Origin of the sequence: Colwellia sp. MB02u-6 (assembly GCF_014077095.1) — a bacterium.
In the GTDB taxonomy this organism is placed as follows: Bacteria; Pseudomonadota; Gammaproteobacteria; order Enterobacterales; family Alteromonadaceae; genus Cognaticolwellia.
In genome coordinates, this window is sequence record NZ_JACGVG010000029.1 from 1 (window position 1) to 57671 (window position 57671).

The window sequence follows — 57671 nt, forward strand, 5'->3', positions numbered from 1 at the left end:
ATTTTTTGATTAGATTGATTTGTTTTTTTTTTTTCCAGCAAGAGGAGGGATACCAGGTTACTCCTGGTGACTTGAGTTCCAGCCTTTGGTCTTCCGATCTGTAAATAATATATAATTTTAGGAAATAAAATATAAAAAAATGAGCTATTGCACTTTAGTCTAGTAGCATATGGTACTTTATTACACTAACACATAAGGTAGTGTGCAATTAATTTTAGAAAGTTTTTATAAAAGAACTTCGTGCTTTCCCCCGTATTTTGCTGTGAGTCAGACGTTAACACAATGAGCTTAAACGACGTAAGACAGAAACATGCTTACTAGTAGCTTTTCATAATGTGCTAAAGAATATCGACACTTAAAATTGCTAGGTTAAAAGGGTGTGGTAAAGTTTCAGTCAAGTTGTGTTTGATATTGAGTTATAAAATAATGTAGACAGAGTTAATGTAGACAAAGTGGCAAGCGACAGCTTTATTTTATCCATCAGAAAAACGGCATGAGCATTTAATAAAAAGCTTCCTCAATTTTACGCCTTAACCTATACTGTTTAAATGTACAGTATAGGTGGTGTTTTATGAAAGTTATTCCGATTTTTATTGAGGCGGGTATATCCGGCTTTGAATCCCCCGCAGCTGAATATAAAGAACTCGGTTTATCGTTAGATCAACTCTTGATAGCACACCCTGATGCGACTTTCATTGGTTTGGCGCAAGGCCAGTCGATGCAAGATGTTGGCATTTTTGATGGTGATTTATTGCTAGTCGATCGGAGCGAGCCAGTAAAAGATGGTGATGTTATTGTGGCGAATTACAATGGCTGTTTTACTTGTAAACTTATTGATAAAAAAAACGCTAGGCTATTATCCGCATCGTTTAAGTATCAACCGGTCAGCATTACACCTGAGGATGAATTTCAAATAGAGGGAGTAGTTACCCGTTCAATTCGTTTACATCGACAGCTAAGGGAGTTAAGCGCATGTATGCGTTAGTTGATGCCGTATCTTTCTACGCGTCTTGTGAGAAGGTGTTTGACCCCTCAATCAGAAATCGGCCTGTGGTCGTGCTAACAAATAACGATGGCTGTATATGTGCTGTGTGTCCAATTGGTCGGCGTTTAGGTATACCAAAATTTAAACCCTACTTTCAAATTAAACATTTCTTAGCCAAACACCATGTGGTTGTCCGCTCGTCTAACTATGCGCTATATGCGGATCTCAGTGACAAGATGATGCATGTTATTGGCCGTTTTTGCGATAACCAATATGTTTACTCGATTGACGAGTCTTTTCTACAATTTAAAAACTATAACCAAATTATTAATGACTGGCATAAATACGGCCACGAAATACGACGTGCGGTTTGGCAGGAAACGCGTTTGCCAGTGGGGGTTGGCTTTGGCTCAACGCCGACATTAGCGAAAGCCGCAAACCACGCAGCTAAAAAATTGGGGGGCTACAACGGTGTGGCAGTTGCAGATGACGTCACGTCGCGTAAAGACATATTATCAAAAATGGCGGTGACTGACGTCTGGGGCATTGGTAGTCGATTAGGCAAGCGTTTAAATGTGTTGGGAATAAATTCCGCCTGGGATTTAGCCAACCAGTCACCTAAAACTATGCGCAGCCAATTTAGCGTTATGGTTGAACGAACGGTTAACGAGTTAAACGGTATAGTTTGTTTAAACTGGGATGAAGTTAAGCAAGCAAAAAAAGAAATATTTTCCACTAGAAGCTTTGGTCAACGGATAAATGAAGAACATCAATTAAAAGCGGCTTTAGTGAGCCATGGCGGCATTGTAGGTCGTAAGCTAAGGCAACAGCATTCGCGCGTAAAACAACTGGTTATATCCGCTGCTAGCTCGCCTCATGATGATAATTATTACCACAAATCGATAATTTATGAATTTTTAGTGGCAACAGATAACACCCTAAATATTGCTAACGCTATATCAGCCGTTTTTGATCGTGTTTATGCCGGCGGCGTTAACTTTTATCGTTGTGGTGTGGGAGCCATTGAGCTTGAAAGTACTCAATTTCAACAAGGTGATCTGTTTTCGCTAAATGAAGAGGACCCAGAGCTGATGCGCTGTTATGACGGGATAAATAATCGTTACGGTAATGATACTTTACAATTAGCCGTACAAGGTAAAATTGATAAGTGGCATATGCGACGTGAATTTCTTTCGCCAAGCTTTACGAGTAAGTGGCGAGATATACCTAAAATTAGCTGTTAGGGTTTATCTTGGTCAATAAGCTATAAAAAATGAGTAGATAATTAATCAACTGAGTATTGCAGTGAATTAAGATACAACAGCAACAAAAAAGCCCTGTCAAGACAGGGCTTTTTTGTTGTAAATGTGGTCGGAGTAGCAAGATTCGAACTTGCGACCTCACGTCCCCCAGACTCAGGGGCTGATTTTTAACTCATAAACAATTCCCATAAAGTCAGTTTAAAAACAAGAGCTTAGCGTTATTCGTTAAGTTGATGCTTTTGGACTGTTTTGCATCTTTTTGCATTTTCCAGTGCGATATATGTGCGATGAGGTTACTTTAAACCTACGGGAAAATAATCATGTCAAAAAGTATATAACTAACTGTTAAAAAGAAAAAATACTCTGAACTTTTAAAGCTGTTCGGAGCAATATTGTTTAATCCATCTCGTTTGAAAGAAGCCTCACTTTCAAGCGTACAAAACCAAATCAGAAAAAATTCAAACATCAACGAAGATGATTTAAAGCACATTATTGAAACGTGGTGGCAGGGAGGGCTGCCATATTTAACTTTAAATCAACTTCATGTATCTGGCCTCTCCATTCGACTGTATAAAAATAGGTTTAAAAAGTTGGGAAAAAACATCAAAGTTCTAAACGATGACGATCACGGCAGTGTTTATTATCGTTCACGTGATGGTAAAAATAGCAAAATGATCACAAACAAATTAGGCACTTTCTCACCAGAATCTTTTACAAATATGTTGGCGGCTGTTAAAAAAATTAAAGCGTCTAACGAGCTAGGGATCAAGGTTTTTGAGAATCATATTACTGGCGGTACTGAAGTTGAGGCGAGTGCGGTTGAAGATTCTCTCATAACGTTAAATACATTTTTACAGGGCGAATTCTTAGATAAAAAATTAGAAGAAAACCCTAAAACTGCCGCTAAAAAAGTCAAAGTTGTAATGCGGAACTTTCCCAAACTATTGAATTTATTAATTAAAGATATAAATACTGAAGTTTTAAAGAAATGGTTAAAAACTAAGGAAAGAAAGTTAACACAAAGACAAATTAATGCTGCTGAAAGTCGCTGGGTGCTCAAACCATCAACCTTAAAAGAAGCTATTTGCACCATTATGTCATGTGTGCAGTTAGCTAAAGAGCAAGGCGTAATAAACGACCATGACCTATATACGTTACCCAAGTTTAAAATGGACAATGAAATTATTCGTTATTTATCTCAAGAAGAATTAAGACTTTATCGTACAATGAATCAACGTAATGAGCGTAAGTTAAAGTTACGGAAAAGTACTATTTTACACCGCCAAGAAAGAAACTTAATAGCGCCGCCTCAGCTCAATGAATGTGCATTTGCAGATCATGTCACACCATTTATCATTTTATTTAAAGAAACAGGAATTCGTCCTGGGACATTAATGAACTCAAAATGGACAGATGTAGATTTTGAATCTCGATTTTTTAGAATCCGAAAATCTATTGATAAAAGATCGCTCGCTAACTTTATACCTCTAAATGACTTAGCTTACGCCACATTAACCGAGTGGCGTAAGCACTATATTCATAAAAAATGCTCAAGGTTAATTGAAAATAAAGTAGATGCATGGCTGTTTCCGTCACCACAGTCACCTTCACAACAATTAACCACAATAAAAACAGCGTGGAGAAGCATCATCAAAAACGCTGAGATACATAACTTCAGGTTTTATGATCTTCGCCATGATTTTGCATCTAGGGTAATGATGCGCACGGGTAATATATATTTGGTCAGCCATCTATTAAATCACCGTCAAATCGAAACCACAAAACGATACGCTCACCTGATGGATAACTCAAAACTATTAGCTGTACAAACTCTAGATGCGGATAGACAAACTGGCGCTTTGCCAGAATTTATGCGAAAGCGTGGGGTTATTTCGCAGGATTAAGTAAAAATTTCCCAAGCGTGTTTCTAGGTATATCTGAGGTCAACTAAACTGAGGAAATATCTTGAAAAATAAATCGACTAAACAAGAAAATATTAATTGGCGCTACAAGCTGTTAAGAAAATCAAAGACCCCAACAAGGGATAAAGATTGCTTAAGGGTTTGTTGGTATTTTGATGAGGAAAGTACACAGGCTATTTATGAGTATAGGGATGAATGCAGTAGAACCACTTGTTTTGCAATAACAAATTTATTGCAGCAAGAGCTTCCAGAATTTATGTCTAAAAAATATTTCTACCCTGATGAAAGGGCATTAGTATTTGGCTATTTTTTTGATGAAATCAGAGGTTTTATCAAAGAAAATGTTGAAGATAATGACTTTTTTAACTTCTGCGGTGTACCCAAAGAAATATTTTTCTCTATCGAAAATCAGGATGCGCTATTAGCACTTTGCGAAAATTAAACGTAAAACTATTAAGGGAACTTCGGTTCCCTTATTTATGATGAAATTAGCCGAATTGGAAAAACTTCCCTATGCACTACCTATTTATTAATGCTGCTGTAGTCTAGCGTTGAAACAATCTGCCGCTGACAGATAATTCAGCAACTTTCCGCGGTTGTCCGAGCTCCGCAACACTACTGAGCAATGTTAGTCAGTCTAACAGACCTTGTCGTTTCGATCATTCTCGGAAATGGTTATCAGAATGATATTGAGTCATTGCGACGAAATATTAATATGGTAGCGTTAAAGCAGCAAAAATGAGGGCTTCGGCTCTCATTTTTCCATATTATCCCTACCACGTTTCTAGTTAGTTGTGACTAACAACACAACAGAGGAACAAATTAAATGAACAATGATAAACATAAAATAATATTACAAGAGATTGAATTCTTGGGCAAAGTGGGGATGTTATGCGCTGTAGTTTTTGGCTTTTTTTCTTACTACGAAAGCAGTGAAGATCTATTTAATTCAGCATTGTATTTTTTTCTGCTCGGGACATTAGTACTATTTTATGTAGCGCGAGTAAAAGTAGAGGCTAAAAAAAGACTAAGGATTCAAAGAAGTAACTTTTAAATGTGTATATAATTTTTAGTTTTACCTGCACTAGAAACATATTTGGACTTGGTCAGTCATATTTTTAAATGAACACCAGTAGGAGCCTCTCTTGCATCATCTAAAAAAAGGCCCTGTAACAAAAAACAATTACATCATTTTTTGTTACAGGGCCTTGTACTTAGTACTGCTCTATTTATCTTGCTTTAACGTTATAACCACAGCATTAGCCCAGTTGGCACAGCTGTTGTTATTGCCCTGAGTACGTAGGCTTAATTTTTGTAAAGTACGTATATCAATTTCGGGTTTTATCACCGTTGGCGCTTTGATTATGCCGCTGTTATATAACAGTTTATCGTCGCCAAAAATTTGGAAACTGATCTGGCCATCTACTCTACAGCTATCATTAATACCAATATCCGCTCTAAATAGTTGAGCATTTTTTGGTAGGGTATAGTCAACATGGCTCTTGCCTCTAACACCTAAGCCTTTGCTAAACTTTAAGCCGTTCATGTTCATGTCATCACTTTTACCTGATGTTGACGCAGCGCTATTAACGTAGATTTTACTCAAGCTTTCATCATGGTATAACCAGTTTATATTAGATAAATAAACATTATGTTTAGATGTACCTGGCAGTAAATGCTCAATCAGTTTGAACTCACCAATAGTGGTCGGGTTAACTCGTTGTGCTTCAAATGCTTTATAAGGTTTACTAAAAGCATCATCTTCTTTTGCTGCGGTGATCATCGGGTCGTTACCGCCAGAAGTCGATTGCTTTTGAGTGGTGAGCACTCTAAATCTGAATAATCGGCCAATGATGGGGTCGAACGTTACTTTTTGCAAACCTTTTTGTAATGCTAAAGTCCCTGTGTGGACAGGCTCGCCCCATTCTCCGTTAGTGTTCGCCATGTAAATTTCATAATCTTTTACTTGGCCATGCTCCCAATATTTATCATTGCGTGGTTGTATTTCAAAACCCGATATAACTCTTCTCTCACCAAAGGAAAGCGAAAATTCATGGGCACCTGTTTTTTGTGATTGATCTCTTACCGTTCTAAACCAAGTGTCTGGGTTGTTATCGAAGGCATTTTTAAGCGGATGACCTGGCTCTTCGTTAGGGCTATTTAAAATAACAAAACTATCGCTAGATATATTTGCGCCTAAATCAGGCATTTTAGGGTAACTGGCTGTTGTTGCTAGCGTTTTATTTACATCAATGCTTAGCTCAAATTCAAAGTCATTAAACACAGACGATTTTTCTGCTTTAATATAGACCACGCCATACTGACTATCTTTGCCGTACCACCAGCCAGATGAGCTCTGTTCTAATGCTACTTTAGTTTTTACTTGCAATAATTCTATACCATTGAGCTCTACCTGATTTGGTTTTACTCGGCTATGTACTTGCAGTTTGTAAACTCGCGCTAATTCCATGCCTTGGTATTCACCAACAACACCACCAATATTGACGCGTATATTACCCGCCGTATTTTTAGGAGCGGTGACGTTAAATTGCTGTTGGCTGAAACTGCCGTTTTTGTAAGCTCTAGTTTCACCATCATCTTCATATAAAGTAAATTCAGAATTGCCATGAGGATAGATGTCCAGGGTTAATTCGTCCTTTGGCACTTGGCCATCATATAATGACTCTGGGTACATTGGGATTATTGCCCCAGCACGCACTAATATCGGTAATGTTTCCAGCTCCACTGGATAATCAATAAGTTTTCCTGCTTGAGGAGCCACAGTAACTTTGCCATCCCAATAGTCTATCCACAAACCTTCTGGTAGGTATATGTCTTTACGCCAACCTTGACTCGCAGTTTGACTACGAAAAACAGGGGCTACTAGAAAGTCTTTTCCAAGAAAAAATTGGTTTTTATATTTTTCGGTGTTGGCATTAGGATCATTCGGGTGATCCCACATTAACCCGCGTAAAATAGGGGCACCTGTTTGTTCGGCTTCTCTAGCATAGGTATACATGTAAGGCGTTAGGCGCATTTTTAGCTTTAAATAGCTACGATTGATGCTGCGATAAGGTTCTTCAAACCACCAAGGGTGCTTTCTTTCGGCTTTTGACCAACCCGACATACCCATTAGTACAGGAGTGAAGGTTTTCCATTGTAAATCACGCGTATAGGTTTCTGGTGAACCACCAAATATGCCATCAACATCGCCAGTCGAATAAACTTGACCAGATAAGCCAGAGCCTATTAGGGTGGAAATATGCCAGCGGATGTAATCCCAGCTACCGGATTGATCGCCAGTCCAGGTAACCGCATAACGCTGCATGCCAGCCCAACCCATAACGGTCCAAAGAAAAGGACGGCCGTCAGAGTTATCTAAAATACCTTGTGCCGCATCTTTATTCGCATCTAAGGCAAACTGATAGCCTTTACCTGTCCAGGCCACATCAAGCTTTTGTGCTCGAGTACCGGCGGTACCAACTTCCCAGCTAATTTTATCTACACCGTCTTCGGTCCATAAACCGGTTCTAAAACCGTATTTTTTTAATCCAGCAACAACTTCTGGTAGGTCGGTATAGCCACAACCGTAACCATCGTTGGGTAAAATCCATCCACCAGGCATATCGTGTTCACGGTATTTCGCGGCAACAGACAGAATAACATCTGGCGTAGTGCCCGTAGGACCATCACTCCAGCCATCAGGTACAGTACCTGGCTTTTTAATATTATCGCCATCATTATAACAATCTGCATCGCCGTATTCTAATGCCCATCTAGGCAGTAATTCTGCTCGTCCTGTTAATTCAGTAAAGTTTGCTAAAACGTTTTTAATTGAATCACCAAAAAAGAAATAAGCATCAAAACGGTTCTCTTCGTGCGTGGTAGTAATATACTCCTGCGAACGAAAGTCATAACTACCATTAGCCCAAGTATTTCTTAATACACCATAGCCTTGAGTCGTCATATAAAATGGCGAAGGGCTAGGGCGGTCAAATTCTTCCCAGCCGCCTGAATAAGATATTTCTAGGGTTTTTCCTTTAAATTCAAATTGACCATTTTGTTGTCCGCCACCAAAAAAATGTTCAGCTGGTTTGGTACTCAAGGTTTGATAACTGTGATCCTTTGATAAGTCGATCGGTTTCAACTCTCGCCAAATCAAGGATTTATTATCTGACTTATATGCCTCAAATTTTAATGGGTCTTTGTAGATTCGAAGGGCTAACTGTGATGTTTGTACTAAATGATAGCTATCATGGGTTGATAATTTGTAGTCGACGTTACCCAGCTGATAGGGCAAAACTATTTTAGCTTTATTGTTTTTTGCATCAATTAATTGTTCATTAACACCAGCCCAAATTCTAACGACATCGTCCTTAATGAGTTCAATGGCCACGAGTTCATTATCATTTGTGGTGATTTCTATACGATTATTTTGTTGCTTTATTGAAGCTATAGCCGCTAACTCTTTAGCATTTACTGTGCTGAAAAAAGTAGCGTAAACAGCAAGGAAGCAAAGGCATTTGGATAACATATTTTTCATTTTTTCCTTCTTAATCATTTTTAATGATATTTTGTGTGAAATATTTTTTCAGCTATCTGCGATAGCTTATTTTTCAGGCTTTTGATCTTGGTATCTCATTGGTAAAATAGCTGGCTGCAAGCGTACGCCATCATCGATTAGCTTATGTACTCGTACAGCACCAATTCAACACTGTTTCCTGTGATAAACTCCCCGCATACCATTAAACACCAAGACAAACTTTGCCATCGAGTTCATTAAGGGTTTGCTGACAGGTCGCATCTGAATGTCCTAACATGATTTTAACGCCATGTTTTGGTCTTTAATCGATACCGTGGAAAGACCCTGTTTTTAGATTCAGCTAGCGACACTTACCTTGGTTAAAGATCAGTGGCACTCTGTTGTGCTCTCTTTGCTATGGTATTCATCTTCATAATGATCAAAAAATAACAATAACAATAACAACACTATATATTACTTTCATTTCCTTTCATATCTATATTTAATGGTTTTTTATTGCTTCGGTTTTGTTTTTAGAGCTAGTTAATTTGTCTTTTGATTTTGCTTTAGCTGTTAGCGCAATTGAAATAAAAAATGATTGAAAAAACTCGTAAGTGTTTGGCTATTAATATATTTTCGGTTTGTCCGAAGATTTTCCCTTGCAAAAGCTAAAATGAATTAAAGCATAACGGAGGCGAGTGATGGGTTGAATCAGAGAGTGGACATCCATTTTTCCGCAGTTAAATCGGCTTTTATCTTTGGATTAATGGCAAAAAAGTGGCGGATAGCCAAGGCAGTAAAACAGCCTAAAAATTTGAAATAAAGCAATATATAGGCTAGGCATAACATCATTGTTCTGCCGTTTATTCGTTGTAGCGATGGCTTGCGTACCCTGCATTATCTGAACGAGCCATATGTTATGAGCTAAGTGTTATGAACCATATGTTATGAGCTAGGTGTTATCGACAGCTTAGTTGTGTTAGAAAAATACGCTCGAGTCATAGTTGAACGGTGGCTTTGCTTTGGCTCATACCGGTTTTATTTAAACCATAAATCTGGCATCGTAGTTCGTAGGTTAGTTGTTTATATGTTTTCATTGTTACATATCTTGCCGAAAAAAAAACGATTAGCATGTATTCAGCTAATCGTTTTTTATACTTATTCAAGTTATACACTGACTATTTGAACATAATCATTAAAGGGCTATTTATTGCTCTTTGTTTATCGCAGAAATATTGATCGACGGCATAGGCAATTCCATTGCTGCTACCCGAGCAAGACTTGCTGAGGATACTGGTACACCCCAAACGGTAAAGTGTTCGGTAAGATTATGACCGCTGATTTCGCTTAAAAATTCAAAACTTTTGTCATAACTTGCTTGATCAGATTGACAAACAGCGTCTTGAGCGTTTGTATCTAATGCTCTGAACTTACGATGAAGCTGTCGAAAAATATCCCAACCTTGATTTTCACCTGTACCCTCAAAAGCATCTTTAATTTGAATTAAAAATATTAGTCTATCAAAGGGGTCGCTTAGATCATGAAAGTTAGCCAAAGATCCGCCCGCGGCAGCAATTTTATTAATCGCACTTGAATAACGTTTTTCAAGGCTGAGACGTGAGGTAATGTTATTTTTAGATTGAAAGTACAGTGGAAATAAATTAGTGGTCACTTCGCCACCGTAAACCATCCAGAAACATTTTTGTTGGTAGTTGTGACCGATTTCGTGCCATGTACCCCAATGTCCATCGCTGCTATTTTGTATTGCGTATGAGTTCCAACCAGGACTAGCCATGATAGGGTAGCCAGCGTGAGCAAAACCATAGGATATTTGTACATCGTCGACAATACGCGTTCTTAAGCTAGGTGCTCTATGTGGTCCAGAGGTTGCCTCTGAGTCGAATCCTGATAAATCATGTATATCATCACGACCTGACTTGTATGCCGACATCAGCGCAGCAGGTTGGTTTACCTTAGCCATATCAGCTTTACTCATAGTAAGTGATACATTATCGGTTTCCATCGTTCCCCAAGGCACATCTAAATCCTGCATTGCTTGCCATTGTTGATCTGTTGTTTCACCTAAAATGTAATAGGGTGCTTGTACAACATTACCGATCTCTATATCCACTATAGCATCTATAGGTAAGGCGCCGGAATCAATAACCACAAGGCCTCCGTACTGGCTACGTAGTTCATTGAACCCGGCTTTAAGCGGTATATTCAAGTGAACATTTGAAAAACGTTCTAGATTAAACTCAGCATTACCAACGCCAAGGTTTAAAATGTCAGTGTGAAGATTGATTATCACACTTAAGTTCTCGATAACGGCGGGATCAGCCGATTTTACATTGACTGAAATAATATCTCCTGCAGCAGCGTAAAGACCAGTGCTTTGCCAATGTTTACGCTGTTGCCAACCTAGATGTGTTGGCTCGTAAAAATTACGATCTAAAGTAATGTTTTTACTAATTTTAGGTTCATTTGCACCAACAACCCCAGGAAAATCAATTATATTTCTTGGGTAGGGAAGTGCTTCGCTCAATGGTGTAATACGATTTAACACTCCTTTAGCTATTTCTATTTTGTTTTTTAATGCATCCTTTTTATTGATAGGATACTGTACTTCACCACCGGTATATTCACTAATAAATTTTTCTGCATGAGAAACAATTAACCAACGTTGGTTAGCATCACCGTGAGTTGACCATAAAATCACCGTTGAATTAGTCAAGTTTACGTCAAATGACACACCCGCTTGTGAGAAATTATCACCCTCAAAATCCCATCGTTGTTCACTACTTGCATCACAGCTAGTCACTTTTAGACTGCCGACGTCCTGAGCAATACAAAAACCATTCGACTTATTTATCAGGCTACCATTTTTGGTATATGACCAAAGCTGTTCATTTTTGCTTTTATCACAACTGTTCATAACTACATCATCGTCATTTGATATCCCAAGGCATAAATCAGGTTTACCTTGACTGATCAATAGCTGCTCAGTAAAAAGCTTTTCACTGTCTACTTCTTCAGAAACGAACAATTTATCGGTAATTATCCATTGCTGGTTGGCGTTACCATGTTGAGTCCATAAAATAAAGGAAAGCTCTTGCATATTGACATCAAATGCAAAGCCTTCTTGGCTGATGATCGAATTAGCGAAACTCCAAGTTTGCTCTAAGGATAAATTACAAAATTCTGGGGATAGGGTTGCACCATCTTTGGCTCCGGCACTTTGCATACACATTTCGGTCGACACATTTTTAATGCTGCCGTCTTCAGCATTAAAGGTCCATCGCTGTTCGTCACTTTGTGCATCACATTTTGCCAATATTAATGTGTCACCCTTATCGGCAATACAATAATCAGTTGTGGCTTTACTTTGAATCATAAAATTTTCAAATGAACCCGAAGTAGGCCCATCAGGTACAGGCTCAGGTTCAACTACAATAATACCGCTACCATTCCCTTCCCATGGCTGTGGGTTGGTTTCTTGTTCGCTGGTATAATTATCGCCACAAGCAGCAAGTAAAATAACTAAACTCGTTAGCAATCGGTTTTTTGGTGTTACTGATTTGATATTGATTTTCATCATTAATTTTTCCCTTTTTTACCGTTTTTACTCAATTATATTTTTCATACTATTTTATGTAGACTCAACCGAAAGCTTAATGACAAGGTGCGACATTCATAATGTTTTTTCTGTAGGAAAAATAGTAGGTAAATAGCTTCTATAAATATTTATAGAAGCTATTTTTATTTGAGTGATTAGTTAACGCTAAACTCAGCAACTGCAATAGATTCAAAACTATCGTCAGTTAATAAGCGGATTTCATAATTTCCGCTAGACAAAGCATTATAAAAGGTATGCGAACCTTCTGTTTCACCATTAATATAAGCCCAATCCAGATTTTCCGTATTATCTGCACCTACTTCATATATAGCGATCCAGTCTTTAGTGTTGCCGGGGGCATTATTAAAGAATACTTCAACAGGTTCCTCAGCTTCATACTCACGTTTAGATGTTGCTATTACCGAACCCTCTACTACTTCGAAACCATAGGTTTCTTCGACGGTAAAACTATCGTTGTATAATAGCGCCGCATAGTAATTGCCCGCGGGTAAATCAATGAAAGATAGAGAACCAGCAATTTCAAAGGCAGGAATATATAGTTCTTGGATAACAGGATTGTTAGCGCCTGGTGGAATCTCGGAATCCGCATCAAATATACCAACCCTATCATTACGACCACCTTGTACTGAATGGTAAGCAACAGTGACAGTTTCACCTACGGAATAAGCTGTTTTGTTGGTAGAAAATGGTGAAGGTAGCGGACCCTCTATACCGATAACATTTACCACGGCTTCAATTTCTTCCCAGGTTAATGTTTTAATGGTATCTACACGGCCAATGTTAGACACATTATGGGTTAGACGAAGTTCAACATCGGCTCTATTTTTGTAATTAGATAGAAAGGTAGAACTGATAGTTACTGTGTATTCATCATCAGCTTCAGGGCGGCCATTGACTCCAACAGTACCACCAATGGTGCTACCAGGCTCTTCAGTGCTAGCGGTTACATCCACCACATATTGAAAAGCAATGTTCATAAATAAACTGTCTTTAATGTTAAAGGTAACTTTTAAATTATTATTAACATCTTCCAATTTAATAATGTCTATTTCTGACGTGCTGTCTAGGGAAACATGCTCAGTAGTGTCGGCTGGTGTCGCAATAGTAAATGTGGCCATATACCATAAGTGAGTTGAAGGGAAATCATCAATTTCATATCTGGAGGTGCCGGTATCACTGTTAATTAATCTACCTTGGTGTTGATCCTCATATCCTGTTTGCGGATCTGGATTAGCGGGGTCTGGACTGGTAAAAAATTGTGTAGTCTTTGGACCAATAAGCGTTGCGCTGTTTAATGTCACATCTCTAGCCGTTTGATCATAGTAAATGAAGTCAACGCGGTCACGGTCATCCAGCGCTCGGCCACACTTTGCTACTATCTTAGAAGAATCTAGCGAGCTGTCCTCTTGCCTAATTGGCCAGGTTATACCGGGGTGAGTTTCTGGGTTTGAATGTATCATGCGATACGAATCGGTATAACCGGCATCGCGAAGTAGTTTATGAGATGGGAAATCATAAACTACGCCACCGTGATCAAACATGCTTATGGTGGCATTAGCCCAGTCTAAACCAGAGGGTTCACTGAACTCGCCACCAAAAATTATCGGCGTGCCGCTGGCCTTATATTCGGCTAATACATCGACAATGTTTTGAGCCTGTTTGACTCTTAAAGCATCAGAGGTTATTTGATCTAGCTGATCAGTATTATTTATAGCAGCACAGTTGTCATAGGGGGTATTTAACTCACTGTTAATGCCCCGCGCATCTTGAGATGTGTTTAAGGCATTACTGAGGTGATTGCCCCAAACGACGACTTGACGACCGTTGACATCTAGTACGGCACCTATTTGCGGATTACCTTGAGTATCTAATACTTCTAAAATTGGGTATTTTGATAAGATACCAACAGAAGACGTTGTATCCTGACCTGCCCACAGCTCCATACCTAAGGCTTTAGCAAGTCTTGCATTGGCACCCTCAGCATCTTGAGTGAAAATAATATCAGCGTTTAAGATGACTAGCTCAGCGACCGCGTTGGTAAATGCCTTGTCTGTTGCAGTTAAGCTGCTACCTAAATTAGCCGTCAATACTTTTAGTTCAGTTTCATCGTTATAAGTATTTGTAGTCGATTCAACAGGTACAACACCATGTTCAGTGTTATTTACTGATGTAATAGGATTGGCCCAAACAGGTCCAGTATAAGGGATAGAGTCACCAGTTTTTGTACCTGATTCCTGTTTACAGCCTCCTAGTAACGCGAGGGTAATTGCTAGTGTTAGGGCTTTTTTCATTACTGTCACCTTTATCAGTGGTTCTATTAAGTGTTCAGACAATCAGACTATTACCTGAAAAATTTAACTTTGTTATTAGTTTATTATTTATAGCTTTTATTAGGTTTCAGTACAACGGATTTGTCTTCCGATATCTTTCAGCTGGTGTTGTATTAATAGGGTTATATAGACGTAGTCTTATATTTAATCCATTTAAATCATATGGTTAAATTAAATGAAAGGACAGTTATAAAAAACAGTTGTACAGGGAAAAAAGTCAGCATATGACCTAGTTATCAAGGGCATTGTTGATCTTTTGTTAAACGATAATTAATTTAACCCCTGATTGTTCTAACGCTAACACATAAGAGTCTTGGATATCAGCGTCTGTGATAAATGTTGTAACGTCTTTTAAACTACATATTTTATGAATGCCGGATTGATTGAATTTTGATGAATCTGAGACGACAATGATTTCTTTGGCGACCTTACACATTGTTTTATTTAAAGTGGCGTCAAGTTCAAAATGTGTGGTGATATTTGAATGAAAATCAACGCCATCAGCACCAAGAATCACTTTATCGAAATGATATCGTTCAATACTGTCTTCTGCTTGTTTTCCATAGAAAGACATGGATTTTTGTCTTAATATTCCACCGGTCATTAAAACTTCAAAGTTTTTATATTTAAGTAGATTACAAGCAACATTGATGCCATTGGTCATTACAACTAACCGTCGAAAAGTGGATAAATAATTGGCTACTTCGGCTGTTGTTGAACCAGAGTCAAGAATAATAGCTTCGCCGTCATTTATTTCGGCTGCAGCCCGTTGCGCTATTCGTTTTTTTGCTGCTGGTCTTATGATTGATTTATCAGCTATAGAATGTTCACGCGCAATTTCACTACAGGCCATTGCTCCACCTCGGCAGCGAATAAGTAAATTATGAGAGTCAAGATATCTTAAATCAGTACGAATGGTTACTGTTGAAATGTTATATTGGGATGCCAAGTGATGAACATTGACTTTACCCATTTCCATCACTGTTTGAATTATATCATGACGCCTTTCTTTCGTATTCATTGTTTACCTTATTTTCTTCTATGAGAACTTATTAACATCAAGGAATATATAGTACGATGAATTATATCATAATTTTGATTACTTTCATTTTAATTTGCTATGGGGGTAACTAGTCTCATGTACAATACTTGAATGAGCCAATATATAGATCAAAGACATGCATGGTAGGTTACTAGATGTATTACTTATTTTTCTAGCTAAGTGTCGAAAGAGTTTTTGGTAAAAAGTTGATGAAGGACTTTTATATGTTTGTTTGAACATTGAAATAGTGTTAAATAATGATTTAAGCAATATGTAAATTATGTTTTTATTAGCATCAACGTATAGAGTAACCCAGTTTATAACAATAAAAAGGCCACGGGTTATTTAGGATACCAATGAATATAAAAACTGAGCAAATAGCGTTGATATTTGTGATAATTAATAACCGCACAGAGAAAATATTCACTGATTTCATTCCAAACAAATTTATACAGATGCTTATATTCTATGCTGTATTTCATTATTGAAATAGATATGGCTATTAAACCGCCTGATATTATCTGTAAAATTGATTTTTATAAAAGCTTTCGAAACGCTACTTTCGAAGCGCTATATGTCAATATGAATAAGCCTTTATTTGATAAAAAATCGCTTTATATTCATTGTTTTTATTTAAATGAAAGCGTATGAAGCATAATGTGCTTGCATTTATTTTTGTTGTTGGTGATTATTATAATAAGCCGGTATCCATTATTTTAAATAATTGATACGTTGTTTTCATAGGTGGTCGCTGTTCTAAATAACAGAAAAGAATACTAGGAAGAAGAAAGTATGAAAAATTATAAGATAAAATATCTGAGTATGTTAATAAGCAGTGTCTTATGTACATCTACAGCTGCTCAAACAAGCCCTGAACAAGAAATTACTGTCATAAAAAAACAAAATGATTCAACGGCAAAGAACCTGTTGGTTAATGCAAAGAAAAAGAACGAAGACAAAAATGAAAGCATTGATGACGTTGTAGATGACAAAACTGAAGTCATTCAAGTTTATGGCATTAGAGGCAGTTTAATTAAGTCGATAGCAATTAAGCGCCAATCAGTTAACATTGTGGATGCAATAAGTGCAGAAGATATTGGTAAATTACCTGACGTTAATATTGCTGATGCATTGTCACGGATTTCCGGTATTACCGTGAACAGAGATCCTAATACTGGCCAGGCACAATCGATTAATGTTAGGGGGTTATCAGGTGAATATAATGTTACCACCTTAAATGGCAGAAAACTGGCAACAACCAATTCAGGTCGAGATTTTCATTATGATGTACTCTCTTCAGGTATTATTTCAAGTGTCGAGGTGGCTAAATCACCTTTGGCTCATATGGCTTCAGGTGGTATTGGCGCATCAGTTGATATAAAAACAGTTCGCCCTTTAACTAATGACGAAACAGAAATAGTCTTTAAATTTGATGATTTTTATCAAGAGTTATCAGGTAATCATAATCCTAAATTCTCTATTTATTCTAACTACAACCATGAATCTGAATTTGGGATTGCTGCGGGCTTAATTTATTCAAAAACAGGTAACCGCGTGGATACGGTTCGTAGTGATGGTATAGGGCGTGATGGATCGCACTCTGTTCAAGGCGAAGATGGTGAATTTTATAATGTTCAAGCCGATAACTTCCTTGGCATGAACTTTCAAAATGGTACAACAGATCAAGAAAGGCTCAGTGCCAATTTGTCTTTACAATGGGTACCCGTCAGTGAATTAGACGTTACCTTGGATGTTTTATACAGTACCTTCGACCAGCGTTATCAAGGCTCTAGTATTGCATTAAGTGCAAATCAGCCTATATACGCTAATCATGGTACTTATACCCAATTTGACATTAATGAGTTATTAACACCTCGTTGGGATCCTGCTACAGGTGAAGCGCGATTAGATGACAATGATGAGGTGGTTTATCTGGGTATTGCAGACCAGATTACTATCGATGATTTGTATCTGATTGATTTAGCCAACACGGCGCAAAACAGAAATACTGAAACACAATCTTTTGGACTGAATGCGAGTTATGATTTTGACACAGTGACACTGGCTATTGATCTTGCACATTCTTCTGCGGTGGATAAAAACCAGGGAGATAATTACTATATTGTCACTCGTTCGGGTATTCAAGGCGCAAAATTTGATTTTCGTACCGACAACCTTATGCCTGATGTTATCTTAAGTGAAAATTTAAATGCAGCGGCTGGTTGGGGAGCGCATTACAATAGATTTAATGGTATTGGCTCTGAAGATAAAGTTGATTCCTTGAAACTTGATGGTGTGTGGCTGCTTGATACTGACTATGTAGTGGACGTCAAGTTTGGCGCGGGAGTTACTCGACAAACTAAATTCACCGACACTTATACGCCACAAGTTGGTGGAACCACTACTTTTCGTAATGGTACTATCTTAGGCGCTCCTATTACGGATCAAACTCAGTTACTTAATAGAGGAGCCTTTAGCTTTTTAGAAATTCCAGAAGCTGTCATGAATAATGGCAATATTGATAAGTTTTTGTCTAATGAACCTGGGAATTTTCCTCGTCAATGGGCTAGCTTTGATGTAAATGATTTGCTGGATTTTTATCGTAAAGTTAGCCCTGAAGCTGTAGCGTTAATGGAACCAATACGAGATGAGGCGCAAACATATACCATTGAAGAGTTAGTTGGGCACTTGTATCTTGAAACAAATTTGCAGTTTGACATATACGGACAACAACTTAATCTTAACCTAGGTGGTCGTTATGTCGAAATTGATATTGACGCCGAAGGGAAAAGCCAACGAGCAGATCGAATTGCTAGGGATTTTTTGGGTAACCCGATTGATGAACATTTTGCCGATGAAACTCGCTTAATGAAAGAAGCGCATCAACACTTTTTTCTACCAAGCATGACGGTAAATTTGAAGTTATTTGATGATTATGTGGTGAAAGTAGCGGCGGCAAAAACAGTTTCTCGTCCGACATTATCAGGTATGAAACCTTATGAGACGATTAATGCTTCATCGATCCGCGATCCAGGTTTTAACAGCATTACCCGTTCAAATCCTGCGCTGCAACCTTATAGCGCCGTTAATGTAGATGTAAGTTTCGAGTGGTATTTTTCAGAGTTAGGTGCCTTAGCACTCGGTCTGTTCTATAAAGATATTGATGGTTTTGTCCAAGATGAAGTTACTTTTGAAGAAATAGATGGCTGGGAATTTCAAGTCACGTCACCGGTCAATAATGATCAGCATTCAAAAATAAAAGGTTTGGAAGTATTATTGCAACAGTCATTAGATGACTATTTGCCAGAAAGTCTGCACGGTTTTGGATATTCTGCAAACTATACTTATACCGATACCGGCAATGGCGATACTAATGCCATGGGGTGGGAAGTTGGCTTTGTTGGGATGTCTAAGTCGTCTTACAACTTTCAAATCTTCTATGATATTGAAAACTTTAGCACACGTATCGCATTCCAACATCGAGATGAATACTTAAAACAAGCGGCAGGCCATGTTCTTACGCGAGACATCTATGTTCCAGAATCTGATTATGTTACTTGGAGTATGAGTTATGATTTCTCAGATTCTATTGGTATAACGGCAGCGGTTAATAACGTAACCAATGAGTCTAACAAACAAGTATCACGAGAATTATGGGGCGATAACCTGACTAATCTAAGTTTTAGCGGTCGCAATTATAATTTTGGCTTAAAAGCTAAATTTTAATACGATTGTTAAACCTTTTATAGGCGCTGAGGCTAATTTATTCTCTATAAATATGTTTAATAGCTTGTTGCACAAGGATGTGCAGAGTTTTCTGTTCCTTTAAACCACCCTTATAATATTAACTCAAAAAACGGCAAATAATTTTTCCGTTTTTTGAGTCACTTCTACACCGGCATAATATTTCATTTCGCTCACGGTTTTATCAATATACCCCTTTATAAAAACGTAGAATTATTGCGTTTCATTATTATTCAAATAACTTGTAGATCAGCCGCTTAATAGCGAATTTATAACTAAATTGTATATCTTAGTCTTTAGCCATATGGAGACTATATTTTTAATTTAAAGTAGAGCACTTTCAAGTCTTCGTAACGTTAAATTAGAGGATAAAGCATCCATCCTAACTTCGACCACATGTGTAATAAAATCCTTAAAATTCATAAGAGTAAATTATAACAGCCTTCAGTTATGTTGGTGTTTAATTAAAGGTCTGATCATTTTTACCTCGCTAATATCATGCTAACTTTTATTGCTATGAACCGTGAGGTTTGCTGTTATCTCATCCGGGTAATGAGCGAGTTACACCGCCTTTAATTCATCGATAAGGCTGATTCATAGGCTTGTATTTATTGTTATTGATGCACAAGGTTAATTGGCTGACCTGTGGTTTTATCTGTTAATTATGGCTCGCCAAAGGGGGGGGGGAGCACTTAATTGACAGGTGTGATAGTGACTGTTTTGGCTTCACGACAAGCTTCGGTCAGACTGTATTAGCATAAGATAAGGGCTAGATTTATCCTTGTTTACGCCACGACCAAAAGTATTCACACCCGTTTAATTACGTTTAATTACGTTTAATTACGTCTAATTCTTTGATGGTACAAAGGTCTAGCTCATTGTTTTTAAAGGATAAGCAGTGGGGTAGCTAGGGTTGTGCTGCACCGCTCTGTTAGACAGTTATTTATTTAATTTCTATCAAAGGTGTTAGCCATGGGACATAGAAGAAAACCTCTCTATGGCCAATATTAATTATGGTAGCAACTATTGTTGTTTTATTAGCTGCTCAATATGATATTTTAGCCGAAGATATGCCTGTACCTTTGTGTATTTACCCTATTATGTTCTATCATTGGTTTGTCGGGCATTGAGAAGGTATACAATTTCCCCTGTCGCTTATGAAAAATAATCAACCAGATAATCCCCCTAAAAATATTCAATCTACAAAGCCTGAAAGCCAGTAACGGGCAAAAGCTAATGCGGGTATTGAAAAGCTTAAAACAATTACCGCGTTAAACAGAATATATTGAAAGCCTAAAACTGTTCGAGCGACTATTAAAGCAAAGCCTGAAATTAATTTTTATTGTATTAAGAAGCACTAAAGTTAGGGAGTATCTCCCGATTATGGCTAGTACTATCGAACCGTATCAGCGGATAGGACTGATGATAACGGTTAAAAGGCTGAAATATTCAAGAAATATTAGGCGCTAAACGAGTATATGGTATACCGAGAATGCCAACTTATTGGCTATTAATATGCCTTCACGTAATCAGCTGACTGCACTTTGTTGCATCCGGACAGCTTGGCCAGTTTTGTTTAGGTAAATAAAAAGGCCAATAACAGTTCATGCTATTGGCCTTTTACTACTCTGTATGGAACATAGACCTGTCAAACAGGGCTACGTCATTGCTCTACTGAGTTTTTATTTTTTTGTGCTAAACTTTCTGCGTAAGCCAACAATAGACATCAAGCCAAGCAACCAGATGGAACCAAAACTACCGCTGGATTTTTTAGGCTCTTCGATAATGAATGGTTTAGGTGCCACATCTATCGTAATGATAGCTTGGCTGGTAGCGCCGTTTATATCAGTTACACTAATGGTAAATGTATCATTTCCGGAAGTCTCAACACTAGGCATATAAGTAAAACTACCATTAGTTTCTAAAGTTAAGGTACCTTTAGTTACATCAGTCACTAGCGCGTAGCTAAGTGCATCACCAGAGGCATCTACGCTAGGCAGGCTGTCTGAAAGTTCGGTATTATATTTTGTATCGAAAGTTACATCTCTAGCTGTATATGGTGCAGCACTTAAGCCCTCAATCGAACATGTGGTTGATTCAGGCGTAATGACCACTTCTGGGTTTTCAGTGCCAACCGCATAGCTATGAGATATCGCTATTTCTGAGGCGGATGCAAAATTCTGCCCCGCACCTTCAGTGTATGCAATAACTTTAACATATCGGCCGGTAACGGCCTCAAAACTTACTTCTTTAGTCTCTGAGGTATATTCCCACTCACCAGCAGCTATTGGGGTACCAAAAGCACGACAGTTGTCACTGACATATATTTCATACTCAGCAATTGTACCATTCGGATTACCAGTTCTCCCGTTATAGTCAAGTTGAGCGATATCATAGGAATTGCCTAAATCGATTAAGATCGTATGCGGAAATGGTGTTTCTTCTGGTTCCCACTGTGTGTGCCAGAAAGTACCAAGGTCACCATCAAAAGCAGCACCAATTTGACCATTAACATCACCTTCACCTACTAGCTCTTCCGAAGAAGCTACCGCCATAAAGCTTGAACTATCTAACTTAGCGGTAATACTACTTAGTAGCACTGGTGAATCAGAACTAGCAAACACTTGAATTTCTGCTGCGCCGATAAAGTCGGCTTCATTTGCCTCAGATATTATCACTAAGCGTACATATTGCGCTAACGTGCTAGTAAATACAGCAGATTTATCAAAATCATTAGCAGACCAGCTGCCATCAGTAATACTGGTATAGTTAACACCATCCTGACTTGTTAAAATTTCATAATCACCAATTTGGCCAGTATTGTTACCTCTAGGCGTGAAATCAAGTCGATTAACGTCATAAAAGCCATTTAGATTAATATCCACGGTAAATGGCATTTCAGGTAGCACATCTGTATTCCATTCAGAATGCCAAAAAGTTGCGACATCACCATCAAAAGCAGCAGCAATATGACCATTAACATCACCTTCACCCGTTAGCTCTTCAGTAGAGGCGCTGACGGTAAATAAACTACTGTCTAATAGGACCGTTGTTGCTGGTTGAGCGACAGCGTCTGATGTGAGCGAAAGCACGGCAAACTCAGCAGCACCAGCAAATGTAGCATCACTGGCTTCAGACGTTGCGGTTAAACGCACATATTTAGCTGCTCGGCTATCAAAGCCAGATTGTTTAGCGTCATCATTACCGGCCCATGTACCCTTACTTACTTCATCATAGGTTACATCATCGCTACTTAATGAGATAGAAAAGTCAGCAATTTGGCCTGTACCATTACCACGAGGTGTATAGTCAAAGCGCTCAACGTCATAGTAATCGCCTAAATCGATTGATACCGTATGGGGGAAGGGCGTTTCCTGTGCATTCCATTCTGTGTGCCAGAAAGTAGTAATGTCACCATCAAATGCTGCTCCAATTTGACCATTAACGTCACCTTCACCTGTTAGCTCTTCTGAGCTCGCTGTAACAACAAAACTGCTACTATCTAGTTTTGTTAGCGGATCTACTGGCTCTTCAGTGGGAGGCACATTACTGCTTTTAAAAACATTAAATTCTGCGGCAATCGCATAGGCATCTTGCTCTATGCCGTCAGTCGCAGCCGAGTCAATTAAGGCCGAGGTAATGAGTATTTGTACATGGCTGGCATCAACGTTAGCAAACATTGCCTCTTTAACGTCATTATCACCAAGCCAGGTGCCTGAAGCAACTGAGGTAAAAGTAACGCCATCGGTACTAACAAGTACTTCATAAGTTTCGATCGCACCAGCGAGGCGATCAACTCTAGGTAAGTAATCAAATTTATTAATATTGTAGGTGTCACCGAGTGCAATAGTATAAGTAAACGGGAAAACATTCGCGCCTTCCTGTGCTTCACTCCAATTGGTATGCCAGAAAGTATCGGCATCGCCATCGATTGCATGTAGCGCACTACCATTATTCGCGCCTTCGCCCGATAACTCTTCTGATGTTGCCGTAGCGGTAAATGCTGAGCTATCTAGTTTTTCTGAGTATATTGCTGCAGGAGCAGTACTGTATTCATAGACATTAAATTCAGCTGCAATCGCATAGTCATCTGCTTCTACGCCGTCAGTAGCGGCCGAGTTAATGAAGGCCGAGGTAATGACTATTTGAACATAGCGAGCATTAATGGCCTCAAAAGTGGCCTCTTTTAAGTCATTATCACCAGCCCAGGTGCCTGAAGCAACAGAGGTGAAATTAATGCCATCATTACTGATGAAAAGTTCATAATCACCGATGGCACCAGCGAGGCGATCGACTCTAGGTAAGTAATCTAATTTATTGACGTTATAGTTGGTTCCAAGATCAATAGTATAAGTAAACGGGAAAACATTAGCGCCTTCTTGTGCTTCACTCCAATTGGTATGCCAGAAAGTTGCGTCATTGCCATCGATTGCATGTATTGCATTGCCATTATCCGCGCCTTCACCCGATAACTCTTCTGATGATGCCGTAGCGGTAAATGCTGAGCTATCGATTATTTTTGAATAGGTTGGAACAAATTCAGTGTCTTGGAAAACATTAAACTCAGCGGCAATCGCATAGCTATCCGCTTCGAGGCCATCAGTAGCAGCCGAGTCAATTAAGGCCGTGGTAATGACCAATTGCACATGGCTTGCAGCAACGGTAGCAAAGTTTGCCTCTTTAAGGTCATTATCACCAGCCCATGTGCCTGAAGCAACTGAGGTGAAAGTAACGCCATCGGTACTAACAAATACTTCATAAGTTTCGATCGCACCGGCTACCCGGTCAACTCTAGGTAAGTAATCAAATTTATTAATATTGTAGGTGTCACCGAGTGCAATAGTATAAGTAAACGGGAAAACATGAGCGCCTTCCTGTGCTTCACTCCAATTGGTATGCCAGAAAGTAGCGGGATTGCCATCGATTGCATGTATTGCATTGCCATTATCCGCGCCTTCACCCGATAACTCTTCTGATGTGGCTGTGGCCGTAAACAATGATTGATCTATTACTTCTGAAGACGCTAAGCAATTGGTACTGATAATTGCGGCTAGATAAGCTATTTTAAAGTTTTTTTTCATTTTAATTCCCTAATTAATATTGAATTTAATAAGCATCATAGAGTGGTAAATTCAATATTAAATCTGTTAATGGATACACAATTTAAATTCATTTAAAAACACCAAACTTCAAGTTGACTAATTTTTGGTTAAATTCTTTATAACGATAAATGTAACAGTTCGCAACAAAATGTAATTTCAAAACCTTTCGAAAAAAAGTTAAATAAGATTAATTGGCTATATAAGTGATTAAAAACAACTGGTTAAGAGTGAAAGGTGATTAAAGTAAACTTAAGTCCTTGGAATTATTTAGCGTGTTTTAGTTGCATTATTGAAAAATGTTATCGCGATAACAGACCCACTCCCTCTGGCAAACACGCCAGAGGGAGTGGGTCTACATCGTACTAATTCAAGCACAACAAAGTTTACATCATACAGCTATTGGGAAATCTACCTAAAGTATATATTAGTCATATTCGGGGTGATCATCAGAATGACCATTTTAAGTAAATGCTACTAAAACAAAGGATCGAGCAGTGAGAAAAAATTGCTGATAACCGTCTGATGTTTAGTTGATTCTCAATGGGCAGCTATTAAGGGTAATGATACTGCTAAAGCCCATGCTTTTAGATTAATAACTACCCAAAAGACAATATATTGTCTTTATTCAAGGCACAAGCTTTACTGGCACCTAGAATGATTATGTTCGTTTAGAGGTTAGCGCTCGAATTTTCTCGGCAGATGATAATAGCAATGGCAGATTAAAATTTAGCAGCTAAAGTGATAAGCATTTTATTGCCATTAGAAGCCGTGTTAATAGCGATAGTACATATTAAAATCAAAATCAAAATTCAAATGGACAATTTATTGTTGTTGATTACCCAGCCTATGAAAATAAAGATAAGCGGTGTTTTTAATGCCTGAAAATCAGCAGAGAATGATTAATTTGGTCACCATATTTAACTTAACGCTAAAGAAATGAGCCATCGTAATAGCTAATTTATTTATATCCTAGTCCTATTAAAAGATAGATTAACAACGAAGTAGCTAGTCCCGTAAGAGGCGGTATTCAGCTCAACAAGCAGATGAATGATGTTAGGTCATAAATTACCTAGTTTGTGTCGAATATTAGTGCCTATTGTGAAGAAGAGTTATTTATTCATGCAGAATAATAAATAACTCAACGCTTTATTTCATATACTTTCATATCGTAGTGATTAGTGAGGCGAAATGTTATGAATTGTACTATTTTGAGTACAACAGTTAAAAAAAAATTGCCTATGGCTCGAAAACAAAGGGGCTTTTGATGTTTTTATTGTTTGATATTTTTTTTGATACAAAAGTAGTGAAAGAATTTGAAAGGTGATATAGTTTCGGTGTGTCCAATTGCTCACGTTAGCCTTGAGCAAATTATTTTACTTATTATATGGTTGGAAAAATGAAGGGTATTGCTAATATTATTCAAGAAAATTTGAACGGAAACCGAACGGGTGTCTATGCAGTGTGTTGTGCACAACCCTTAGTGATTGAGGCGGCAATAATACAAGCCAAGCAGGATAATACTCCCTTGTTAGTTGAAGCAACGGCCAATCAGGTTAATCAATTTGGTGGTTATACTGGGATGTATCCGACAGATTTTATTCGTTTTATTCATACCATTGCCAATGAGCAAGCATTCCCAATTGAAAATATTATTTTTGGTGGTGATCATTTAGGTCCTGTTTGTTGGGTCGACGAACCAGCCGAAAGCGCGATGCAAAAAGCGAGAAACTTAATTGCCAGTTATGTCAGCGCGGGTTTTAAAAAAATACATTTAGACACCAGTATGAACTGTGCGGACGACTTGGGTGTGTTAGCGGATCAGATCATTGCTGAACGCGCCGCGGAACTTTGCCAAGTTGCCGAATTAACCGCTATACAGGTGTTTGGTTGTTCCGATCTGGTTTATGTGGTCGGTACCGAAGTACCGCCTCCGGGTGGTGCAACAGAAGAAATTAATGATCTTGAGCTGACTTCGCCTATGGAAGTTAAAGCGACAGTTGAAGTACATCGTCAAGAGTTTCATAAACGAGGCTTAACCGAGGCTTGGCAACGTGTGGTTGGTTTAGTTGTGCAACCGGGCGTTGAGTTCGACCATACCAGTATTATTGACTACGATACGAATAAGGCACAAGCCTTGAGTGAATGTATCCATCAGTATGATGGTATTGCCTTTGAAGCGCACTCAACGGATTATCAAAATCCTCAAGCTTATCAGCAATTAGTAACAGATCACTTTGCTATTTTGAAAGTGGGCCCGCAATTAACTTTTGCGATGCGAGAAGCACTGTTTGCCTTAAGCTATATTGAAGAAATTTTAGTAGACAAAGAGCAGCAATCTTATCTACGTGACATTTGTGAAGCACAAATGTTAGAAGCGCCTAAAAATTGGCAGCGATTTTATCAAGTACCAGCAAGCCAAGAATTACTTTATCGTCGTTATAGCTATAGCGATCGTATTCGTTATTACTGGAACGACGCTCACGTAAATCAGGCCGTTGACGCCTTGTTAGCGAACTTATCGGCAGTAGAAATACCGCTTCCTTTGATAAGCCAATTTATGCCTGAACAATATCAAGCCATTAGACAGGGGCGGTTAACAGCCGATCCTAAGCAGTTAGTCTTAAATAAAATAATGCAAGTAACAGCCGTGTATGCAGATGCTTGTTATAAACAAGTATCAAATGAGGAGTGAAAATGACTAAATATTTATCCATTGAAGAGGCAATACTTAAAAATAAAAAAGCCTACTGGACTGCGCGTGAAATAGAACAACAACCAAGAGTATGGGCAGAAGCACAGCAGACGGTTAATAATCATCAAACCGCGCTAAATGATTTTTTAACGCCTATTCTTTCATTGCCAAACTTACGGATTATCTTAACCGGAGCGGGTACCTCAGCTTATATTGGCGATGCAGTTGCACCGCATTTATCTGCAGTTAATGGCCGTTTATTTGAACCCATTAGTACCACTGATTTAGTGGGCAACCCGAATCAGCATTTACTAAAAAACATGCCGACCTTGTTAGTTTCTTATGGCCGCTCAGGTAATAGTCCTGAAAGTGTTTCCGCTGTAAACCTAGCTGATCAAGTCGTCAATGATTGCTATCACTTAGTTTTAACCTGTAATCCTGATGGGCAATTAGCAAAAGAAGCAAAAAATAATTGTAAGGCATATAGCTTAATCATGCCAGAAGGCACGTTAGATGAAAGCTTTGCCATGACGAGCAGTTTCTCATCAATGCTAGTATCAACATTATGTGTTTTTTCACCTGATGCTAAGCAACTAGCTATAGCCGTAGATTGGACAGAGTCTTTACTCACTAATAGTGTTGAATCAATTAAAGAACAAGCGAAAAATGATTGTGAACGTTTAGTCTTTTTAGGTGGTGGACCTTTATTAGGTATCGCTCGAGAAGCCGCATTAAAATGTTTAGAGCTTACTTCAGGCAAGGTATTAAGCTACTGTGAAAGCCCATTAGGGTTTCGACATGGTCCGAAATCGCTAGTGACAAATCGTACTGAAATCGTTTTACTATCTTCAAGTGATAGTTACAGTAAAAAGTACGATACTGACTTGTGGAATGAATTGGTACGTGACGATAAGGCCTTATCTATTGTTAGATTAGACCAACAAACATTTGCTCAAGATGTTGCCTTAGATGATATATGGGCAGGACTACCTTATATTGTCTACTGCCAAATACTCTCATTTTTTAAAGCTGTTGATTTTGAAATTTCACCAGATAATCCATGTCCAAGTGGTGAAGTGAATCGAGTTGTTCAAGGTGTTACTATTTATCCTTTAGCATCATAATTTTTTTTGTTAGGCGGTTGAAATGGCTGTGTATGGAATAGATATTGGTGGGACAAAAATTGAAACTGCAATTTTTGATCACAACTTAAACCTTTTAAAAAGTTGGCGAATTGACACGCCAACGCAAGATTATCAAGTGTTTCTTGATACGCTGCGCCAGTTAGTTGAGCAAGCTGACGAATACACGGGTGAGCGAGGATATATTGGTATAGGTATGCCAGGGCTAATAACCCCAGCAGGTCAGTCATTATCGGCTAATGTTCCTTGTGCCAGTGGTAAATATGTCCGAGATGACCTATCAAGATCATTATCTCGCCCAATTGTACTAGAAAACGATACCCGTTGTTTTGCTTTATCAGAAGCCGTTAGTGGCGCAGGTAAAGGCTATGACAGGGTTTTTGGTGCCATCATTGGTACCGGTGCAGCAGGCGGGTTTTGTCGCAATGGTCACCTCGATAAAACTCAACAAGGCTTTGCTGGTGAGTATGGTCATATTCCATTACCTGCCGATATTCAAGCGCAGTACCAACTTCCCGTGCTCAAGTGTGGTTGTGGTTTGATGGCCTGTGTTGAAAGTTATATTGCTGGCCCTGGCATTAGTCGCTTATATCAGCATTTCAATGGCGAACTCATCTCTCCAGAGCAATGGGTTTTACGTTTAAAACAAAACGAAGCCGCGGCACAACAAGCATTGCAATGTTATCTCGATATATTAGGTTCTACCTTTGCCAGTCTAGCTAAGTTTCTTGAGCCCGATGTGATTGTCTTGGGTGGTGGTGTTTCATTAGTGGATGAGATTGTTGAAAATTTATCACCCGCAATAGAAAAGTACTTATTTTCTGGTTTTCGCGCTCCACAGCTAAAAAGAGCCTTACATGGCGATTCAAGTGGTGTCAGAGGCGCGGCCTTATTAGGATTAAAAATTCATGACTGAACAGCGTTATTACTTAAAAGCAAAACAAGTATTTACTGAAGCAGGTATTAAAGCCAATCATTATGTATTAGTGGATAATGGGGTAATAAAAGAAATTACCGATATAGCTACTTTAGATATTAAGGTCATGGATTTAGGTGATAACCAGTTGCTGCCAGGCTTTATTGATATGCATATTCATGGCCGCGAAGGTTGTGATGTTATGGACGGAAAGCTTTCATCACTTAATACCATTTCTAAATCTTTAGCTCAACATGGTGTGGTTGGTTATTTAGCAACAACAGTGACGGCAAAGTGGCAAGACAGTTTACAAGCCTTCTCGATTATTGGTGAAGCAGCTCATGCTAGTCTGGACGGTGCCAAAGTATTAGGCGCTTACAATGAAGGTTTGTTTTTTACTGATGAACATAAAGGTGCTCACAACGAAAATTTCTTTTTACGATTAAATAAAGAGCGTATTGATGCTATTTATAAAGCAAGCCAAGGAACGCTTAAAGTAGTAGCAATGGCACCGGAATTTGAAGACTCAAAAGAAATGATCACCTATCTTGATTCTTTAGGTGTTAAAGTTATGCTCGGCCATACCAATGCCAATTACCAACAAACCGTTGACGCGTTAGATGCGGGCGCTTGTGGTGGAGTACATGTTTTTAATGGTATGAGCGGTATTCATCATAGAGATCCTGGCTGTGCAGGTGCCGTATTGATGAACGCCAATGCGCTCGCTGAAGTTATTGCTGATGGCGTACATTTACACCCCACTATTATGCAAATGATCTACAAACTTAAAGGCCCGAAAAAGATGGCTTTGATCAGTGATTGTATTAATGCCGGTGGTTTTAGTGATGGTACCTATAAATTAGGTGAGTTAGATGTTTACGTTAAAGATAGCGTGGCTAGAACGGCCTCAGGTTCGTTAGCAGGTAGTACACTTACCTTAGAAAAAGCCGTTAAAAATTTGACTGAATTGGCACAAGTTCCGTTATTAGAAGCTGTGCATATGGCGAGTTTAGTTCCAGCAACCTTCCTAGGGCTTGGCGATAAATTGGGCAGCATTGCCGTGAATAAACAAGCAAGCTTTGCCATTTTAAATGAAGACCAGCAAGTACAGGCAACCATCATTGATGGCAAGGTGGTATTTGCACAGGAAAATTTTCACTCACTTGCTGCATTAATAGGCTAAAGGGCAATTAATCGTTATTTAGCCTGAGATCTGCTTAAGCGTTCATGTTTTTAAGCTACCATTAGTCCAAATTCACTAGGTGATAATTTAATACGTGGCTTTTTTGTCTTTTAGACAATAAGCCACTATTCCTGAAATTACATTTAGCATAAAGCCTGTTTCACTTCGATGTCTACTGTGCTCAACTTGAGAAATATTTTTTATGTTGTTTGTTGCAATGAACAAGGACGCATTGTCAAAAAAATATTAAGGCGAGCACAAGTATTAGCTTTCTTTCAATGTCATTATGCATGTATTGTGGCTTCGAAGGCTTGTGCAACCTCTCATTATTGGGCAAGAGAAATAATGAAAGCTGGATATACAGTGAAGCTTACTCCACTTCAACATGTAAAAGCATTTTTAATGGGTAATAAAATTCCGATAAGTGGAAAATCCTTGTAGATCAATAAATCATCAGTAGTCTATCAGTACCGAAGTACGAGATCCCCATACAAAAAAAACCACCTAGGTCTTAAATATAAAGCTTCATACCTTATTTGATTTCTTATTTTAAAAGCATACTATTTTAAAAGTATACTTTAGGTATAATCAGGTGATTGTAATGGATTAAATTTATACCAATAAATCTAATAAAACTAACATGTCTAAATATCGAACTATTCATTAACTTTTCGATACTAGCGTTCTCTATATATCTTAATTAATTCATTCGTTGAACCATCCATATTTAATATCTCTGTAGGATTGGTTATTTTTGATAATACTTTATTACCCTGCGATTTTCCTAATTCAACACCCCATTGATCAAAAGAATTCACTTGCCAAATAACACCTTGAACAAACACTTTATGCTCATACATGGCAATTAAACTACCGAGAGCCTTAGGCGTTAACTTTTCAAATAAAAGGGTATTACTCGGTTTATTACCCTCCATCACCTTATGAGTTGACAGCTTTTGAATTTCTGATACATCACAGTTAGCTTTTTTCATCGCCGCTTTCACTTCTTCGAGACTTTGCCCTGCCATTAATGCCTGACTTTGCCCAAAACAGTTAGAAGCTAGCATATCATGGTGATTACCAATTTCATGATAGGGGAATAATGGCATCAAAAAGTCTACAGGAATAGGGGTTTTGCTTTGATGGATGAGTTGGTGAAACGAGTGCTGACCATTGGTACCTTCACTTCCCCAAATTATTGGGCCAGTATCATAAGATAAAGACTTATTATCCAGAGAAATTGATTTACCATTACTTTCCATATCTAGTTGTTGAATGTAAGCCGGTAAACCTCGTAAATAATGATAATAGGGCAATAATACTTGCGATTGAGCGCCATAAAAATTTCGGTACCAAATACCTAATAAAGCCAGAATAACCGGTAAGTTTTTTTCTAACGGGGCATGGGTGAAATGTTCATCCATTTCAAACGCGCCTTTTAAAAAGTCACGGTAATGTTCAAACCCTATCGCTAATGCCAAAGGTAAACCAATAGCAGACCAGACAGAGTAACGACCACCTACCCAATCCCACATTGGAAAAATGTTTTCTTTCACAATACCTAATTTTTGCGCTGCCTCTACATTAGAAGAAACACAAGCAAAATGATATTGAACCTCTTTAGCTGCAGCGGATGCAACAAACCAATCCCGTGCGGTTAACGTATTACGTAATGTTTCTTGAGTCGTTAATGTTTTAGATGACGTTATAAACAGTGTTGTTTCAGGGTTTACTTTAGACAGCACATCGTGAATATGACAACCATCAACATTGGCAATAAAATGTACCTTTAACTGAGATTGTTGATAAGGTTTGAGTGCCTCTGACATTATCTTAGGTCCAAGAAAGGAGCCTCCAATACCGATACTTACAACATCAGTAAAAGCTTTACCTGTATAACCTACTTTTTTACCTAATGAAATATCATTAACAAAATGTTCTAATTTAGCCAGTGTTGTTTGTATTTGTGGCATCACATCAACACCATCAACATAGACAGGTTTATTTGAAAAGTTACGTAGCGCGGTATGTAATACCGGACGGTTTTCAGTGGTATTGATAGCTGAACCGTTAAACATTTTGTCACGCTTATTCAATAAACCTGATGATTCAGCCAAATTCATTAACAAGTGCATGCTTTCATCAGTCACACGGTTCTTAGAATAATCTAGCATTATTCCAGCCGCAGAATGAGAAAAATTATTAAAGCGATCAGTATCTTGAGTAAATAAATCACGCATTTGTACATGGATATTTTTATTATAATGATTAACGAGTGATTTCCACTCAGGGGTGCTTGGTAACATAAAAAGTTATATCCTAATTCTGAAATTTAAGGCTATCTAATTGATTACGTTGTAGGAAAATTTAGATATGACTCGTGCTTAATATTCATGCTTACAGGCATGGATTGCATTAAGAGGATTTTATTTGTTCGTATTGACGTTTTTCAGGTAGATAATGAGGCCATTATCTACCACCATAACTTTAGTGAGCTGCAAAGCATCTATATCACCATGTTTAGAGTCACAAACAATACCTCATTAGTGAAGAGGCTATGCATGTACTCAATATTATTGTCTGGGTACATGCTTCCAATCGGTTACTTACGGGTTGGCCAATGTTTAATTTTATGTCCTTTTAAGGCATAAAAAAGAATGAAGCCATAACAAGGTAGCATGATCCAATAAGACGTTTGAGCATTGCCACTGCCTTCAGAAAGTACGCCATAAATGAGTGGAAAAATTGCGCCACCAGAAATGCCCATAATTAATAAAGCCGAACCTGAAGCGGTGTGCTTGCCCAGATTTTTTAATGCCATAGGCCAAATGGCAGGCCAAACTAACGCGTTGGCAAAGCCGAGCAAGGCAACAAAGAGTACGGTGTTAGGAATGGCATTGACCCCAGTCCAAGCAAACAAACTATCCCAAATATCGGTACTGCTGCTACTGGTAGTAATAATTAACAGTGAAAATAACAGCCCTAATAGTGCGGAAATAACTAATGCGGTTTCTTGACGGATCCAGCGGGGGATAACAATCATACCAATGATATAGGCTGAAACCATAAAGGCCATAGTATAGGCGGTGAGTTCACCAAAATTTGTCACCCCTAATTGTTTGCCATATAAACCTATGGTGTCACCGGCAACAACTTCTGCACCGATATAAAAGAATAAGGTAATCACCCCAAGGATCAACTGGGGAAACTGTAAAATACTTTTCTTGTTATCATGCTCAGTACCCTCTTGTTCGTAATCAGTCGTTGGCTCAGGTAGGGGGGAGGCTTTAATTGCAATGGCTAACACGATTAGCATTACTGCCATAATGAGATAAGGGGTGATCAGTCTTGAAGAAAGCTCTTGTAGTTCGATCATTCTCTGGCCAACCTCTAAGCTTGCCAAACGCGCCTCATTAAATTGTGACATGTCAGTAAGCACGTAAGCGGTAAATACGAGGGGGGCAATAATACCCGCACTCTTATTGAGTATGCCCATCATACTAATACGCACTGCGGCGGTTTCTCTAGGCCCGATTAATACAATATAAGGGTTTGCGGCAGTTTGCAGTATGGTTAAACCTGTACCCAAGATAAACAGTGCCGTTAAAAATATGCCATATATTTTAGTTTGCGCAGCAGGAATAAAAATTAATGCTCCCACAGCCATCACAATTAAACCTAGCACTAAGCCATTTTTATAACCGGTTCTTTTTAATACGGCAGCCATAGGTAGGGCAGTAACGGTATAGGCAATGTAAAAAACTAGTGTGACAAAATAGGCTTCAATATGGTCAAGTTCACAGGCTATTTGTAAAAACGGGATCAATGAACCGTTCAGCCAAGTGACAAAACCGAACATGAAAAACAAACCACCTATGATAAGCATAGGTACTATGCTTGATTTAGTCGCCTGGCTCGATGTAGGTTTAGGGCGGGCAGTGACACTAGCTTCCATTTCTCTCTCCTAAATGGTAATCGTAATAATACATATATTTTTTCTCACAGATAGCGTTGTTTTAATTGTGCATGAATTAATTTTAATTTAATTTCAACTTTCTTTCAATTGCTTTCTTTGTCTTTCAGTTCTTTTCAGGTTTTTTAACATGTTTATGTGAAAACAACCACATTAAATTTAGTTTAATTCAATGTGGTTCGAAATGAAGCTGTTGTTATATGGCAGCCAAGCACGAAAGGTTTTTGGGTTTTTATTCATGAATACTTAATAAAAAAGGTGTTATCGCTCCAAGGTTAAAATCACCAGTTTACACTGTTAGTTGGATTTAATATTACCGTATCAATGTGTAGTTAGTGATGTGATTTTGGACAATATTAAGATAGGTTTTATAGAAAATTACCGCTAAGGAATTTGCTCATCTTGTGGTTATTGATATTAAGACCATTGAAATTAAGACCGTTAAAATTAATGAGTGGCCTCTGGCTATGAAAAGCCGGAGCCTTGGGAAGTGTAAAACTAATAAAGCAAAGAAAATGAATATATTTTACGTTGTATTGGTAGAATAATTTTTTCTTATTCTTACTGTAGGGCTTTATAGCGTATATCTTTTTGTGAGAATAGGGGGTATTAAAAAGATTAACGAGCAGGCTGTTCAATACAGTTTAGTATTTTTGTTGAGATATTTTATTGCTTTTATATGATTTCACTGTTGGTTTATTGGTGATATGTTTATTGTTGCTCTTTATTGACTATTCATATCGTAACCATCTTTATTTAAATTCTTTATTTTAATTCTTTATTTTAATTATTATCTGCTCTACTTCAGTGAATTAGGTTGATGATTGTTTTCTCTAAAGATAAGTAAAAGAAAATGAATTGAAATCTTTTGAAAGTTGATTTCTTGTGTTTGTTGTGAGTTTGAGGTATAAATTACTTATTCAAGGTTAAGTATTAAACTAACCTATTAATAAATTTATGAGTATTATATGAAAAATTTAGACCGTCGAAATTTTCTAAAAACCGCAGCTCACTCAGCTGCCATCGTTGGCACTGCGGCAGTGGTTGGGGGTTGTGCCGCCAAGGCCGATGGTGTTGTGTTGAAGTCACAAGGTGCCTCAGTGATGGGATTAGCCATACCAAAAATGAACGTTGTTCGGGTTGGTTTTATTGGTGTTGGTCAACGAGGCTCAGGGCATGTGAAACATTATTGTCATTTAGACGGCGTAGAAATTAAGGCAATTTGTGATACTCAGCAAAACGTTATCGACCGCTCAGTAAAGTATGTTGTAGAACAAGGCTTTGCCAAACCCGATGTCTACACAGGCTCTGAACACGCTTATCGTGATATGCTGGCTCGCCAAGATATCGATATTGTGATTATTGCTACCCCGTGGAAATGGCATACACCAATGTCAGTAGAAACAATGGAAAGTGGTAAGCACGCATTTGTCGAAGTACCGGCGGCGACAACATTAGAAGAGTGTTGGCAGTTGGTGAACACTGCTGAGCGCACCCAGAAAAACTGTATGATGATGGAAAACGTTAACTACGGTCGTGAAGAATTGATGGTATTGAACATGGTACGTCAAGGTTTATTTGGTGAACTATTACACGGTGAAGCCGCGTACATTCATGATTTACGCTGGCAAATGAAAGAACTTGACGAGAGCACAGGTTCTTGGCGTACCTATTGGCATACTAAGCGTGATGGTAATTTATATCCCACCCATGGTTTAGGCCCTGTCTCGCAATATATGAATATAAACCGTGGTGACCGTTTTGACTATGTTAGCTCGATGAGCTCTCCGTCACTTGGTCGCAAGGCGTATACTGAACGAGAATTTCCAGCAGATCACGAACGTAACCAATTAAAATTTACTGCTGGTGATATGAATACTAGCATTATTAAAACCGTGCAAGGCCGAAGCATTATGGTACAGCACGACACCACTAGCCCGCGCCCTTACACCCGACATAACCTTATTCAAGGCACTAACGGTACTTTTGCTGGTTTCCCCAATCGTATTGCCATAGAAAAGCGCACTCGTGAGATCCAATCGGCGTATGATAAAGAATATCAGCAGCAAATGGATGACTGGAACGCTTCAGGTAAAAAAGGCTGGGAGCCAGCAAAATCAAGCTATCATGGCTGGGATCAAGACATGGATAAATGGTATGAGGCCTACGATCATCCGTTGTATGTGCGCATGGGTGAGGAAGCCAAGCGTAACGGCGGTCATGGTGGTATGGACTTTTTGATGATGTATCGCATTGTTTATTGTTTACGTAATGGAGAGGCGTTAGATCAAGATGTTTATGATGCGGCGGCATGGTCATCAATTTTCCCCCTAAGTATGGCCTCAGTTGCTGATCGCAGTAACAGTAAAAACATTCCTGACTTTACCCGTGGTGCATGGAAAACAGGTAAACCACTTGGCATTGTGAGTTAAGGTATTACTGGTTTATTTTTTTAGATTGGAAATGCCCACTTAAGTGGGCATTTCTGTTTTTTATAGCTCAATAATAATTTAATAGCAAAACTGCAAGAATAATGAACATGAGTAAAGTGCTTTTATATTGATTAGTGATCTTATGCCGGTTTACTCAGTAACGCTAAACTACCACAGAGCCTCATATTTAGACTAAAATTTAAAGATGAGTAACGTCAGATACAATGAATGAGTCATAATTTCACATTGCATTGAGTGAAATACACTCTACGATTTTTTAAGCTTGTCCTCTTGCGTGGCTTTCGCAATCTTGCCAGAGTGTAAAACGCATTAAAGCCATCAGTAACCTCTGAATGGCACTCCTATCTATATCAAGACTAAAATGATGTAAGTTCGGGCATTGATACAAACTTACTCTTTCAAATACTGCACATTATGGGTTGTCGATTAGAAATTTGTCATTTTTCTGAACGTCTTATGTTAAAAGAACTTGAGGCAGGACACTTTGATATTGCCCTTGGCGCTAGCAAAACAGAGAAGAGATTAGAAACATTTTTATATTCCAAGCCTTACCGGGTAGCAACAAATAAACCTATCAAGATTCAGCCCAGCCCATATTCTTCATCTTCATAATGCGCAAAAGTAATCACTATTACTCTTTCAATTAAGGTTTTATAATATTTACTAGGTTTTTATCAAAGTAAACAACCAATGGCGAGTTTTCATAGGCAGTGGCTGCCTGTGTAAGCTAAATGAAAAAGTTACTTTATTTTTTTGAAATCTTGTGAAAGAAAATTTTGCTTGATAAGATCACTTGTGAAAGAACGGTTTGCTTGATAAGATCGCAAGCAGAGCCTAAAATAAATTTAAAAATTATGTTAACAACTATAGAAAGACGCTTGGCAATTGTTAAGACAACTAATGATACAGGGAAGGTGGATGTCGCCGAACTTGCAAAAAAATATCTCGTATCAACCGTTACTATCCGAAATGATTTAAATAATTTAAGTGAAAAAGGGTTAGTTGTTCGATCTCGTGGTGGCGCAGTAATAAATAGTCGTATTGCTAAAGAACTGTCAGTAAAAGAGAAACATTGTGAACATTTATTAGTAAAAAAGAAACTTGCTATTGTGGCTGCTAGTTTAGTTAATGATGGTGAGTCAATTATTCTAGATTCAGGCACTACTACTGAAGAGATAGCAAAGCAGCTTCATCATCATAAAAATTTAGTGGTTATGACCAATGGTTTGAATATTATCGCAGAGTTGGCGGCAGGTGGAGATGCTGAAATCATGAGTACTGGTGGCACATTACGTAAAAAGTCATTGTCTTTTTATGGTCGAAAAGCGGAATCAAGCTTAACAAATTTACGTTTTGATAAGGTGTTCCTTGGTGTTGATGGTATTGATGAAAAAGCAAACTTAACGACTCATTTTGAACACGAAGCCACACTAAATACTATGATGTGTAACATTTCTAAAGAAGTGATTGCGGTGACAGATTCTTCTAAATTTAATCGTAATGGTTTTTATGTTATTAGCTCTTTGGATGCTATTGATACACTGTTAACTGACAGTAGAATCCCCCAATATTATCAAGATTATTTAGCAGAAAAACGGATTAAGTTGATCATTGTACCGCATCCAGATGATTAAATATTTTCTTTAACTTAACTGTCTATATTAATTTGGTTATATTTTAACACTCATCGAGAGCTAAAATATTCGCTTAGAATTAATGGCGAAAAATCAAAATTTTGAATGTTTTACTTGAAATTATTTAATCGTATTTAGCACTAATTACAGCGCTGTATAGACATAATTCTTACAAGGTTTTGTTGAAAATAGCCTCTCTGAAGCATTAAATGAAGGGGCGAGGTTTGCTCGAAAACTGGTGCAGTGGTCAAGTAAAATTGGCCACGGTTTTGTAGTTTAGCCAGTATCTTAGATGTGGCTCATTTGGACTTAATCTAGCCTTGTACGTATTATGTGGCCTCGTCTGATGATAATAATTTATGATGTAACCACTGATCGCTTGATTAGCTTGATTAAAATTTTTATTTCCTGCCATTGGGCACCCATGCTGTTCTTAAACGGCTAAATAAGTGCTCCATCTGTGTATATCAACAATCTAACGACGACTCATACTTTGCGTTACTTGGTCACGTCCAAGATGTTATCTGAACCTTCTGCTAGTGTAATGCGTCCCTTGCTTGTCTGAATTAATAAAAACACCTCTTGGTTGTCTTCGACTTTCATAAGCTATCATTAAGACTTGCATTGTTACTTCACTATCTGGCGAATTTGATAGTGCCAGACAATAATTTTCGATTAAAAAATTAAGAACAACAGCAAGATAAGAGCAATAATTACCTGTCAAAATTTATGTTAAATCGAAACATAAATGGGTGTTTTATCGACCACGGAAAATTGATGCTTAAGTCTGTTCGGGATCGCCAAATGCTCTTTATTTGCCTTCTTAACGTTATTTTTAGGCATTTAACCGCTTATTAATTCGCGCCCTGTCATTAGGTTTTCCGATCGGTATCGACTTAACGAATGTCCTTCATTTGTTAGCATATTAGTGATGATTATCTCACCGGATGCACAACCAATTGACGAATTAAACTCTTTATTATCAACACGTAAATTGATTTTTGTGGTGCTTAATTCGTTATCATTATTTACCGAGTATTTATAACTGCTACGGCGAAGTTTGAATACATCACAGAGCATATTTATAGCGTGTTTTACTGCTCTGATTGCGTTTAAATAAAATCACTTAAAGTTTTGGCAGAAAAAATTTTGTGTAGTGGGAAAATTAATCAACAATATTTGGACCAAAAGAGCGCGGGTTAGGATAAGTTTCAATCATAGTGGCTGGTGTGGGAAAAGCGTAAAAATAATGATGAAGGTACCACCATCAAATGGATATTAGATCTAGATAGGGCCGTAAAAATGAACGCGTGCGTATGCACATCTCATCCATTGATCATTAATAAGTCGAGGTACTAGTATTTCTACCATACTTTCATAGTGTAATTAAGTGTAAGTCTTTTGCCCTTCATATTCTTATTTTTTATGGTATTATAAAAAATCAGCTAGTAACATTTATTACTGCTCCCCTAAAGAGGCAACCCAGAATGTTGATGTATCAAAAATCAAAAAAAATTGTGCTTATCTTTATTGCCTTATTAAATCTATTGCTTTTTTCCTGCTATTCATTCGCAAGTAAAGCCCCTGGCTTAACTAAGACTACTTACTTAGAGCAGGATTTATTTACACAAGTATCTTTCCCCTTAGTCGATAATACCACAGGGCTTTTCCCCCCGGATCATCCAGGTAGAAGGCATTACGGTGTAAATGTAATGACAATGCTTAATGGTTACATGGTAGGGATATTTGCGCCTGATGGTGGTGCTGGTCCAGGGGGGTGGATTGCATTAGATGTTTCCGATATAAAAAATATAACGCGTAAAACGTTAGTTTATGAACCACTAATTAACCCAGACCCTTTAGTTGCTGATGAACGTACCCACGCAACTAATACACGTACCGCTAATTTTCGTGAGTCGCACTCATTCGGACTGAGTGAAGGTAATTTAATTGCTATTCAAACAGGCACTGGAATAGAAATTTGGGATTGGAGTGACATAGATACGCCTATCAGAAGATCAAAGTTAGCTATTTCTGGAGTCAATTTCGGTGATTATAATAACGTATCTTGGCAGTTATTTTGGCAAGCACCTTATTTATACATTGGTCGTGGGAATTCGGGATTAACTATTGTTGATACGACTCATGTTGATGCGCCTGTTGTTATTGAAACATTTCCTACCAGTGTTTTAGGTGGTTTTAACGTAGGTCCTATTTTTGCACTCGGAAACGAGATGTATATTTCTAGTATGGAAACGACCTCGGGTTTTTCTATTTTGAACATCTCAGATCCCGTAAAACCAACGCTAGTTAAAACAGTAAAGTCGATCCCGAGAAATTATTACAGCTCTTGTTGGGATGGCGAAAAGGCTTATTTCGGCTCTCGTGCGGCATCCGGTGCGTTACATGTTTATGACACTACAGCAGAGGTGCCGACACTGATTAATAGTGCAAACACCGGGTTTGTAAATTTGTACTGTAACTTACAAGACGACAAATTGTTTCTGGGTAATCAAGAAAATATTTCGGCATTGGATGTGACTACGGTCGCTGACGGTACAATGATGACGGTAAACGGTGAAGGCTCCTTAGATGTTCCTAGCGGTAGTGACCACGGTCAGGTATTTCCTTTTGGTAACTTAGTGTGGGTAGGTAATGATCACGGTAATGGTAGTGGTTTTTTGGCCACTCAAATGGCACCAGACACTTATCCGCCACAATTAGGACGAACTATTCCTGAGGCTGAATCGACTCATCAGTCAATAACCAGTCGTATTGGTTTGGCTTTATCAGACAGTGTGTTAATGGAAACAGTTAACGCCAGAACTTTTGCCGTGTATTTATCGAGTGGTGATGGTACGCCTCTTGCGGGTACTTACAGTGTTAATTTAGGTTTTGTGAATTTTAGCCCTGCTGTTGATTTGTTCACTGATGAAATATACACAGTAGAGATTGAGGGGATTGAAGATGTTATGGGTAATGCTATGCCAGCCTATACTTACCAGTTCTCTACTGGAAACATTGCTAGTCACGATATATCCATTTCAGCAGACACTGTCTCGATTGGACAGGTCACCAACTTCTCTGTATCGACGAGTGCTGTATTAGGAGGTCCGATCTCGTACTCATGGGATTACGGTGACGGGCAAAATTCAGACTCTGCTAATAATGGTAATGTTGGCCATATTTACTCAGCATCAGGTCGCTACACTGCTACGCTAACGGTAGTTGAAAATCATCTAAGCACTAAACGTTCTGTTCAAGTCACTGTATATAACCCGCATACGCCTACTGCACCAACCACGACCAGCACTATAATAGCTGCAGGCTCTGCAGTGATTGCCGTAAACGAAGATAATAATAGCGTAACAGCCATTAATAATAATGGAAGTTTTGCGAAAATTTGGGAAACAGAGGTAGGTACTCGTCCAAGAACATTGGCTGAAGCACCCAATGGGGATATCTGGGTGATTAACCAAGAAAGTGACAGTATTAGTATTTTAAGCAGCAGCGGCATAGCGAAAGAAACTATCGCGCTAGATCGCGCTAGCCAGCCTTACGGTATTGTTTTTACGCCAGACGGTTATTACGCTTTAATTTCCTTACAAGGTAGTGGCGACCTACTTAAACTAAATGCAAGTACCGGCTTAGAGCTTGGGCGTGTACATGTTGGACATTCGGCTCGCGGTATCGCGGTAGATAGTTTTTCTTCTACAGCCTATACGACGATTTTTATTTCGCCTCAAGACCATGCTTTAGTTGTGCCTGTTAATATTGAAAATATGACGGTAAAGTCCCGTATTCGTTTAGACATTGATACGACAACTGTTGATGGACCAGATCGTAGTCGAGGCATTGCAAACTACCTCAACGCCATTACTATTTCTCCAGACGGAAAACATGCAGTAGTACCCTCTAACAAGGCCAATGTAGCGCGTGGAGTTTACTTAGATAATGATATAAATAAAGGCTTAACCTTTGAAAGCACAGTGCGGGCTATTGTGTCTGAGCTTGACTTAGACCTATTAACTGAAAACGTCAGTCGCCAACTAGACTTTGATAATCGTGCTCAGCCTAAAGCCATTGTATACAGTGCATTTGGTGATTATATGTATATAGCGATTGAAGGGCAGAACAGTGTAGAAATTATTGATGTATACGATAACAACCGCGCTGGAGAGCTTGAAAATACTGGTTTAGCCCCTCGTGGCCTAGTAAAAAGTGGTATTCACTTGTTTGTGCATAATTTCATGTCCCGTTCTATTACGGTTTATAAAGTTGATGATTTTGAAGCAAATCAAACCAATCCAATTTTAAAAGCCAACATCAACACGGTAAGCAATGAGGTATTGTCGGCGCGAGTATTGGCCGGTAAGAAAATATTTTACAATGCCAAAGACCCACGAATGTCAAAAGACGCTTATCTCTCTTGTGCAAGTTGTCATACCGGTGGCGACTCCGATGGTCGTGTATGGGATTTTACTGACCGTGGAGAAGGACTACGTAATACCATTTCTCTTTTGGGGCGCCATGGTACAGGCCTAGGTAATGTACACTGGACTGCAAATTTTGATGAGATTCAAGACTTTGAAAATGATATCCGTAATGGCTTCGGTGGTCGCGGTTTTATCAATGATGCTATTTTTCCTAGCGTTTCAAACCCGTTAGGAGCTCCGAAATCTGGCTTAAGCGAGAGTTTAGATGATTTAGCCTTTTACGTACAAAGTTTGAATCAGTTTTCAGCCAGTCCGATGCGTGAACAAAATGGCGAGTTAACTAGCGCAGCGAAAGCGGGTGAAGCTCTCTTTACTACCAACGGCTGCGTGGCTTGTCACTCAGGAGAATTTTTTACTGATAACAAGCGCCATGATGTCGGCACGATTCAGGCATCATCAGGTCAAGGTAACAGTGATTCATTAAGCGGTATTGGTTTTGATACACCGACTTTAATTGGCTTGTTTGAAACCGCTCCTTATTTCCATAATGGACAAGCGGTAACCTTGAATGATGTATTGCAAACGGGCACCGAACATACCGTTGACGCTTCTTCAGAGCGAGTGAACTTAGTGGCTTATCTTGAGCAAATAGAGTACGCCGGCACCGTGGTGGTTGAGCCACCAGCAGTCAGCGAATACGTATACTTGAGCGATCTAACGGAATTACCAGGGCAAGTTAATGGCTGGGGTCCGATCGAAAAAGACACAAGTAATGGTGAAGATGATGCCAATGATGGTAATGAAATCAGTATTGGCGGTACCGTGTTCCAAAAAGGCTTAGGGGTTCATGCTTATTCAGAGATAGCGTATGACATTTCAGATTTTGCCTACACCCATTTTAGCGCCATTGTCGGTTTGGATGATGAAAACAGCGCTGGCGAACTTGCGTTTGAAGTGATGGTAGATGGTATAAGTCAATTCAGCAGTGGTAACATGACCAATGCAGATGGCGGAATATATGTGAACATCAGTGTAGAAGGCGCTAATGAAATACGCTTAATCGTCACCGATGGTGGCAATGGTATAGGCTCTGATCACGCTGATTGGGCGGATGCGAAATTGCTACTACCAAATGAAGAGGTAAGTAACACTGTCCCCAGTGTAGATATCAGCGCGAGTGCCATCATTGCCGATGAAGGAATCAGTATTACATTTATTGGTACTTCTACAGATGCTGAAGATGGAGATCTCAGCTCATTGATTGAATGGAGTAGTGATTTAGACGGTAGCATTGCTACAGGTAGTGAAATATCAGTGAGTAACTTAACCTTAGGTACTCACACGATTAGCGCTGTTGTGACCGACCAAGATGGCCTCAGTAATAGTGCGTCAGTAGTAGTAACCATTGAAGCGTTGCAGCCACCGACTCAAGGCAATTCAGATAGTGGTGACTCGAAGAAAGCTAGCGGCGGTTCAATAAGTTCATTGTATGTTGTCATGGTTTTTTTAATGCTTGGTTTAAGGCGTAGAAAATACTTTAATGATCTCTCAAATTGGAAAGATTTATTGATTATCATTTGTTTTTTCAATAGAAAAATAATTAGATATAACGAATAGACAACAAAATTATAGAATCCATCGTTCATCTGGATAGTTATAGACATGTGATCGGTGGATTCTAGTAATAACGACGAATATGGGATCCTCACCTTTTAATAAAATATCAGCTGTTGACCGCTAGCTTTAGCAATGCTTATTAATGATCTAGGCTTTACTGGCCATAAACGGCATATCTACAGTCAATATTTTCAGGATAAACCTCTGAACGACTTATTTCAGCAGGGATCAAGCCTGAGTATATCAAGGATGACGTGTTAGAACACTGTCTTGATACGCTTCATAAAAATGGCATAGAAGATTGAGATTCACTCTTTAGTTTATCAGCTTTTAAGCTAAAAAGACGCGTGAAATGCTGTTGTGCCTTGGCATACATGCTTTGAAATCTCCATTTTTAACCATCAATTTTTACATATCTCAAGTAGTCAATAACTTGCCATTTTTCTGCAGCAGATAGCACAGCACTAATGGTTAACAAAATAATATCGAGTAGGTTATATTTTTAAAACGTTCAAGGTGAGGGTGCTGTAATTTAATTAACGTGTTTAAAAAAAGTAAAGGTTATTTGTGTTTAAAGGTCAATATGATGACTTGATCTGTTCAGTGCCTACTCCAATCATTACAATTTGTAATTATCTTGTCGCTAATTGAACCAAAGATGATAAATCTTTTTTTAGGATGTGTCTTGTGTTTCATACGCTTTCATTTATGAGTGTCAGTTATAATATTAGTTGGTGTTACAATAACCTGTTAAGTCCATGTTTTCCGGTCAAATAAACCTTTTTATTATGTTTTTAGTTTTTTTATATATATTTATTTCTGTATTTTTATATTTAAAAGTAAGATAGTGAAAATAAAAGAAAGATAATTGATTGAGTTTTTCCTTTCATTTGTTATTATCTATATAAATATGCGTATTTATATAGATTTTATTTGATAGATTAAATTTAATCTATCAACCTGTGACCATTCAAAATGCAGAAACTTGAAGATGAGTAAAATTTCAGGTGCAAGGCACTTGAGTGAGTGATGGCTGTCTATCACGATTGAGAGCAACGCCGCAGGTGAGTTTTTTTGACCATTAAAAACCTGCATCTTGAATGATCATGGGTGTATAACCACAATATAGGAATAACATGAATAAAAGTATTTTAGCTGGCTTATTATGTAGCCTTTCACTGAGTGCTTGTGCTGACAGTACTCGGGAGCCCACTCAATCATTATCAAAAGATCTTAGTTATTATATATCTAATGAGAAAATGATTGGTGAGAACAAAGAAGCCCCACGTGCAAGTTTTACTTCTTTTACCACTGTCGACAATGCCATTCTAAATAATCCGAATAAAGCCAAATATTACCAGTTACTTGACGGACAGTGGAAATTCAATTGGGTACATTCTCCAGCTGAAAGGCCTTTAGATTTTTTCAATCCAAGTAAAGATATCAGCGACTGGGACAACATTAAAGTGCCCAGTAATTGGGAAGTTGAAGGTTATGGTGTACCTATTTATGTGAATCATCAATATGCATTTGCTGACAAAGCCTTTCCTGTAAGTGATGAAATGGAATTTATCGATGGTTTCTACCCTAAAAATCCCGGTATAGTGCCTATGGAAAACAATCCGGTTGGTTCATATCGCCGAGATTTCACCTTAGGTGAAGCTTGGTTAGACAAAGAAATATTTCTGCAAATTGGTGGCATGAAGGCCGGCGGTTTTGTCTGGTTAAATGGAGAATATATCGGTTATTCTCAGGGGAGTAAAACGCCAGCAGAATTCAATTTAAGCAAACATGCCAAAAGTGGTAAAAACACTTTGGCGGTACAAATTTTCCGTTGGACAGATGGCTCTTATTTAGAAGACCAGGACTTTTGGGACATTAGTGGTTTTGAGCGCAGTGTTTATGTTTACGCACAACCTAAAGTACGTATTCAAGATTTTCAGGTGACATCAATTTTAGATGGCGCGTATAAAGATGGTGAATTTGCGTTAACCTTAGATCTTCAAAATCATTTGGCGAGTCATGCTAAAGTCAAAGTAAGCTATCAACTTCTCGATAATAATCATCAGATTGTTTTACAAGAAAGTGAAAATATCAATGCAAAACAAGGAAATACAAGCCTAGACTTTAGCGGTAGCATTGAAAATGTTCGTCAATGGAACGCAGAGCACCCTGAATTATATACTTTAGTGTTAGCTGTTGAAGATAAAAATGGCAAAATCCTAGAAGCCACATCGAGTAAAATTGGCTTTAGAAGTGTTGAAATTAAAAATGGCTTATTACTCGTTAATGGTCGTGCTATTAAATTAAAAGGCGTTAATACTCAGGAGCATAATCCGGAAACAGGCCATGTTATTTCTCGAGAGCTCATTGAACAAGATATTCGCTTATGGAAGCAAAATAATATTAATGCCGCTCGATTGAGTCATTATCCACAACCAGATATGTTTTATGAATTATGCGACCAATACGGTATTTATGTGGTTGATGAAGCGAATATTGAGTCCCATGGTATGTACTATGGCGAACACTCATTAGCTAAAAAACCTAGCTGGAAAGCTGCTCATTTAGATCGCATGATCAGCATGGTAGAGCGTGATAAAAACCATCCTTCCGTAATCATCTGGTCATTAGGTAATGAGGCGGGTAATGGGGTTAATTTTTATGATGGTTATAAGGCCATTAAAGCGGCTGATAAAACTAAACGCCCTGTACAATATGAGCGTCCATATAAAGATAGTGATCCTCGATATCATGATATGGATGTTAATACCGATATTATTGCCCCCCAATACCCTTCTGTTGCCAACTTTGAAGATGTAGGTAATACAAAAACGAATAAGCCCTTCATTCCAAGTGAGTATGCACATGCTATGGGTAATAGCTCAGGCAACTTCCAAGATTATTGGGATGTGATTGAGCAACATGACAATTTGCAAGGTGGTTTTATTTGGGACTGGGTTGATCAATCTATTTGGAAAACCAATGAAAAGGGTGAGCGTTTCTATGCGTTTGGAGGGGATTATGGTACTAAAATGCCAACCGACAATACCTTTTTAAATAATGGTATTGTCTTTCCTGACAGAACGCCACAACCCGCGTTATTTGAAGTAAAAAAAGCCCATGAATTTATCAATTTTAAAGACAGAGGCATCACTCAAGCGAATGAACAAAGAATACTGATTGAAAATTTATATGAATTTACTGATCTTAATGATTTTAATTTTACGGTTGAAATTAAAACTGACGGTAAAGTGATACAAAGCCAAGTTTTTGATCAAGTCAGTATAGAACCACAAACAGGCCAACTCATCCGCGTTGATCTTAACGGTATTAAACTTCAAGAAAACACTGAATATTTCATGCTTATTTCTGCCACGCTAAAGCAAGCTTGGGGTCTTTTACCTAAAGGATATGAATTAGCTCATGAGCAAATTAAGCTAGCTTCATTAAGTAAGGTAAGCAAAACCAGTATTGAACAAGGCTCAAATTTAACGGTTCACAATAGCAAACAGCGAGTGACCATTAAAAATGAAAATATGAGTGTGACCTTTAATAGTCAAACGGGCTTAATGCTTGACTATCAATATCAGGGTCAAGCATTAATCAAGACCGGACAAGGGCCAAGTATTAATTTTTGGCGAGCTCCTACAGATAATGATTTCGGCGCTCAAATGCACAAGCGTAATTTAGTATGGAAAGAAGCCACGTTAAATGCCGAATTAGTAACATTCAGTCATAAAAAACTTTCTGAAAACCAGTACTTAGTCAGTACTGAATTTCATCTGCCTAGTGTTGAGAGTAAGTTGAAAACCAGTTATACCATTTCAGGCAATGGCATGATCAAGATAGCAAATCAGCTTGGAGCAAGTCATTCTAAAGCAGATATGCCACGTTTTGGTATGCGTATGCAAATGCCAAAACAGTTTTCACAATTAACTTATTTTGGTCGTGGCCCATGGGAAAACTATGTTGATAGAAAAGCATCGGCCTTTATCGATCTTTATCAGTCAAGTGTCAGCGAACAGTATGTGCCATATATCCGCCCACAGGAAAATGGCTACAAAACAGGTACTCGCTGGTTGGCATTAATTGATGACAAGAAAAATGGCTTATTGATCGTTAGCCAACAAGATAAACCTTTAAGCTTTAGTGCCTTGCATATGCCTAATGAAGATTTTGATGTTACGAATGGCATTACTGGCTATCAGCATGTAGGGACAAAAAATCCACATTATAGGGAAGATGGCAAGTTAGTTGCTAACTATGGTAAGCATACCACAGATATTAAGGAACAAGATCTGGTACAACTGAATATTGATTATGGGCAACGTGGTGTGGCCGGTGATAATAGCTGGGGGGCCAAAGCCATGGCTGAATATCAAATTAATGCTAATAACCCTCTGAGCTATCGATTTACCTTGGTGCCTTTTATTAACCATAATATTGATGCACTTATTGAGTTAAGCAAGGACGTTAAATTTAAAAAATAATCCAGTTACATTTTGTCAGTTAGCTAGTCGAATATTCTTCTAGTTAATGGGAGGTAGGCATAACTATTTGCCTACCTCACTCCCTCCCATTTTTCAATAATTGTGACTTATAATATTATGACTATCGAGTTTGATCCGACAGAACACCCGCATCGAAGATATAACCCTTTAATTGATGAATGGGTATTGGTTTCACCTCATCGCGCCAAACGACCTTGGCAAGGGCAAGTTGAAAAGCTTGATGAGCAAGAAAAGCCAAAGTATGACAAAGACTGTTTTTTATGTGCAGGCAATACCCGCATCAATGGTGAAAAAAATGATGACTATAAAGACACCTTTGTGTTCACCAATGATTTTGCCGCAATCAAACCAGATACGCCGAGTGTAGTCAGTGATGATCCGCTTTTTAAAATGGCCACAGAGCAAGGCGAGAGTCGAGTTATCTGTTTCTCACCAGACCATAGTAAAACCTTGCCACAGCTTTCAATAAAAGAAATTACCCATGTTATTGATACATGGCAGAGTCAATGTGAGGTATTAGGGAAAACGTATTCATGGGTTCAGGTTTTTGAAAATAAAGGCAGTGTCATGGGCTGTTCTAACCCACACCCTCATGGTCAGATTTGGGCACAACAGCAATTACCAACCCTAGTAATGAAAAAGCAAAATTCGCAGTTGGCTTACTTAGCGCAACATGGCAATAATTTATTGCAAGACTATGTTGTGAGAGAAGTTGCAAATAAAGAACGTATTGTGGTGATAAATGAAGATTGGCTGGTTGTTGTTCCTTATTGGGCCGCATGGCCATTTGAAACTTTGCTACTACCACGCTTTGCTGTGTCACGTATAACTGAGCTCAATAAAGCGCAAAAGTTATCACTCGCTGATATTCTCCAACAAATAACCATCAAGTATGACAATTTATTTAATTGTTCTTTTCCTTATTCCATGGGGTGGCACGGTGCACCTTTTGATGGACAACAACATGATGAATGGACTTTACATGCCAGTTTCTTTCCTCCTCTATTAAGATCGGCCACGGTGCGTAAATTTATGGTCGGTTATGAAATGATGGCTGAAGCGCAACGAGACCTTACTGCAGAGCAAGCAGCGAAGAGGCTCCGTGATTTGCCAACAACTCACTATAAGAAGAATTACTCATGAACTTTCCCGTTTCAGACCCACAAGACTTTAAACAACAAGCGCTTGTGCAAATCTTGTTTAAACAGCAATTTCAGGGCTCAGCAGCGCTAGTTTGTCATGCGCCAGGCCGAGTTAACATCATTGGTGATCATACCGATTACAATGATGGTTTTGTGCTACCAGCAGCCATTAATTACGGTACCACCATTGCAGCATCAAAACGTGAAGACAGGATAGTAAAAGTATACGCTCATGACTGTGGACAACAAATTAATGAGTTTAGTCTTGACGACATTAGCTTTGATCAAGAAATGATGTGGAGTAATTATGTTAAAGGCACATTACAAGCGTTAATGAAAAAACACCCTGAAATTAAAGGCGCGAACCTAGTGGTCACTGGAAATGTACCACAAGGTGCTGGTTTAAGTTCATCTGCCAGTTTTGAAATAGCTATTTTAAAAGCGTTTACCCAGCTTTATCAATTAGATTTAAATGGTGTTAATGCTGCGCTTATTGGTCAGCAAGCCGAGAATGATTTTGTTGGTTGTAACTGCGGCATTATGGACCAACTTATCTCGGCCATGGGACAGCAAGGTCATGCCATGTTACTTGATTGCAAAGACCTATCCTTTGAAGATGCGCCTATTCCAGATGATTTAACACTGTTTATTGTTAATTCAAATGTTAAACGTGGTTTGGTTGATAGTGCTTATAACTTAAGACGTCAGCAATGTGAAGCGGTGGCTAAGTACTTTGGTGTGTCTGCCCTGAGGGAAGTGACCATGAATCAGCTTACTGCTGCCGAAGAGCAAATTGAGCCAGAATTGTTCAAACGTGCTCGTCACGTTGTTAGTGAAAATGCCCGTGCGGTAGCGACATTAAAGGCGTTAAAAGCCAATGATATGGCAACAATTAGTGCCGAGATGAAGGCGTCTCATATTTCTTTGCGTGATGACTTTGAAGTTACGACCAAAGAAATGGATGGCTTGGTTGATATGATTGATAGCGTCTTAGGTGACCAGGGCGGTGTTCGTATGACCGGCGGTGGTTTTGGTGGATGTGTGGTTGCTTTAGTGCCTAATGATTTAGTGACCAAGGTAACGGATATTATCAATAGTAAATATGAGCAAGAATTTGGCTTAAGCCCCAGTATTTATCACTGTACTGCATCACAAGGTGCATTCAGGTAATTGGCTAAATATAGCATCGAATAAAATTAAAACTCGCGCAAAAAAATAATTATAACTAAAAATTAAGGGTTACAAACGATGGACTTTACAAATAAATTGGGGACGATAGATAGCACCATTTTTATTGTCTATGTCATAGGGCTGCTGTGCCTTGCCTTATGGGTTTCTCGTAATGAGAAAAAAGAAGGTGCGAATACAGAAGATTACTTTTTAGCTAGCAAGTCACTGCCTTGGTGGGCTATAGGGGCTTCGTTAATTGCCGCAAATATTTCAGCAGAACAAATTATTGGTATGTCAGGCTCTGGTTACGCCATTGGTTTAGCGATTGCCTCTTACGAATGGATGGCCGCCATTACCTTGGTATTAGTCGGTAAATACATGTTGCCTATTTTTTTGGAAAATAAAATATTTACCATGCCGCAATACCTTGAACAACGTTTTGATAATAAGGTAAAAACTACCATGGCTATTTTTTGGCTAGCGGTATACACCTTTGTTAACTTAACCGCGGTGTTATGGTTAGGTGGCATGGCCATTGAAACGGTAGCAGGTGTTGATTGGATGTTCGGCATGATATTTTTAGCCGTATTCTCTGTTGCTTACTCTTTATATGGCGGCTTAAAAGCGGTTGCTTTTACCGACATATTACAAGTGGTGTTATTAGTCTTTGGCGGTTTGTTACTGAGTTATTTAGCCTTAGATGCCGTGGCTGATGGTCAAGGGTTTTTAGTCGGCTTTGGGATTCTTACCAATACAATGCCTGAGCATTTTGACATGATATTAAGTCCAGATAATGACCATTACATGAGCCTGCCAGGTATTTCTGTGCTAATTGGTGGCATGTGGGTAATGAACTTTAGTTATTGGGGTTTTAACCAGTATATTATTCAGCGTGCTTTAGCGGCTAAAGATTTAAAAGAAGCACAAAAAGGTATTGCTTTTGCAGCCTACCTTAAATTATTAATGCCACTTATTGTGGTATTACCCGGCATTGCAGCGGTAGTGCTTTATCCGACATTAACTACCCCGGACCAAGCCTATCCCTCAATGATGGCATTAATGCCCGTTGGTATTAAAGGGTTAGTTTTTGCTGCATTAGTTGCCGCGATAGTGTCTTCGTTAGCGTCAATGACCAATAGTATTTCTACCATTTTTACTATGGATCTTTATTCACGTTTTAAGCCGAACGAGAGCCAACGTCACTACGTACATATTGGTCGTATTGCTGCGTTAGTTTCTTTATGTATCGCCTTAATTGTCGCTCAGCCATTATTAGGTAAATTTGATCAAGCGTTTCAATATATCCAAGAGTTTACCGGTTTCTTTACCCCTGGCATCGTTGTTATATTTGTTATGGGTATGTTCTGGAAACGTGCAACATCAGCGGGCGCATTGTCAGCAGCTTTAGGCTCAGCAGTATTTTCGTTAGTACTTAAATTTACGTGGCCTGAGCTACCATTTATGGATCGTGTTGGCTTAGTCTTTTTACTCTGTTTAGCGCTTTGTTATGTGGTTTCCATGTTAGGCAAACCTAATACTGCCGATAGCAGTGTGAGTTTAGATCAGGTGAGCTTTGCAACAACTAAGTCATTTAATGTCGCCGCCATAGGGGTAGTACTTATCCTTACGGCTTTGTACGCCACTTGGTGGTAAACAAAACAAAACAAAACATAAAAAGAAAAAGGCCAAGTTATCGGCCTTTTACGTTTCAAGGAGCAAAAAATGAATGTATTAGTCACTGGAGGCGCTGGGTATATTGGCTCACATACCGTTTTATCGTTATTAGAAAATAATTATGACGTTATCGTGTATGACAATTTAGTCAATTCAAGTATTGAGTCTATTAATAGAGTTAAGAAATTGACCGGTAAGTCAGTAACCTTTGTTGAAGGTGATATATGTGACACAGATAAACTTAACTACCTATTTATAAGGTTTCAAATAGATGCAGTTATTCACTTTGCTGCACTTAAAGCGGTTGGAGAATCGACGAAAATACCGTTAAGCTATTATCAAAATAATGTCTACGGATCTGTTTGTTTGTTAGAGGTTATGCAACAACATAATGTGCATAATTTTATTTTTAGTTCATCTGCCACGGTTTATGGTGAAGAAAATGAGGTGCCTTATGTAGAAACAATGAAATTAGGTACTCCTTCAAGCCCTTATGGTGCGAGTAAAGTCATGGTAGAGCGTGTGCTGGCTGATTTTGCACTCTCTGATAATAACTTTAGAGGCGTATCTTTACGCTACTTCAACCCTATTGGCGCACACGAAAGCGGTACAATAGGTGAAGATCCGAAAGGGATTCCCAACAACCTTTTACCTTATGTCGCCCAAGTCGCTGTAGGTAAACGTGACAACCTTGCTATCTTTGGTGATGATTATCCAACTAAAGATGGTAGCTGCGAACGAGATTATTTACACGTGATGGATTTAGCCCAAGGCCATGTTGCAGCTTTAGATTGGTTAAATCGCCAGAGTGATTTTAGCGGTGTTGAAGCCTTTAATTTAGGCACAGGTAATGGTGTCTCAGTGTTTACAATTGTAAAGACATTCGAGCAAGTCATTAATAAAAAAGTACCCTTTGAAGTATCCCCAAGAAGAGCGGGTGATCTACCTGCTTTCTGGGCCAACGCCAGTAAAGCCAATAAAGAGTTGAATTGGCAAGCCGATAGAAGTTTAACGCAAATGATGACTGATACTTGGCGTTGGCAGTCAAACAACCCAAATGGATATTTAGTATAATGGCTACCGTGACTTCACCATTGGCAACTGAATTGGAAACAGTGGTATTAAGCAATGACTATGGCATGTCAGTCGAAATCATCAACTTTGGCGCCAGAATTAAGTCTATTAAATTTCCAGTAAATGCTAAACCAATGGAAATGATACTGGGGTATGCTTCAGCACAAGACTACTTAACTGATGAGTTTTATTTAGGCGCAACCTGTGGCCGAGTGTGTAATCGTATTGCTGGCGGTAAGTTTGAGCTTGAGGGTCGTCAATATCAATTAACACAAAACGACGGTGATAACTGTTTACATGGCGGCGATGATAACTTTTCATTGCGGTATTGGCAAAGAGATAAACAAACACATAGCAAGAGTTCAGTCACTTTAGTATGTACATCTGTTGATGGCGACCAAGGCTTTCCGGGCACGCTAAATGTTTCGGTCACATACCAGTTAAGTGCTGACAACAAGATCAGCATAAAATACTTAGCCAATACTGACCTAGCCACGCCAATTAATTTAACCAATCATGCTTATTTTAATTTGGCTGAAAAAGACGGCCAATCGCTCTACTTGCAAATGATGGCATCGGCATTCCTCGAAAGTGATGGCGAAAATATACCCACGGGTAATATTATTAAAGTGGCACAGACAGATTATAACTTTAGAGAGCCTGCCTGTGTTGGTAAAAGGCAGCAACAGACTTTAGATAAGTCTATTAAAGAGAAACACGGTTATGATCATTGTTTTATTTTAGATAATGCTCCTTTTACGAAGCCTAAAGCAGTACTTACTTCGCTTAAAAATCAAATTAGTTTATCGGTATATACAGATCAGCCCGCTATTCAACTTTATACGGGTTTCTACTTGAATGATAAATTTACTGCCTATCAAGGTTTGTGTTTAGAAGCACAAAATTATACAGATGCGGAAAATAATAAAAACTTTCCCAGTAACGTATTGCAGCCAAATCAGCAATATCAGCGGGAAATCATTTATAAATTTGAATCCATAAATTAGCTGAGCAGTTATTTATTTAACTTAAGTAAACACTGAGTTGCTCAGACAATATTAATTTACATTTTTATTTAATATTCGAAATTAGTAATGGTATGTCTTCACTTTAATTGCACCTAACTAAGGGGTCTATATTGATCACTTACGTTTTAAATAACAATATAAATAGATAGATTACGACGGTTAATACTTTTGGCCCATTTACTGAGTCTACGGTCATACTTTTTTTGGTATTTGTACTTTTTAAGTCTTCTGTCATAACCAATTCGTTTATCTATGATATACACACCACCAATGCAAACAGTTTGTATTGCTTTATCTGATACACCCTGTTTTGAGTTTCTGTCCATAGATTACTCTTTTTATGCCGTTACTTTGATTATAGCTAAAGTTGAGAAAAAACAACAAAAAACACTAAGATGACAACCCGAATGCCGTAGAATGAACGTTATTTTTTAGATCAATTAAAGAGCAAAAGTCAAATATTTCTGGCCTTTTGTTTAACTGTTTTCACAACGTTAAAAACAAACGCCCCCTATGGAAATTTGTTCGTTTACCATTGCCGTTCGCCTTGTTAGTGAAGGTTGTAGTAAGAGAAACCGTTCGGAACTAATGTCGACCCATCTTCACTAGATCTAAAAGGCTTGCGCGGTCATATTGCTCTTTTCTAGCCCAGTTGATGCCCATAATATTTGAATTTTTCTACTCTAAGCTTCTAGCGAAGAACGGACGTTCGCACACTTTCACGTCGATTACTGGTTTTCTGAGATAGGGGACATTCACTGACCACCAATAAAGACCATGCCAAGGAGGTCACATTTTAAATATTATTCAAAGTCTGCCCGTACATTCAAGATGTACATATTTATCTTGTTGCGCCATGAGAGCCAAAAATTGCGTGTAATATTTTTCAATAATTTGAAAAAAAGAGTTTGCTCTGGTTTATGAGGTACCTAGCTTAAGATCTTTTCTTCTGCGATCTTTTACAAGCGACATACATCCATCAGCACTTAAGTTGCTATACAGACTAGCCTAAGCTGCTCCCTAGGCTAGTCCCCTATGCTATTATTTTACAATGACAGAGTTACATAAAAATTGGCTATTAGGTTTTAGCTGTTTTGGTAAACACAGTCCCTCAGGCAAATTTTTCTTTTTTAGTTTATTGAGCTGCTTACGAGCTTCTTTTTCAGACATTGGAATAAGCCCATCAGACTGTTTATATGAACAAAATATAAATTGTTCATCCTGACTATTAAATTGAGCCTCAGGCTCCTGGCCTACAGCAATGAAACCGCATACTGTTGAACCATCTGGAACAGATTGGCCAACTTTGAGCTGAAAGGTCACTGTTTCGCTTTGGCCTTGTTTTGGGTTGCAGGTTATAGGTTTGGTATAAAGTCAGGCAATAAAAAAGCCTTGTAAAAACAAGGCTTTAATTATTTATTGTGTGGTCGGAGTAGCAAGATTCGAACTTGCGACCTCACGTCCCCCAGACGCGCGCGCTACCAAGCTGCGCTATACCCCGATTGATAAGCTTAATGGGGATAAAAGCTTATGTGGGCTATCTTAATGATTTATCGCTCGAATGCAATTAAAAAACATCATCAATTGAGCTAAGCGTCTAATTATTGTACGTTATCCACTTGTTCATCGAATTGTTTACTAAATTGCTTAATAAAATGAACGCCATCAATCATTAATGGAAAATCAGGTGTTGCCGTAATAGGGGCGGCCAGTTGAATAGAATAACTTTGAAAGTTACCATTTTGGTCAACAAACATCGATTTATCTTTATTAAACACCACAATGCCGTTGTCCATGGTATTAGCAATAATACGGTCATTATTTAATTTCTTGATATCAGTACCGTTGCTATAGCTGGTTGCTTTAATATCGCAGTTTAGCCAGTTTTTAATCAGCGTAGGTTGCATATCCATATGACTCGTGAGTTTATTAAGTGATCTATTTTTACTTGCTGGTAAAACCAGTAGCGCAGGTTTAATCGATAAACTTGTTTCTGTGGTGCTGTTACCAATAGAGCTGATCCAAAGAATATCTTTGAGCTGCTTATCGTCTGGTTGTTTATTTTGCACTGACATTAACGCGTCTAAAAACAGTTCAAACTGATAGCTATTGTTACCTTTAAAATAAAATACGTGTAAACCTGGAGCGTAACTATTGAGTTTATCCGCAAATATCAAACTCGATATATCGGCTAGTTTTGTTACTGTTGGAAATAGTTTATCGGTCAGGGTTAACAAACCATGGGTATTAATGACCGAGGCTTCATTGTGATCTTCACCGACAATAGTCAGTGATGTAGCTAAATTTTTCTGAGCCATAATTTGAAATAGTAGCGGTTGTGCTTGCTGCTCGAACAAGGCGTTTTGGTAAATACTTGGCAAGCTATAAAACAAATTAAACCAGGCTTCTTTTGGTGACGCGTTATCAATATGATTGTCTAGCGATAGTAAACCTTGCTTGGCTCTTTGTTTTATTTT

At 38.4% G+C, this 57671-nt stretch carries 30 protein-coding genes, 1 tRNA gene and 1 pseudogene (1 of these 32 running past the window's edge); 21 read left to right on the top strand and 11 right to left on the bottom strand.

What is annotated here, in order from left to right:
- Nucleotides 1–571: 571 nt before the first annotated feature.
- From H4J46_RS06405 to H4J46_RS06425, 5 genes are all read left to right on the top strand, one after another.
- Entirely contained in the window at nt 572–985 is a 414-nt protein-coding gene (locus H4J46_RS06405) for a LexA family transcriptional regulator (RefSeq protein WP_182232712.1), read from the top strand.
- Nucleotides 973–2229, top strand: a complete 1257-nt coding sequence (locus H4J46_RS06410) for a Y-family DNA polymerase (RefSeq protein WP_182232713.1) — start codon at nt 973–975, stop codon at nt 2227–2229. The genes H4J46_RS06405 and H4J46_RS06410 overlap by 13 nt, the downstream gene beginning before the upstream one ends.
- A 410-nt stretch (nt 2230–2639) precedes the next feature.
- Nucleotides 2640–4151, top strand: coding sequence for a site-specific integrase (locus H4J46_RS06415; RefSeq protein WP_182232714.1), 1512 nt, complete (start codon nt 2640–2642; stop codon nt 4149–4151).
- Nucleotides 4152–4212: 61 nt separating this feature from the next.
- Nucleotides 4213–4611, top strand: coding sequence for a hypothetical protein (locus H4J46_RS06420; RefSeq protein WP_182232715.1), 399 nt, complete (start codon nt 4213–4215; stop codon nt 4609–4611).
- Between the two features lie 384 nt (nt 4612–4995).
- Complete coding sequence (locus H4J46_RS06425; protein ID WP_182232716.1) at nt 4996–5223, top strand: hypothetical protein; 228 nt, start codon at nt 4996–4998, stop codon at nt 5221–5223.
- Between the two features lie 171 nt (nt 5224–5394).
- On the opposite strand, the gene H4J46_RS06430 is transcribed toward H4J46_RS06425, so the two are convergent.
- From H4J46_RS06430 to agaR (H4J46_RS06445), 4 genes are all read right to left on the bottom strand, one after another.
- Complete coding sequence (locus H4J46_RS06430; RefSeq protein WP_182232717.1) at nt 5395–8712, bottom strand: TIM-barrel domain-containing protein; 3318 nt, start codon at nt 8710–8712, stop codon at nt 5395–5397.
- Nucleotides 8713–9898: 1186 nt separating this feature from the next.
- Complete coding sequence (locus H4J46_RS06435) at nt 9899–12289, bottom strand: M60 family metallopeptidase (protein WP_182232718.1); 2391 nt, start codon at nt 12287–12289, stop codon at nt 9899–9901.
- Nucleotides 12290–12462: 173 nt separating this feature from the next.
- Nucleotides 12463–14619, bottom strand: coding sequence for a hypothetical protein (locus H4J46_RS06440; protein WP_182232719.1), 2157 nt, complete (start codon nt 14617–14619; stop codon nt 12463–12465).
- A 298-nt stretch (nt 14620–14917) separates the two neighbouring features.
- Nucleotides 14918–15679, bottom strand: coding sequence for a transcriptional repressor AgaR (agaR, locus tag H4J46_RS06445; RefSeq protein WP_182232720.1), 762 nt, complete (start codon nt 15677–15679; stop codon nt 14918–14920).
- An 813-nt stretch (nt 15680–16492) separates the two neighbouring features.
- Between agaR (H4J46_RS06445) and H4J46_RS06450 the strand changes: the two genes are divergently transcribed.
- The gene (locus H4J46_RS06450) at nt 16493–19426 is read left to right on the top strand and encodes a TonB-dependent receptor (RefSeq protein WP_182232721.1); all 2934 of its coding nucleotides are present in this window, start codon (nt 16493–16495) and stop codon (nt 19424–19426) included.
- Between the two features lie 1700 nt (nt 19427–21126).
- Here the strand turns inward: H4J46_RS06450 and H4J46_RS06455 are convergent.
- Nucleotides 21127–24525 (bottom strand): discoidin domain-containing protein, encoded by a 3399-nt coding sequence (locus H4J46_RS06455; protein ID WP_182232722.1) that lies wholly within the window; start codon nt 24523–24525, stop codon nt 21127–21129.
- 1417 nt (nt 24526–25942) lie between these two features.
- Between H4J46_RS06455 and H4J46_RS06460 the strand changes: the two genes are divergently transcribed.
- Genes H4J46_RS06460 through nagA form a run of 4 tightly spaced genes read left to right on the top strand, consistent with a single transcriptional unit; the run spans nt 25943 to nt 30479 of the window.
- A complete protein-coding gene (locus tag H4J46_RS06460; RefSeq protein WP_182232723.1) occupies nt 25943–27238 on the top strand; it encodes a D-tagatose-bisphosphate aldolase, class II, non-catalytic subunit in 1296 nt (431 codons plus the stop codon).
- Between the two features lie 2 nt (nt 27239–27240).
- A complete protein-coding gene (locus H4J46_RS06465) occupies nt 27241–28362 on the top strand; it encodes an SIS domain-containing protein (RefSeq protein WP_182232724.1) in 1122 nt (373 codons plus the stop codon).
- 22 nt (nt 28363–28384) lie between these two features.
- Nucleotides 28385–29296 carry an ROK family protein gene (locus H4J46_RS06470; RefSeq protein WP_182232725.1) on the top strand — a complete coding sequence of 304 codons (912 nt, stop codon included), beginning with the start codon at nt 28385–28387 and terminating at the stop codon, nt 29294–29296.
- Complete coding sequence (gene nagA, locus H4J46_RS06475) at nt 29289–30479, top strand: N-acetylglucosamine-6-phosphate deacetylase (protein ID WP_182232726.1); 1191 nt, start codon at nt 29289–29291, stop codon at nt 30477–30479. The genes H4J46_RS06470 and nagA overlap by 8 nt, the downstream gene beginning before the upstream one ends.
- An 87-nt stretch (nt 30480–30566) precedes the next feature.
- On the opposite strand, the pseudogene H4J46_RS06480 reads toward nagA, so the two are convergent.
- From H4J46_RS06480 to H4J46_RS06490, 3 genes and pseudogenes are all read right to left on the bottom strand, one after another.
- A pseudogene (locus tag H4J46_RS06480) lies at nt 30567–30689 on the bottom strand (IS982 family transposase); the annotation flags it as partial.
- A 467-nt stretch (nt 30690–31156) separates the two neighbouring features.
- Nucleotides 31157–32785 carry a glucose-6-phosphate isomerase gene (gene pgi, locus H4J46_RS06485; protein WP_182232727.1) on the bottom strand — a complete coding sequence of 543 codons (1629 nt, stop codon included), beginning with the start codon at nt 32783–32785 and terminating at the stop codon, nt 31157–31159.
- 296 nt (nt 32786–33081) lie between these two features.
- Nucleotides 33082–34434 carry a sugar MFS transporter gene (locus H4J46_RS06490; RefSeq protein ID WP_182232728.1) on the bottom strand — a complete coding sequence of 451 codons (1353 nt, stop codon included), beginning with the start codon at nt 34432–34434 and terminating at the stop codon, nt 33082–33084.
- A 986-nt stretch (nt 34435–35420) separates the two neighbouring features.
- On the opposite strand from H4J46_RS06490, the gene H4J46_RS06495 reads away from it, so the two are divergent.
- The 11 genes from H4J46_RS06495 to H4J46_RS06540 all read left to right on the top strand — a co-directional run bounded on the left by H4J46_RS06495 (nt 35421) and on the right by H4J46_RS06540 (nt 55173).
- Nucleotides 35421–36884: a Gfo/Idh/MocA family oxidoreductase gene (locus H4J46_RS06495; protein ID WP_182232729.1), complete on the top strand. Its 1464-nt coding sequence runs from the start codon at nt 35421–35423 to the stop codon at nt 36882–36884.
- A 399-nt stretch (nt 36885–37283) separates the two neighbouring features.
- Complete coding sequence (locus H4J46_RS06500) at nt 37284–37517, top strand: transporter substrate-binding domain-containing protein (protein ID WP_310650213.1); 234 nt, start codon at nt 37284–37286, stop codon at nt 37515–37517.
- A 164-nt stretch (nt 37518–37681) separates the two neighbouring features.
- On the top strand, nt 37682–38539 hold the full coding sequence (agaR, locus tag H4J46_RS06505; protein WP_259365706.1) for a transcriptional repressor AgaR: 858 nt from the start codon (nt 37682–37684) through the stop codon (nt 38537–38539).
- Between the two features lie 1487 nt (nt 38540–40026).
- On the top strand, nt 40027–44592 hold the full coding sequence (locus H4J46_RS06510; RefSeq protein WP_182232730.1) for an NPCBM/NEW2 domain-containing protein: 4566 nt from the start codon (nt 40027–40029) through the stop codon (nt 44590–44592).
- A gap of 132 nt (nt 44593–44724) precedes the next feature.
- A complete protein-coding gene (locus H4J46_RS17665) occupies nt 44725–44853 on the top strand; it encodes a hypothetical protein (RefSeq protein ID WP_404851712.1) in 129 nt (42 codons plus the stop codon).
- Between the two features lie 875 nt (nt 44854–45728).
- A complete protein-coding gene (locus H4J46_RS06515; protein WP_182232731.1) occupies nt 45729–49085 on the top strand; it encodes a glycoside hydrolase family 2 TIM barrel-domain containing protein in 3357 nt (1118 codons plus the stop codon).
- A 117-nt stretch (nt 49086–49202) separates the two neighbouring features.
- Entirely contained in the window at nt 49203–50249 is a 1047-nt protein-coding gene (locus H4J46_RS06520; protein WP_182232732.1) for a UDP-glucose--hexose-1-phosphate uridylyltransferase, read from the top strand.
- Complete coding sequence (gene galK, locus H4J46_RS06525) at nt 50246–51418, top strand: galactokinase (protein WP_182232733.1); 1173 nt, start codon at nt 50246–50248, stop codon at nt 51416–51418. Before H4J46_RS06520 ends, galK begins: the two co-directional genes overlap by 4 nt.
- Nucleotides 51419–51496: 78 nt before the next feature.
- Nucleotides 51497–53071: a sodium/sugar symporter gene (locus H4J46_RS06530; protein ID WP_182232734.1), complete on the top strand. Its 1575-nt coding sequence runs from the start codon at nt 51497–51499 to the stop codon at nt 53069–53071.
- A 69-nt stretch (nt 53072–53140) separates the two neighbouring features.
- Nucleotides 53141–54166, top strand: coding sequence for a UDP-glucose 4-epimerase GalE (galE, locus tag H4J46_RS06535; RefSeq protein WP_182232735.1), 1026 nt, complete (start codon nt 53141–53143; stop codon nt 54164–54166).
- Nucleotides 54166–55173, top strand: a complete 1008-nt coding sequence (locus H4J46_RS06540; RefSeq protein ID WP_182232736.1) for an aldose epimerase family protein — start codon at nt 54166–54168, stop codon at nt 55171–55173. The genes galE and H4J46_RS06540 overlap by 1 nt, the downstream gene beginning before the upstream one ends.
- A 1062-nt stretch (nt 55174–56235) precedes the next feature.
- Here the strand turns inward: H4J46_RS06540 and H4J46_RS06545 are convergent.
- From H4J46_RS06545 to H4J46_RS06555, 3 genes are all read right to left on the bottom strand, one after another.
- Complete coding sequence (locus tag H4J46_RS06545; protein ID WP_182232737.1) at nt 56236–56517, bottom strand: hypothetical protein; 282 nt, start codon at nt 56515–56517, stop codon at nt 56236–56238.
- A gap of 101 nt (nt 56518–56618) precedes the next feature.
- A tRNA-Pro gene (locus H4J46_RS06550) sits at nt 56619–56695 on the bottom strand.
- A 100-nt stretch (nt 56696–56795) separates the two neighbouring features.
- Nucleotides 56796–57671, bottom strand: the 3' portion of a protein-coding gene (locus H4J46_RS06555) for a DUF3413 domain-containing protein (RefSeq protein ID WP_182232738.1). 846 nt of this gene lie beyond the right edge of the window; the window shows 876 of its 1722 coding nt (coding positions 847–1722); its start codon lies beyond the right edge, outside the window — the gene reads right to left on this strand; it ends in the stop codon at nt 56796–56798.

Coding starts and splice junctions, on each gene's coding strand:
- H4J46_RS06515 (WP_182232731.1), top strand. CDS start 45,729: ATGAATAAAAGTATTTTAGCTGGCTTATTATGTAGCCTTTCACTGAGT.
- galE (WP_182232735.1), top strand. CDS start 53,141: ATGAATGTATTAGTCACTGGAGGCGCTGGGTATATTGGCTCACATACC.
- H4J46_RS17665 (WP_404851712.1), top strand. CDS start 44,725: ATGCTTATTAATGATCTAGGCTTTACTGGCCATAAACGGCATATCTAC.
- H4J46_RS06440 (WP_182232719.1), bottom strand. CDS start 14,619: ATGAAAAAAGCCCTAACACTAGCAATTACCCTCGCGTTACTAGGAGGC.
- H4J46_RS06530 (WP_182232734.1), top strand. CDS start 51,497: ATGGACTTTACAAATAAATTGGGGACGATAGATAGCACCATTTTTATT.
- H4J46_RS06405 (WP_182232712.1), top strand. CDS start 572: ATGAAAGTTATTCCGATTTTTATTGAGGCGGGTATATCCGGCTTTGAA.
- H4J46_RS06410 (WP_182232713.1), top strand. CDS start 973: ATGTATGCGTTAGTTGATGCCGTATCTTTCTACGCGTCTTGTGAGAAG.
- H4J46_RS06460 (WP_182232723.1), top strand. CDS start 25,943: ATGAAGGGTATTGCTAATATTATTCAAGAAAATTTGAACGGAAACCGA.
- H4J46_RS06450 (WP_182232721.1), top strand. CDS start 16,493: ATGAAAAATTATAAGATAAAATATCTGAGTATGTTAATAAGCAGTGTC.
- H4J46_RS06490 (WP_182232728.1), bottom strand. CDS start 34,434: ATGGAAGCTAGTGTCACTGCCCGCCCTAAACCTACATCGAGCCAGGCG.
- H4J46_RS06495 (WP_182232729.1), top strand. CDS start 35,421: ATGAAAAATTTAGACCGTCGAAATTTTCTAAAAACCGCAGCTCACTCA.
- H4J46_RS06430 (WP_182232717.1), bottom strand. CDS start 8,712: ATGAAAAATATGTTATCCAAATGCCTTTGCTTCCTTGCTGTTTACGCT.
- H4J46_RS06465 (WP_182232724.1), top strand. CDS start 27,241: ATGACTAAATATTTATCCATTGAAGAGGCAATACTTAAAAATAAAAAA.
- H4J46_RS06425 (WP_182232716.1), top strand. CDS start 4,996: ATGAACAATGATAAACATAAAATAATATTACAAGAGATTGAATTCTTG.
- H4J46_RS06470 (WP_182232725.1), top strand. CDS start 28,385: ATGGCTGTGTATGGAATAGATATTGGTGGGACAAAAATTGAAACTGCA.
- galK (WP_182232733.1), top strand. CDS start 50,246: ATGAACTTTCCCGTTTCAGACCCACAAGACTTTAAACAACAAGCGCTT.
- agaR (WP_182232720.1), bottom strand. CDS start 15,679: ATGAATACGAAAGAAAGGCGTCATGATATAATTCAAACAGTGATGGAA.
- H4J46_RS06520 (WP_182232732.1), top strand. CDS start 49,203: ATGACTATCGAGTTTGATCCGACAGAACACCCGCATCGAAGATATAAC.
- H4J46_RS06455 (WP_182232722.1), bottom strand. CDS start 24,525: ATGAAAAAAAACTTTAAAATAGCTTATCTAGCCGCAATTATCAGTACC.
- H4J46_RS06540 (WP_182232736.1), top strand. CDS start 54,166: ATGGCTACCGTGACTTCACCATTGGCAACTGAATTGGAAACAGTGGTA.
- H4J46_RS06435 (WP_182232718.1), bottom strand. CDS start 12,289: ATGATGAAAATCAATATCAAATCAGTAACACCAAAAAACCGATTGCTA.
- pgi (WP_182232727.1), bottom strand. CDS start 32,785: ATGTTACCAAGCACCCCTGAGTGGAAATCACTCGTTAATCATTATAAT.
- H4J46_RS06510 (WP_182232730.1), top strand. CDS start 40,027: ATGTTGATGTATCAAAAATCAAAAAAAATTGTGCTTATCTTTATTGCC.
- nagA (WP_182232726.1), top strand. CDS start 29,289: ATGACTGAACAGCGTTATTACTTAAAAGCAAAACAAGTATTTACTGAA.